We start from the raw sequence: 56,593 nt of genomic DNA on the forward strand, positions 1-56,593 counted from the left end.
TGGCGGTCTCGCGCGCCTCGGCGCTGAAATATTTGACCGTCTCGTAATTGAGCAGCGAGTCGACGGCGCGGGCTGCCGCGCGCGTGTCATATTCGACCATCGCGCGGCGCATCTTGGTGCGCCACTCGGTCACCTTGCGGGTGAAGCGGATATAGCAGGCGATCGCGAACAGCGTCGCGGCGACCAGGCCCCAGCCGAACTTGAAGAAGAAGATCAGGCAGACCGCGCTCAGCTCGAAAATAGTCGGGCCGATATTGAACAGCAGGAAATAGAGCATCGTGTCGATGCTCTTGGTGCCGCGCTCGACGATCTTGGTCAGCGCGCCGGTGCGCCGTTCGAGATGATAGCGCAGCGACAGCCGATGAAGCTGGGAGAATACCTCCACCGAGAGGCGCCGTCCCGCGTCTTGGCCGACCAGCTCGAAGATCGCGTTGCGCATATTGTCGAACAGCACGCCGCCGAAGCGCGCGCCCGCATAGGCGACGACCAGCGCCACCGCGATCATGACCCCCGGTTCGAAGCCCGGTGTCATCCGGTCGATCGCGGCCTTGTAGGCGAAGGGCATCAGCAGCACCGCCGCCTTGGCCGCCAGCACCAGCAGCAGCGCTATCACCACGCGCGCGCGCAGCGCCGGCTCGTGTTTCGGCCAGAGATACGGGATGAAGCGGCGGAGGGTCTCCCAGCCCTGTTCGGGGGCGGCGGTGGTGGCGGAAGCGTGATCGGGCGGCATGTCGGACGTGAAGATAGGGATGCGGGTCCGTTGAGGGAAGGTCGAACGGCTTTGGGCGCGACAAGCAGCGTTTGGGCGCGCACACCGGTCCACGCAACGGTTTCATGCGCGTGACATGGTTGCCCCGACGCGAAAGTTGGCCGCATGGCGCCGGCATGACTTCGCAAACTTCGGAAAACCCGCCGCAGAAGCTACGTCCGCTGCCTCTGCTGATCTTCAGTTCACGCTGGCGGCTATGAGACGTTCGTGTCGCGGCTGGGATTGAACAACCATCCCGATCAGCCGGAATGGCTGAGCCACGTCAACACTGGCGTGCTCAAGGTCAAGCTGGCCATGGCGATCATCGGCATCTCCTCGATCCATCTGCTCCGCTCGTTCATCGAGGCGGACATGATCGGCCAGCCGAACGGCCGCATCACCGAAACCGGGCTGCTCTGGCAGACGGTGATCCACATGGCCTTCATCCTGTCCGCGCTCGGCATCGCCTGGGTCGATCGGATGAGCCAGCAGAAGCATTGACCGGCTGACGGGGAGTGACCGGACGGGGGAGGATGGCGATGCCGCCGGCCCCCGCCAGTCCGTCAGGCGTCGGGCTGGATCAGCTCACCGGTGATGCGGATGCCGGCGCCGTCGACCTGATAGGTCTTGTTGATGAAGATCAGGATCGACGTGAGTGCTTCCGCCGCCGCCGAATTGACCAGCGCGCCGCCATGGATGCCGCGAAGGCCCATCGCGTCGGCCAGCTCGACGACGATCTGCCGGTCGGCCTTGTCGTCGCCGAAGACCAGCACGTCGCACTCGATATCCTTGTCGGTGATCAGCTTGTGGCCCGCCACGCTGTGGAAGGCGGAGACGATCCGCACGCCATCGCCCAGCGCGTTCCGCGTGCGCACCGCCGCGCTGCCTTCCGCCGGCAGCTGCACGCGCATCACCCTGGGCGGCACCAGCGGCACGGTGGTATCTACCACCAGCTTGCCGGCCACATAGGGCTTGATGCCGGCCAGCGTCGTATCCTGGGAGTCGAAGGGGACGGTGACAATGATGACGTCACCGGCCTGGGCGGCGTCGGCGTTGCTCATGCCGGTAAGGCCGAAGCCGAGTTCGGTGGCCTTGGCCTGTGCGCTCTCGGCCGAGCGCGATCCGATCACCACCGCACGCCCGGCCTTGGCCAGCCGCCGCGCGATCGCCGCGCCCAGCTTGCCAGTGCCGCCGATCACCGCGATCCGTTCATTGCCAGCCATGCCGTCTCTCCCATCCTCATATTCGATGGGCGGTTCTTAACGGCAACGGCCCCACATACAAGCGGGGCCGGCCTATGAGAAGCGTCAGGGCCGGAGCGTTTCGGCTGGCCCGTGCCCGGAGGGGCGGCGGGCCTGCCGATATTCAGGCCGGCGTCTTCTTGGCGCGCGGCTTGGCGGAAGCGGCCTTCGCCGGGGCCTTGGCCGGTGCTTTTGCCGCAGCCTTGCCGGGAGCCTTGGTTTCGGCCTTGGGCGTGGACGCGGGCTTCGCCTTTGCGGCGGGCTTTGCCGCTGCGGGGGCTTTCGCTACCGCTGCCGGCTTTGCCGCCACGGGAGCTTTTGCCGCGGCTGCCGGCTTTGCCGCTGCGGGCTTGGGGGCCGCCTTGGGCTTTGCGGCTGCGGCAGGCTTCGGCGCCGCTGCAGTCTTGGCAGCCGCCGGCTTCGCTGTGGCTGCCGCGGGCTTCACTGCCGGCGCGGGCTTTGCCGCCGCCGCCGGCTTCGCGGCTGGGGCCGGCTTCGCCGCTGCCGCTGCCGGTTTCGCCGCGGCAGGCTTCGGGGCGGTTACGGGCTTGGTCGTCGCAGCGGGCTTCGCCGCAGTGGCGGCCTTGGCGGCGGGCTTGCGGCCGAGGCCGATCTTCACCGCGAGCGCCTTGCGCTGCTCGGCGTAATTGGGCGCGACCATCGGATAGTCAGCCGGAAGATTCCACTTCTTGCGATAGTCATCCGGCGACATGCCGTAGTTGGTCTGAAGATAACGCTTGAGCATCTTCATCTTCTTGCCGGACTCAAGGCTCACGATATAGTCGGGCTTCACCGACGAACGGACTGCCACCGCCGGCTTGAGTTCTGGTTCCGGCGCGCTCTGTGGCTTGCCGAGGCCCTCGAGTGCCTGATGAACGCTCTTGATCAGTGCGGGCAAGTCCGAGACCGAGACATTATTATTGGCGACATGCGACGCGACAATATCGGCGGTCAGAGCCAGAACGGTTTCGTCAGCCATGGGTATGGGGTCCTTGCAGTTGAAGGCGCTTCTTCGTCCAATATTCGCAAAGAAACAATTGCTTTGATGAGGAGCGCCAGATTTTTTTGGCGGCGGCCGGCGTGCAGGGCAGCTATTCGTCGGCCGCGAAACGGCGATCGCCACCTTCAAATAGTCCTGATAACCGCCAAAAGCTGGTTCTGTCGAAGGCCTTCCCGATGGCGGCAATATCCAGAAGCCCGAGCTCATCCCAAAAACTTTCCAAGGCGATCGGCGCAGGGTTTTTCTACCTCCGTGACTGGCGATGACGCGGTCTCTCGACGAAATCGGACGGCGACACGGCGAATCATTTTACCGCTGCGAAGTGATCGGGGCTTCCGGATAGATGTCGTCAGGTAATGAAATCTTGTACTCCCTTGTCGAGCGAAGGTTTCGAAGATGTCGTTCGGTTCCATCGCTACGCCGGTGATGCGATGGCACCCGCAAGCAGCCAGCTTGTCCGGGCTTCTCTTTGACGTTTGAAGGACAGGGGCACCGGATGTCCGTTGCCGGCAACATGCGGGCCGGCCGGACAAGGCCGGGCCGATCGGGCGCTTTACCCGTCCTTTGTTTCGTGGCCAGCCATGTGGAGGGCACGGCAGTCCCTGCCGGACGGAGAATTGTGTGGCATGGCGTTTGGGGGGGTGTCGCCGAGGGCCCGCTCAGGAGGCGCGGCTCGGGAGGGGGGCGACCGCCCAGGGTCGTCCCTAGATGTGGAGCCTCAACAGGTTATTCATTGGCTGACGTAGTCGGCTGATGGGCGGTTGTGATTGTAAGCTGCCGTGGGGGCGGTGCCAGTTATAATTATGGAGCCATGGACTGAGGGCGCGTTTGCGGTGCTCGGAGGTTGGATAGGCGCGAGCATATGCCCATTCGCGTAAGCTGGTCTGGATGAAGCGTTCGGCCTTGCCGTTAGTCTTGGGCGTGTAGGGTTTGGTGCGGATGTGCTTGAGGCCGAGTGCTTTGCAGGCGTCGCGGAAGGCGAAGCTTTTGTAGCAGGCGCCGTTGTCGGTCATGACGCGCGAGACAGTGATGCCGAGGCTTTGATAATAGGCGATGGCGGCGAAGAGGAAGGCGGTTGCGCTTTCCTTCTTTTCGTCGGGGAGGATCTGGCTGAAGGCGATGCGCGAGGCATCGTCGATGCAGACGTGGACGAACTCCCAGCCCGCGCCGTAGCGCTCGCCAGCACGGCTGCCGCGAGTGCTGCTCTGCTTTGTCCGATTGCCGGTGATGCGATGGCCGACGCGTTCGAAGCGGCCGAGCTTCTTGATGTCGATGTGGATCAGCTCGCCGGGGTGCGCGCGCTCATAGCGACGGATGGGCTCGGGAGGATCGAGATCGCGCATTCGGCTCAAGCGTGCGTTGCGCAGTATCCGGCTGACAGTGGCTGGCGAGAGCTTCAGCGTGGCGGCGATCTGCTTGCCGCAGAGGCGCTGACGGCGCAGGGCGATGACCTGCTCGATGCGGTCGGCGGGCGTGGCGCGGGGCATGGCGTGTGGGCGCGAGCTGCGGTCGACGAGACCGGCTTCGCCTTCGATCCGATAACGTGCCAGCCACTTGGCTACGGTTCGCTCCGAGACGCCCAGGGCGGTCGCGACCGCCCTGGGCGTCTCGCGCAGAACCATCACGCGCCGGACGATCTCGGCTCGACTGAAGGGCGTGGTTCGGGCATTCTTGTGGATGTTCATCCGGTCGTTCCTCCAGACCTGACGTGTCGCAACATCAGTCTGATCCGGTCACGCCGGATGAACAACCTCCTGAAAGCTCACACCTAGAGCGCGTCGATCGCGCCCGAGATGCCGAGCGGATGGCAGTCGCGATCGACCAGAGTGATGCGAGGGTGGCAAGGCAGGCGCCCGGGCGGCGGCGTGGGAGCCGCCGTCCGGGCGTGGAATGGTTAGGATCCGGCTTTGATCATATCGAGGGCGACGTCGACGATCATGTCCTCCTGGCCGCCGACCATCTTGCGGCGGCCGAGCTCGACGAGGATTGCGCGGGTATCCAGCTTATAGTCGGCCGCCGCCTTCTCGGCGTGGCGCAGGAAGCTCGAATAGACGCCGGCATAGCCGAGCGCGAGCGTCTCGCGGTCGACGCGAACAGGGCGGTCCTGCAAGGGGCGGACGAGATCCTCGGCCGCGTCCATCAGCGCCATCACGTCGCAGCCATGGTTCCAGCCCTTGCGGTCGACGGCGGCGACGAACACCTCCAGCGGGGCGTTGCCGGCGCCGGCACCCATGCCGGCGAGGCTCGCGTCGATCCGCACCGCGCCTTCCTGCGCGGCGACGATCGAGTTGGCGACGCCCAGCGAGAGATTGTGATGGGCATGCATGCCGCGCTGCGTCTCGGGCTTGAGCACCCGATCATAGGCCTGGAAGCGGGTGCGGATCCCGTCCATGTCGAGCGCGCCGCCGCTGTCGGTGACATAGACGCACTGCGCGCCATAGCTCTCCATCAGCAGCGCCTGCTGCGCCAGTGCCTCGGGCTCGATCATGTGGCTCATCATCAGGAAGCCCGACACGTCCATGCCGAGATCGCGGGCGATGCCGATATGCTGCTTCGAGACGTCCGCCTCGGTGCAGTGGGTCGCGACGCGGACCGACCGCACGCCGATGTCATAGGCGCGGCGCAGCTCGTCCACCGTCCCGACGCCGGGCAGGATCAGCGTGGTCAGCACCGACCGGGTCAGCACCTCGGCCACGGCCTCCAGCCATTCCCAGTCGGTGTGCGCGCCGAAGCCATAGTTGAAGCTGGCGCCGTTGAGACCATCGCCATGCGCCACCTCGATTGCGTCCACGCCCGCATCGTCGAGCGCCTTGGCGATCGCGCGGACATGATCGATCCCGTACATGTGCCGGATCGCGTGCATGCCGTCGCGCAGCGTCACGTCCTGGATGTAGAGCTTGTCCTTGGCTACGTCGAAGCTCATGCCGCGACCCTCCCTGTGATGATGCGCTCAGCGAGCAGTTCTCCGGTCGCCTTGGCGGCGGCGGTCATGATGTCGAGATTGCCCGAATAGCTTGGCAGATAGTCACCGGCGCCCTCGACCTCCAGGAAGATCGAAGTCTTGATGCCGGTATACTCGCCGCGTCCGGGTATCTTCAGCTTGTTATTGTCGCCGAAGCGCTCGAACTGCACCTCCTGCTTCAGCCGGTAGCCGGGCACATAGGCCTGGACCTTCTTGACCATCGCCTTGACCGAAGCGCGGATCGTCTCCTCGTCGGCGCCTTCGGACAGGGTGAAGACGGTGTCGCGCATGATCATCGGCGGCTCGGCCGGGTTGAGGATGATGATCGCCTTGCCCTTGGCGGCGCCACCCACCTTCTCGATCGCCGAAGCGGTGGTGCGGGTGAACTCGTCGATATTGGCGCGCGTGCCGGGGCCCGCCGATCGCGACGAGACCGAAGCGACGATCTCGGCATAATGCACCGTCGCGACCTGGCTGACCGCCGCCACCATCGGAATGGTCGCCTGGCCGCCGCACGTCACCATGTTAACGTTGGTCGCATCAAGATGCTCGTCCATGTTGACCGGCGGGATGGTGAAGGGGCCGATCGCGGCGGGCGTCAGGTCCACCACCAGCTTGCCGTCGGCGCGCAGCGCCTCGTCATGTACCTTGTGGGCATAGGCGGATGTCGCGTCGAAGACGATACCGATCTCGGCATAGTCGGGCAGATTCTTCAGCCCCTCGAGCCCCTCATGAGTCGTCGCGATGCCGCGCTCGCGCGCCATCGCCAGACCTTCCGATGCCGGGTCGATGCCCACCACCGCCGCCAGTTCCATATTCTGCGGATATTTGATCATCTTGATCATCAGGTCGGTGCCGATATTGCCCGACCCTATGATCGCCGCCTTGATCTTCTCGGTCATCGCTGGGGATCTCTCCGATATGCCGTCCGCCCGATCGTCGGGCCCTTCTGCCGGCATCGAAAATAGGGCAGGGCGACCGGCCCGAGCAAACTCCGCTTGTCTTGTTTTTCCATATCGTGGGATAAGAATGACATGTCCTCTTCCCCCACCGCATCGCCCCGATCGGTCGACAAGTCGCTCGCGCTGCTGGTGCAGGTGATCGAAGGCGGAGCATTCCCATCGATGTCGGCGCTTGCCCGCGCGGCCGATCTGCCCGTCTCGACCGTCCATCGGCTGCTGGCCGGGCTCGAACAGGCCGGCTTCGTCGCCCGGCTGGAGCGCGGCCATTATGTCGGTGGCCCCACCCTGCGCCGGCTGGCGCGGCGGCAGGACGATTCCGCCAAGATATTGGCCCAGATCGGTGGGCCGATCCTGGCGCGGCTGTCGCGGCGGACCGGCCGGATCTGCCATCTCGGCATCCTCGAGGAGAATATGATGACCTATCTGGTGAAGGAGGGCGACGCCGAGGACAATGCGGTATCGCGGCTCGGCATGCAGCTGGAGGCCTATTGCACGGGCCTGGGCAAGGCGCTGCTTGCCCATCTGCCGGAAAATGAGCGCGAGCTGTTCGTGGCCGGAGGCGGCTTCGTGGCGCTGACGCCGAGTACGCTGACGACGCCTTCGGCGTTCCGGGACGAGTTCGCCCGTATCCGCGAGCGTGGCTATGCGCTGGACCAGGAGGAGATGGTCCCGGGCCTGGTCTGCATCGCCGTGCCGATCCGCGCCATGGACCGGGTGGTCGCCGCCATATCGCTGGTGGTGACCCAGAGCGCCGAGCCGCGTCGGCCGACCTCCTATCTGGGCCGGCTCCACGCCGCCGCGCGCGAGATCGAAACGAGGCTGCACCCCTTCGCCGACATGCTCGTCGCGGCCTGACGAGCCCGGAGGCAGGGCCCGCCAACTTCCTGTCGCGAAAATTCCTGCACTCGGCTACGCGGCGACCGGACGAACCATGGCTGGGAGGAGCGATCCTTGGCGCGCATATTGCTGACCCGGCGCTGGCCCGCCGCGATCGAGGCGGAACTGGCAAGCCGCCATCAGGTCCACATCAATACCGATGACCGGCCGATGTCGCAGGCCGAACTGGCCGAGGCGATGCGGACCTTCGACGTGCTGTGCCCGACGGTGTCCGACCGGATCGACGCGGCGGTGATCGGCGCGGGCGGTGGCGCCCGGATCATCGCCAATTATGGCGCGGGCGTGGATCATATCGACCTTGCCGCCGCGCGCGCCGCCGGTATCGCCGTCACCAATACCCCCGACGTGCTGACCGAGGCGACCGCCGAGTTGGCGGTGCTGCTGATGCTGATGGCCAGCCGCCGCGCGGGGGAGGGCGAGCGCGAATTGCGCGAGGGTCGCTGGTCAGGCTGGAGGCCGACCCATCTGCTCGGGCGCTCCCTGCGGGGGCGCCGGCTGGGGCTGGTCGGCTATGGACGGATCGCGCGCGAGACCGCGCGGCGCGCCCGGGCCGCCTTCGGCGTCGAACTCAGCTATCACAGCCGCCGGCCCGTGGCCGACGACGATCTTGGTGCACAATATATGGCCTCGCTCGACGCGCTGATGGCGGAGGCCGACATCGTTTCGCTGCATTGCCCGGGCGGCGCCGAAACCCATCATCTGATCGATGCGCCGATGCTGGGGCGGATGAGGCCCGGCGCGCTGCTGATCAACACGGCGCGCGGCTCGGTGGTGGACGAGGCGGCGCTGGCGGCGGCGCTGACCGAGGGGAAGATCGGCGGGGCGGGGCTCGACGTCTACGAGCGCGAGCCGGCGGTCCATCCCCTGCTGTTGGACGCACCGAATGTCGTGTTGCTGCCTCACCTCGGCAGTGCCACGCTGGAGACGCGCGAGGCGATGGGGCGGCAGGCTATGCTCAATCTCGAAGCGCTGCTCGACGGCCGCGAGCCGCCCAACCGTGTCGCCTGAGCCCGCCAGTGCGCTGGCCGCCGTCGAGCCGGCGCTGCGCGAGGCGATGGAGCGGGCCAGCGTGCGCCCTTTCGTGCTCGGCATCTGCGGCGCGCAGGGCAGCGGCAAGTCGACGCTGTCGGATGCGCTGGCCGGTCATATGCGGGCGGCCGGAGTCCCCACCTCGGTCCTGTCGATCGACGATCTTTATCGCACTCACGCCGAGCGCGCGGCGCTGGCCCGCGACGTGCATCCGCTGTTTGCGGTGCGCGGCGTGCCCGGCACCCATGATGTCGGGCTGGGCCTGGACATACTCGACACCTTGGCTAGCGGCCTGCCGGCAAGGCTGCCCCGCTTCGACAAGGCGCAGGACGACCGCGCTCCCGAAGCGGACTGGGACGAGGCCCCCGCCGACACCCGGCTGCTGATCCTGGAAGGATGGTGCGTCGGCGCGCGGCCGCAGGCGGACGACGCCCTCGCGGAGCCGGTCAACGATCTCGAACGGCTGGAGGATGGTGCGGGCCGCTGGCGCAGGACGGTCAACCGGGCACTGGCCGGAGACTATCAGGCGCTGTTCGGCCGCATCGACATGCTGGTCCTGCTCGCCGCCCCGGGATTCGAGGCGGTGCGCGACTGGCGGATCGAGCAGGAACATGGCCTGGCACGCGGCGCGGCCCCCGGCGCGAGCGGCGTGATGAGCGATGCCGAGGTCGAGCGTTTCATCCGCTTCTATGAGCGGCTGACGCGCCACATATTGGACGAGATGCCGGGCAGGGCGAATCTGGTGATCCGCCTGCGCAAGGATCGCACCCCATGCTCCATCGTCCCGGCGCGCCGCGGCCGATAGGCCGGTCGAAGACTGGGCGGGTTGGTCTAGCTTTGTGTGGTCGGCAGCCCATATTGCGGCAGCAGGGTCGCCAGTTCGCTCTGGCGCCGGGTATTGGTCTTCTGGAATATGACCTTGAGGTGGGTGCGCGCGGTTTCATGCGCGATGCCGGCCGCCCGCGCGGCCTCCCTCGCTCCCATGCCCTGCGCGATATCGCGCGCTATCCGCGCCTCGGTCGGCGTGAGATCGAAGAGCGCCTGCAGCAGATCGCCCTCAGGCAAGCGATCGTCCACGGAATCGGCCAGGACCACCAACCCGTTTGCCGGGGAGAAGATGTCCCGGGCCGCGCCGTTCACCGGAAGCAGGTGCATGGCGACGCGGCGCTGGTCGTCCAGGCTTATGGCTATCGAGCTGCCCCTTTTCTGAGCCGTCAGTCGTTCGATCGCGTCTCCCAGGCTCAGATCGGATCGGCCGTCCTTCAGCCGGAGCCGCGACCGGCTGTCCAGCAGCGACTTTCCGATGATCCGGTCGAAAAGATCGTTCGCGGTCAGCAGGCGGCCGCGGACGTCGATCATCGCGGCCGGCGTTCCGATCATCTCGAGCGCCTCGATCGCGGCCCGGGCCTGCTCCATGGCCAGCCTGCCGCTCAGCGTCGCCGCCCGGCCGAGATGCGGACGAAGCGCATCGAGAATGGGAAGCGCGCTTCGGGAACGGGCGTGGTCCGCGAAGGCTTCCAGCGTGATCGCAACCGTGTCCTGGGTCGCGCCACGGATCAATGTCGCCGCGCCGGCGGCGGCGCCGCGCGGAATGAGGAAATCGGTATAGATAGGCAGGGTACGAAGTTCCTCCTCGCTGTGGAGGTCGCTGTCGGTTAGGAAGCCGGCATAAGGCGGCCGGGCGAGATATCGGTCGAGACGGCTGTTCCGGCGGTCCCAGCCCTCCGCCGCGAACTGGATCGTGGTCGCCTCGATCCCCGGAGACGAGGCGCGCCGCACCATCCCGCCTGTCCGGGCGTGGATGACGTTGCCACCGCGGGCCCCGACCAGGACCGCCAGCTTTTCGAGAAGGTCCGGCCACAAGTGCGGCATCGCGCCAGCTTCATAGATCGCGTCTATGATTGCTTCGTGGTCCAACTCCGTCCCCTGACCCAGCCTGCACGTCTGTCCGGTGGCTAGACTGGATCGGATTGCCCGTGGAGTCGACCCGGCAGCTTGAGAAACTAATCTCGATCAGTGGGTGTGTTAAGCGTGCGTTCGACAAAAACCTTCGGTGCTCAGGTACGGCGATCAAGGGCGGATGTTGAATCACATGCGAACTGGCGCTGCAATTCCCTGACCAGTTCCAGGATCGACAAGGCCGGCGCGGAGGATCCGTCGACGCGATAGGCGAGGGCGATTTCGAGGCTCTCGCGATAGTCGACGATTTCGCGGAAGATGAGGCCTTCGATGGTGATGTTGCGCAGCGAATGGGGGGCCAGAACGACGCCATGGCCGCCCGCCGCCATGCACGCGGCGGTGACGAAATCATTGACCTGGGTGATCGGGTCGAGCGCGAAACCGCCGAGCTCGGCCAGTTGCCGGAGCTTCGTTCCCAAGCCGTCATTGGCGTGGAACTGCGGATTGATGAAGCTTTCCCCGGCCAGGTCGGCGGCGCGGATCTCGTCGCGCGCGGCCAGCGGGTGCGAGGCTGCGAGGGCGAGCAGGGTGGTCTCGCGATAGAGCGGGATCGCCTTGACGGCCTCAGGATAGTTGGAACGAGGCCGGATCAGGCCGACATCGAGCTTCGCATCGGCGATGGCTGCAATCTGCTGCGGCGTTTCCATCATCGACGGGCGGAGCTGCAGCAACGGCAGTTGATCTCGCAGCACGCGGAGCATGGCCGGCAATATCCCGCAGATCGCCGCCGAGAAGATATAGCCGATCTCGACCGGCCCAGCCTCGCCGCGCGCCGCCAGCTGGCCGATCCGCTCCGCCCGGTCGAGCTGGGCGATCGCGGCCCGCGCCTGGGCGAGGAATATCTCCCCTGTCCGGGTCAGCGAAACCGCGGCGCGCTTGCGGCGATGTAGCAGCGGCGCCCCGACCACATCCTCCAGCCGGCGTATCTGCGAACTCAGCGCCGATTGCGCGATGGCAAGGCGGTCGGCCGTGCGGGTGAAATGCAGGTCCTCCGACAGGGCAATGAAGCTGCGCACGGCCTTCGTATCGAGCATGACTCTTTTTAATCACTAAATCGGAATAGAATCCAATTTTATCGAGATTGAAATGATCATAGTCGCCGCGCACAAGCGTGTGTGCAACGACGGAGAATGTGATGGCGGGGATGGTGCGCTTCAATCACGGGGATCCTTTCCTTCTCGATGACCAGCTGACCGGCGACGAGCGGATGATCCGCGACGCGGCGCGCGCCTATGCGCAGGAAAGGCTCCAGCCGCGCGCGATCGACGCCTTCTCGCGGGAACACACCGATCCGGAGATATTCCGCGAGATGGGCGCGCAGGGGCTGCTCGGCGTCACCCTGCCGGAAAGCTATGGCGGCGCCGCGGCGTCCTATGTCGCCTATGGCCTGGTCGCGCGCGAGGTCGAGCGGGTGGATTCGGGCTATCGCTCGATGATGTCCGTCCAGTCGAGCCTCGTCATGCATCCCATCCATGCCTATGGCTCGGAGGCGCAGAAGCAGCGCTATCTGCCCAAGCTCGCATCGGGCGAATGGATCGGCTGCTTCGGACTGACCGAGCCCGACGCGGGATCCGATCCGGGCGGCATGCGCACCTGCGCCGCGAAGATCGACGGCGGCTATCGCCTCCACGGCAACAAGACGTGGATATCCAACGCGCCGATCGCCGATGTCTTTGTCGTCTGGGCCAAGTCCGACGCGCATGGCGGGGAGATTCGCGGCTTCGTGCTGGATAAGGGCGCCAAGGGCCTCTCCACTGCGAAGATCGAAGGGAAGATGAGCCTGCGCGCCTCGATCACCGGCATGATCAACCTCGACGAGGTCGAGGTGGGCGAGGATGCGCTGCTGCCCGACGTACAAGGGCTGAAGGGGCCGTTCGGCTGCCTCAACCGGGCACGCTATGGCATCAGCTGGGGGGCGCTCGGCGCCGCCGAATTCTGTTTCGAGGCGGCGCGCCAATATGGCCTCGACCGCAAGCAGTTCGGCCGACCACTGGCCGCGACGCAACTCTATCAGAAGAAGCTGGCGGACATGATGAGCGACATCGCGCTGGGCCTGCAGGCTTCCCTGCGGGTCGGGCGGCTGATGGACGAGGGCCGCTTCGCGCCGGAGATGGTCTCGATCGTCAAGCGCAACAATGTGGGCAAGGCGCTCGATATCGCGCGGGCGGCCCGCGACATGCACGGCGGCAACGGCATCTCCGAGGAATATCAGGTCATCCGCCACATGATGAACCTCGAGACGGTCAACACCTATGAGGGCGCCCATGATGTCCACGCCCTCATCCTCGGCCGCGCGATCACCGGCATCGCGGCCTTCTGATGGCCGGGCCGCCGCTCGCGGGGGTGAAGGTGGTCGAACTGGCCCGCATCCTCGCGGGCCCCTGGGCGGGGCAGACGCTCGCGGACCTCGGCGCCGAGGTGATCAAGGTGGAAAGCCCCGGCGGCGATGACACGCGCCGATGGGGGCCACCCTTCGTCACCTATCCCGATGGCGGGCAGGACGCCGCCTATTTCCATGCCACCAATCGTGGCAAGCGGTCGGTCGTCGCCGATTTCACGACCGCCGAGGGGCAGGCGCAGGTGCGCGCTCTGGTGGCCGACGCCGATGTGCTGATCGAGAATTTCAAGGTTGGCGGGCTCGCCAAATATGGGCTGGACTACCCCGCCCTGGCCGCGATCAACCCGGGACTGGTCTATTGCTCGATCACCGGCTTCGGCCAGGACGGCCCCTATGCCCAGCGGGCGGGATACGACTTCATCGTCCAGGGCATGAGCGGGATCATGGACCTGACCGGCGATCCCGAGGGCGAACCGCAGAAGATCGGCGTCGCCTATGCGGATATATTGACCGGCCTCTATTCGGTGATCGCGATCCAGGCGGCGCTCGCTCAGCGGGCCCGCACCGGGCGGGGCCAGCATATCGACATGGCCCTGTTCGACGTCATGGTGGCGACGCTCGCCAACCAGGCGATGAACTATCTGGTGGGCGGCGCGGCGCCAACGCGGCTTGGCAATGCCCATCCGAACATCGCCCCCTATGCGGTCTATCCGGTGTCGGACGGCTGGTTCATCCTGGCCGTCGGCAATGACGGGCAGTTCCGCAAATTCTGCGATCTGGTCGGCATCGCGGCCGATCCCCGCTTCGAAACCAACGCGCTGCGCCTGGCCAACCGGGATGCGCTGGCGGAGGTCATCGGGGCGGCGACGCGGGGCTGGACGAAGGTTGCGCTGCTCGATGCGCTGGCACAGGCCGGCGTGCCGGCCGGGCCGATCAACCGGCTCGACGAGGCCTTTGCCGATCCGCAGATCGCTCATCGCGGGCTGGTCCAGGGGTTCGATGCCGATGGATATCAGGTGCCGGGGCTTCGCACCCCGATCCGCTTTTCCGACGCGGAGCTCGCCCTCGACCATGGCTCGCCGCGGCTCGGCGCGGACAGCCGATGACCGGCCGCGCCTGCGATCCGCGACGGGCCTGCCACCGTCCGCAGCCCCGTGGAGCCTGTCGACGCCGACCATGGCTATGATATCATTGCACGAGGCCGATCGCGGGCGTGGCTCCTTCCGCGACCCCTGCCGATACCGGCCGCACGATCGAGGATTTCGATGCACGACATGACCCGCACCAGCCCCGCCACGGTCGCTTCGCGACTAGCCGAGGCGCTTGTGGCGCAAGGGGTCGATCATGTCTTCTGCGTACCGGGCGAGAGCTATCTGGCGGTGCTGGATGCGCTGTACGACCTCAGGCGGGAGATCCGGCTGATAACCTGCCGCAACGAGATTGCCGCCGCCAACATGGCCGAAGCCTATGGCAAGCTCACCGGCCGGCCCGGCATCTGCATGGTGACGCGCGGTCCTGGCGCGAGCCATGCGGCGGTCGGCGTCCATACGGCGGAGCAGGATTCGACGCCGATGATCCTGTTCGTCGGCCAGATCGAGCGGGGGCATCGCGGGCGTGGCGCCTTTCAGGAGGTCGATTATCGCCAGATGTTCGGCAGCATCGCCAAATGGACGGCGGAACTGGAGGAGGCCGACCGCGTGGACGAGATCGTCCGCCGGGCCTTCTCGACGGCGCTGAACGGCCGTCGCGGACCCGTCGTGCTGTCGCTGCCCGAGGATGTGCTGACCGAGCCGGCCGTCGGCACCGCGCTGCCATGGCGGGCGGGTCCGGTGCGCAGCGGCCTGGAGCCCGGGGTGCTGGCAGCGATCGGCGATCGCCTGCGGGCTGCATCGAAGCCGCTGCTCATCCTGGGCGGTTCCGGCTGGAGCCGGGAAGCGGCCGGGCGGCTCGCCGACTGGGCGGAGGGAATGGACCTGCCCATCGCCCTGTCGTTCCGGCGCAAGGATCTGATCGACAACCGCCGGCCCTGCTATATCGGCGATTTCGGCCTGGGTATTAATCCCCGGCTGGTTGCGCGCCTTGCCGAGGCCGATCTGGTGATCGCGCTGGGCGCGCGGCTGGGCGACAATCCGACCGGCGGCTACAGCTTCCTCGATCCGGCGGTGACCGCCGAGCGGCTGGTGCATATTCATCCCGATCCCGAGGAACTGGGCCGCGTCTGGCCGGCGGCGATTGCCGCCGTCGCCGATCCGGATGCGGCGGCGATCGGGCTGGCGAGCCTCGATGGCGATCGGCGCTGGACCGCCTGGCGCGCGGAGGCGCGCGCCGACTGGGAGGCGTTCACGCAGCCGGTCCCGACGGCCGGCCCGGTCAATCTGTCCGAACTGTTCGGTGAGATGCGCGCCGCTCTGCCCGACGACGCGATCGTTACCAACGGCGCGGGAAACTATGCCGCCTGGCTCCACCGCTTCTTCCCCTGTCATGGCTTCGGGACGCAGCTGGCGCCGACCAGCGGAGCGATGGGCTATGGTTTTCCGGCGGCGATCGCCGCAAAGTCGATCCATCCGTCACGCGAGGTCGTCTCGGTCGCGGGCGACGGCTGCTTCATGATGGTGGCCCAGGAACTCGCGACTGTCGTACAGCACGATATCCCGATGATCGTCGTGCTGATCGACAATGGTTCCTACGGTACGATCCGGATGCACCAGGAAAGGAATTTCCCCGGACGGACGGTGGCGACCGATCTCGTCAATCCCGATTTCGGGGCGCTGGCGCGCAGCTTCGGCATCGCGTCGTGGCGCGTGGAGAAGACCGCCGATTTCGGACCTGCCTTCGCGGAGGCGCGCGCTTCCGGCCGGCCCGCCCTCATCCATGTACTGACCTCGATCAACGACATCGCGCCGGGCAGGCGGATAGAGACGACGGCGGCCTCGACGATTTGATTTCCGAGTCATCGGGTAATTCCGCCTGACCTGAAATCACTCCGGGCGAAAGCGTCCCGCCTTCGCCCCAAAGGCGGGACGGGACGCTCCAGTCGGCCGCAGGCTCCGCCCCCCCGGGTAACCGTGCGCGGGCCGCGTCCGGCAGGAAAACCCCGCATCGACCGGCACCTTCCCGGAAGGGCCGCCGGTCTCTCCCTCGCGAAGGAGGACGAGCCGAGGAACCATCGCACGGCGCAAACGTCTGCTGGTGATCGAAGATAGGGAGAAGAGCCGTGGGTTGGATCATTGCGCTGATCGTCGGAGGGATCGCGGGCTGGCTTGCCAGCATCGTCATGGGCCGCAACGCCACCATGGGAATTTTCTGGAACATCGTCGTGGGCTGCGTTGGCTCGCTGATCGGCAATGCGCTGTCCGGTCCGCTGCTGGGGGTGCGCGGAAGCGTGCAGCAATTCTCGCTTACCGGCCTGCTGATCGCCTTCGTGGGTGCCGTGGTGCTGCTGGGCATCCTCAACCTCATCCAGCGCAAGAGCGTGCGGTAAGAAGAGGCGGGCGGCCGACCATGTCTGGGAAAGTAGGCGCATAGCCGCCTGCATGGGCCGCACCTTGCCTCGGCCGCCGATCGATATGAGAAAAAGATACTGAAAACGCTGACGAAATGGGGGCAACCGCCGGAGCCCCTGTTCGTTTGGGGCGCTCTCCCGATGGAGCGTGTATGCGTTATTTTCTGCACAGTTCGGCCGAGCGCGACGAAGAGGGATTCGAATGCCCCAGCGTCGATGCGGCCCGGATGGAAGCCGGGCGGCATGTCGCCGACCTGATCCGCGATGATCCATCCGCGATCTGGACCGCCGACTGGCGGATCGAATTGACCGATCATAGGGGCATGACCCTTTCGATGCTCCATGTCGTCGGCACCGAGGCGCCGGCGTCCCGAAGATCGTGATCGGCTGTCAGCGGGCACGCAGCGGGTGCCCGAGCCGCTCAGCGGTCAGAACGCGTTTGCGGAAACTGGGATATGGAGAGGCGCGGACCGTCCAAGGAGCTACCTATGAAGTGCACCGGCTAAGCGGCCGGCCCGGTCGACCTATTCCAGCTGTGCGACCGCTTCGTCGCACCAGGTGATCATGGCCTGTTCGTACAGCACGCCGCAGCGCGCTCCGAGCAGCCGGCCGAGGTTGCTCCTGTCGATCTGCTCGTTCTTGGCGATCCTGGCCTCAATCGCGCCGAACAGGGCCCTGCGCTCCAGATGATAGGCCCGCCGGTCCGCGAGCTGTGCGCGGAGCTTGGGCAGGTCGGCATATTCCAGAGCATACATTTTCACAAGGAGCTCCTCCTTGATTGACGCCGGCGGGCTGGGGCTGTCCAGCCAGGCCTGCAGGGCTTCGATGCCGAGCGGGGTGATGGACCAGATGATCTTGTCGGGGAGCTTGTCCTGCTCGCGCCGCATGCCGGCAATCATGTCCTGCGTCTCGAGCCGCCGCAGTTCGGTGTAGATCTGCTGGCGCGTCGCTCGCCAGAAATAGCCGGTGGAGGTCCTGAACTCCTTGGCCAGGTCGTACCCGCTCAGCGGCTCGTGAGAGAGCGCCGTCAGAATGGCATGCGTCAGCGCCATGAGACCTCCCTGGCAGTTGTCTGGAACCGACCTAGCACCGGCCCGGCCGGTTTGTCATTCAGTCGCTCGACCTCGCGGCTGCCCACTCCTCCCGCAGTGCGGCCCGGGATGGCTTGCCGACCGGCGTTCGCGGCAGATCCTGCCGGATCTCGAACTGCTTGGGTATTTCGAACGGCGACAGGCGGGTGACGAGATGGGCCTGGAGTTCGGCGAGCGTCAGGGTCGTGTCTTGCCTGAGTACGGCATAGGCCCGCACCGTCTCGCCACGATAGGCGTCGGGAATGCCGATGACCGCAGCCTCGATGACCGCCGGGTGGGTGACGATCGCATCTTCGACCAGCCGTGGATAGACATTGTAGCCGCTGGCGATGATGACCTCCTTCTGGCGGTCGACGATGTGCAGGAAGCCGGCTTCGTCGATCCGGCCGATATCGCCGGTGCGCAACATGCCGGCCTGCAGCGCGTGCTCGCTCTCTTCCGGGCGCTGCCAATAGCCCTGCATCACCTGTGGACCGGCGACCAGTATCTCGCCACATTCGTCCGCGCCGTCGATCGTCACCCGCGTGCCCGGTATCGGCAGCCCCGCCGCTCCCAGCGGCTCGTCAGCCTGTCCGGGCATGAGGGTGACCAGCGGGGATGTCTCGCTCAGGCCATAGCATTGCCGGATGTACACGCCGGAAAGCGTATGGAAGCGCTGAATGGTCTCGGCCGCAGCCGGTGCGCCGCCGGCGGCCGCATATTTGATGCGCGACCAGTCGACCCCGGCCGATCGCGGATCGCGCAGCAGCGCGGTGAAGATCGTCGGCACGCCGGCCAGCATCGATACGGGCCGATCGCGCAGCAGCTCGAAGATCGCTTCGGGGTTGAAACGGGGCAGGAGGATGGTCTCCGCAGCGAGCCGCACGGCGAGGTTCATCGCCATCGTCATCCCGGTGATATGGCAGAAGGGTACCGGCACGAGCAGACATTCGGCGCCGTTTTCCAGCTTGGGGAAGACGGCGGCGGTCTGCTCCACATTCCACCGAAGGTTGGCGTGGGTGAGCATCGCGAATTTGGGTAGCCCGGTGGTGCCGCCCGTCCCCTGCAGCACCGCCAGGGTCTCGTCGGGCATGATCTCCGCCGCTGGAGCGTCGTCCCGTCCGGTGGCGAGCGCGGCGGCCCGCTTCTCGAGCTCCGGCCCGTCCCAGGGCCAGAGATGGGCGGCGATGCCATTCCCGCTTGCGAGCGCTGCGGTACGCTCTGCCTCGCCGTCGATCCGGACGCCGACGATCAGGCGCGGCAAGGTCTCCCGAAGCTGGCCATCGAGACGGTCCTGCGCGTAGAGCGGATTGAGCGCGACGACGGTCGCACCGAGCCTGAGCGCGGCATAATAGCTCCAGACGAAGCCCGGATGATTGGGCATGAGCAGCGCGACGCGATCGCCCCGGCTCACCCCGAGCGCGCTGAACTCTGTGGCGAGCGTGTCGATCACCGCCGCGCTTTCGGCGAAGGTCCAGTGCAGCGGGCCATAGGTCAGCCAGATGCGATCACCGTAGCGGGCAACCGTGTCCTGAAGCATGTCGACCAGACTGCCGGGACGGAAGTCCGCGAGCTCGTCCGATCCCTCTATGGAACGGGTCGTGGTCATAATCGCCTCCCTCAACCGAAAACCGGATCGTCGAGCGCATCCGCCGCGCCCGCGATCGCCGCTGCGCGGTCCCGTTGCGCAAGGCCTGCGAACATGTCGTGCAAAATCGGCTCCGCCGCGGCGCGGATCGCGGGCGGCAGCCGCAGCCCCGCGTCGAGCGCACGGCGTTCGGCCTCCAGGGCGGCCAGCTCGGCGAGCCGCGCGAGGCCGGGGCGGTCGGGCACATGTCGCGCGCGCAACAGCGCGCTCTCGGCCTCGATGAGCGCGAGCATGATGTCGGCGGCGGGTGTCGCGGCGGCCTCGTCAAGGCCGGTATCGGCCATGGCTCCCAGGACGCTTCGGGCGAGTCTCGACAGCCTATCCGCCTGCGGCGGTGCGTCGCCCGAGCCGGGCAGCATGCCCCGCCAGCGCTTGACGAAGGCGCGTACGGCGAGCGCCCGGTTGATCTCGTTGGTGCCTTCGTAGATGCGTTGGACCCGGGCATCGCGATATGCGCGCGCGGGCCGATATTCTTCGGAAAAGCCATTGCCGCCATGGATCTGGATCGCCTCGTCGGCACAATAGGCGAGGGTCTCCGAGCCGAGGACCTTGACGAGCGCCGCCTCCGCCTGCCGGCCGGCCAGCACCTCGTGGCGGGAAATCCCCGCGCCCTGGTCCGCGTCGATCGTCGCGGCCACACGGTAGACCACGGCTTCAAGCGCGAAGGTGCGGGCTGCCATGACCGCGAGCTTCTCCTTGACCGCGGCGAGCCGGATGATCGGACTGCCGAAGGACTGGCGTTCGCCCGCATAGTCGCGGCTCTGGCGGAGAAGGTCGCGACAGACGCCGACACTGACCGCGCCGATCTTCATCCGTCCGGAATTCAGCGTGCCGAAGGCGATGCGTGCACCCATACCCAGGAGGCCGATCAGATTCTCCTCAGGCACGAATACCTCGTCGAAGCTGACCGTCGTGGTGGATGAACTCGCCATACCGAGCTTGCGCTCCTCGGCACCGATGGAGACGCCGGCCCAGCCGCGTTCCACGACGCAGGCGCTGAGCGCGGGGCCCGCCTCGCCCATGAACTGGGCGAAGACCACGAAGAGATCGGCGATGCCGCCATTCGAGATCCACGCCTTGGTGCCGGACAAACGCCACCCGCCCTCGACGGGAACCGCACGCGCCTTGGCCGCCTGGGCGTCGGAGCCGCTGCCGGGCTCGGTCAGGCAGTATCCGCCTATCCACTCGCCCGACATCAGGCGCGGCAGGTAGCGCCCCGCCAGCGCATCGTCGGCATAGGATGCGAGCGGCGTCGTCGCCAGGCCGGAGTGGGCCGCATAGGCCACCGAAAACCCGCCAAGCGGCCCCAGGGCTTCGGCGATGCGGCAGCATTCCACGGTTGAGAGACCGGCGCCCCCGCGCTTTACCGGAACCTCCGCACCGAGCAGGCCGAGATCGCCCATGTCCGCGATGCACGAGCGCAGGAGCATGCGGTCTCCGGCTTCCAGCCTTTCGTACGCGTCCTCCTTCACGTCGGCCGCGATCCGATCGGCGAGTTCGGCGATCGGGGCGATGCCGGACGCCAATGCCTCGGGAAAGGCCGCCGCCTCCATGGGCCAGTTCAGCCAGCCGTCCGTCATCCATGCCCCTCCAGTTACTATGGTAATAATTGACTAGGCAATTTATTGCATATATAGGGAAGGCTGTCTACCACGAACTGGCGGTGGAGGCGCGTCATCCGGCGCGGCTTCGCCCGCCGGGTCAGATCTCGACAGGACGGATTATGACTCTTCCCGCCATATTGAATAACTGCCTCCGGATCCCGGTGATGGCCGCCCCGCTGTTCATCATCTCGAATCCCGATCTCGTGATCGCGCAGTGCAAGGCCGGGATCGTGGGATCGTTTCCGTCGCTGAATGCGCGGCCGCTTTCGCTGCTGGACGAGTGGTTGCATCAGATCACCGAGGAACTGGGGGCCTGGGACCGCGCGCATCCCGACATGCCTTCGGCGCCGTTCGCGGTGAACCAGATCGTCCACAAGACCAACAATCGGCTGGAGGAGGATCTGGCGCTGTGCGTGCGGCACAAGGTGCCCCTCATCATCACGTCGCTGGGCGCCGATTCCGACCTGAACGCGACTGTGCATGGCTATGGCGGAATCGTGATGCATGACGTGATCAACGATCGGTTCGCGCGCAAGGCGGTGGAGAAGGGTGCCGACGGCCTTATCGCGGTTGCCACCGGCGCGGGCGGGCATGCCGGCATCCTGTCGCCTTTCGCGCTGATCCAGGAGATCAGGCGCTGGTTCGATGGCCCCCTGGCGCTCTCCGGCTCGATCGCGAACGGCGGGGCCGTCCTTGCCGCGCAGGCGTGCGGGGCGGACCTCGCTTATATCGGATCGGCGTTCATCGCGACCGAGGAGGCGAACGCGACGCAGCGGTACAAGGAGGCGATCGTCGAATGCGCCTCCGATCAGATCGTCTATTCCAACCTGTTCACGGGCGTGCACGGCAATTACCTGCGCCCCTCGATCGTCGCCGCTGGAATGGATCCGGACAACCTTCCGGTCTCCGATCCGTCGGCGATGAGTTTCAAGTCGGGCGGCGACCAGGACGCCAAGGTCTGGAAGGACATCTGGGGGTGCGGGCAGGGCATCGGCGTGATTGACGCCATCCTGCCTACCGCCGCCCTGATCGACCGGGTGGAGGCCGAGTATAAGGCGGCGTTGCAGCGTATCACCGGCTGATGGCCATCACCGTCGCGTATATAAACTGAACAATGTTTACTTTGAGTGCGACGGGTGGCATGCAGGAATTGGATCCCAGGGCTGACCGCGTCTCAAGCGGGCACGCCGCTGAGGGTCAGCTAGGAGGGAGCCGGTGGCCTATGTGATCGCAGCGCCGTGCGTCGCCGATTACGCCTGCGTGGATCTGTGCCCGGTTCAGTGCATCGCGCCGCTTCCGCAGGACGCGGCGTTCGACACGGCCGAGCAGCTCTACATCGATCCGGTACGCTGTATCGATTGCGGCGCCTGCCGCGACGTGTGTCCCGTCTCCGCGATCTTCTTCGAGGCGGACCTGCCGGTGCGATGGCGGCATTATGCCGAGGTCAACGCCGCGCATTTCCGGGTTCCCGCAAGATGATCGACCGGCCGTTGCGCATCGCGGTCGTCGGCTCCGGGCCTGCGGCGCTCTACGGGATTGGCCAGCTGCTCGACGCAGCGGACGCAGATGCGGAGATCGATGTGTTCGAGCGCCTGCCCGTACCCTGGGGGCTGGTACGCGGCGCCGTCGCGCCGGACCATCCCGAAAAGAAGGCGGTGATCGACCGGCAATTCGCGCACTTCCTGCGCGACCGGCGGGTGCGGTTCCTTGGCAATGTCGAGATCGGCCGCGATGTCAGCGCCGCCGAGCTGTCCGACTGGTACGATGCGGTGCTCTACGCCACCGGCGCCGATGGCGACGTTGCCATGGACATTCCCGGCGAGACGCTTTCCGGCAGCTGGGCATCGCGCGACTTCGTCGGCTTTTACAGCGGCCATGCCGACTTTTCCCACCTGCGCTTCGATCTCGGTTGTTCGCGGGCGGTGATCGTCGGCAACGGTAATGTTGCGCTGGACCTGGCCCGGATGCTGACCCTGCCGCTTGCCGAACTCGAACGGACCGACATCGCCGACCACGCGCTGGAAGCCCTGCGCGGGAGTGCGATCCGGGAAGTGGTGATCCTCGCCCGTCGGGGGGCCGCCCAGGCCGCGTTCAACAATCCCGAGCTGGAGGAGCTCGAACATCTTCCCGATGTGGGGATCGAGGTGTTGGATCGCGGCACGATCGCCGCGGCCGACCTGGCCGGTGTGGACGGTGTCGTTCAGCGCAAGTTGCAGACGCTGCGCCGGCTGCATGCGCGGGCGGGCAGACCGGGCGACCGGCGGATCACCTTCTCCTTCCTCGTTTCGCCCGTCGAGATCCGTGGGGCGGGGCATGTGGAGCGGTTGATCGCCACACGCAACGCGTTGCGGCCCACCGCCGCGGGCTTCGAGGCGGTTCCGACCAGCGAGACAATCGAGATCGAAACGGGGCTGGTGCTGCGGGCCGTGGGCTATAGGGGCACGCCCTTGCCCGGGCTTCCCTTCGATCCCGTGAAGGGTGTGATCGCCAATCTGGATGGACGTGTCGCCGACGGTGGGCGCGTTCTTCCCGGCATGTACGTCGCGGGCTGGGCGAAGCGCGGGTGTCGCGGGATCATCGGGACGAACCGAAAATGCGCGGCTGACACGCTTCGGCACTTCTTCGAGGACAGAAGGGCAGGCCGGCTTCGGCCGGGAAGCCTGGATCGTCAGGGCGTCGTCGACCTGCTGCGCGCCCGGGGCCTGATGATCATGACACATGCCGGCTGGACCGCGATCGACCGTGCCGAACGGCGCGCCGGCCGTCGGTGCGACCGGCCCCGGGTGAAGCTGACCGATCGCGCGGCAATGCTCGAATGCGCGGGCCTGGTCTCCGCGCGAGCGTGAGAGGAGAAGATAGGTGCATCACGAAAAGCACAGCTTCTGCCGGATTTGCGAGCCCTTCTGCCCCGTGGTCGCCAGTGTCGACGGCGCAGGCAAGGTGGTCTCGCTGCGTCCCGACGAGAGTCATCCCAGCGGTGGCACGGCATGCCACAAGGGCCTTTCCTTTCTCGACGTCCACAACGATCCGGACCGGCTCGACCATCCGCTGCGCCGTACCAACGGGCGTGAACAGCCGCGCGGCCTTTTCGTCGAAACGGACTGGAACCCGGCGCTCGCCGATATCGGCGCCAGGCTCGCCGCGATCCGGGACGCGCACGGCCCCAATGCGATAGCCGGCTATCTGGGCAATCCGATCGCCTTCGATGCCCCGGCCTATGCGGCCTATCTTCCTTTCATGGAAGCGGTGGGCAGCAGGATGCGGTTCGGCGCGAACACGCAGGACATGGTCAACAAGCTCACCGGCGCAGGCCATATCTATGGCTCGACCCGGTCAGCGCTGATCCCCGATCTGCACAATAGCGATTACCTTCTGTGCATGGGCGCCAATCCGAAGGTGTCGCGCTGGACGATGGCCTCAATTCCGAATGATGGCCTCGATATCCTGCGCAAGCTGCGCGCGCGCGGCGGGACGGTGCGGTTCATCAATCCCCGGCGCACCGAATCCTCGACCGAGGAGATTGGCCCGACACATTTCATCCGGCCGGGTACGGACGTCTATTTCCTGGCGGCGCTGCTCAACGCAATCATCGCGCGCGGCGGCGTGGACCGCGAGCGGGTCGCGCGGTTCGGAAAGAATGCCGACGCCCTGTTCGATTTCGCGGCGCGCTACCCGGCCGATCGGGTCGCTGCCGTCACGGGCATTCCCGTGGCCGAGGTCTGGCTGATCGCTCGCGAGATCTGCGAAGCCCCGTCGGCGGCTGTCTATATGTCGACCGGCGTCAGCCAGAGCCGGCAGGGGATGCTGGCCTATTGGCTCAGCGAGATGATCAACTTCGTGACCGGCAATCTGGGGCGGAAGGGCGGCACGATAAAGCCCAACGGCCTGATCGACGCCTTTCCACCCATGGTCGGCAGCCAGCAGGTCAGCACCTCCGTGGGCGACTTCACGCTGCCGGATCCGATCGGTCCCGGCCTCCTTCCGACGACGATGCTACCGGACCTCATCGAAGCCGGCGATGTGCGCGCCCTCATCCTGTGGAGCGGCAATCCGCTGATATCCACGGGCGGCGAGGAGCGGATGCGCAAGGCGTTCGAGAAGCTCGATCTGCTGATCAGCATCGATATCTTCCGCAGCGCCACCGCCGAGCTCGCCGACTATGTCCTGCCGGCGACGAGCTGGCTTGAACGCAAGGACATCAACCTGGTCGGCATGGGTATGCAGGCCATCCCCTATGTCCAATATACCGAAGCGATCGAGGCGCCCGGCGGCAACCGCCGGGACGCGCCGTGGATACTGGCGCGGATCGCCCAGGAGATGGGGATAGCCTCCGTGTTCGATGAGAATCCGGGCATCGAGGACGTATCGGGGGCGATCATCGACCAACTGCTCGCGAACCGCGGACTGACGCGCGCGCAACTCGCGTCGATGCCCTCGCAGACCTTGCTGCTCGACCCTCTCGATCCGGAAAGCTTCTACACGCGCTGCCTTCGCCACCCGGACGGCCGCATCGACTGCTGCCCGCCGGCGTTCGCCGAGGCCGGCCTGTTCGAGCGCTGCGACCGGATATTCGATGAGCTTGCCGGCGAGCCGGACGACATGCTGAAGCTGGTCAACATCCGCACGCCCTATCACCATAATGGCTGGATGCCCAACGTCGCCCGCTTCCGACGCGGCAGGAACGCCGAAAACCCGCTGCGCATCGGGCCGGCGGACGCGGATCGGCTCGACCTTTTCGATGGCGATCAGGTCCGCATCGTCACGCAGGAGGGAGGGGTGGACGCCGAGGTGCTGGTCGATGCCAGCATGGGCCCCGGCACGGCGGCGATGACGCACGGGTTCGGCAACCACCGGACCTACGGCATGCGGGTCGCGCAGCGCAGGCCGGGCGTCAATGTCAACGCGGTGATGCCGATGGGCCCGGAGGCGTTCGAGCCGCTCAGCAACATGTCGTGGATCTCCGCTGTGCCCATCAGGATTGAAAAGATTGACCGCCCGGAATAGGCACACGCCCACGCCCGAGCGCTTCGCCATCGGTGGAGGCGGATCGGCTGCGCACTTTATTGTAGGACAGCGGCTTTGAGCATCAACCATCATCGCCGCGGCGGCCATGTCACCACCGGCTAAGAAGAAAGCTCGCGGTGACGGGCACGAGCGCTATCTGGAGATCATCGGCGCGGCCCGGCAGGTGTTCAACGAGCACGGCTATCGGCACACGACGATGCGGCGGCTCGCGGAGCAGTCCGGCATTTCGGTCGCGGCGATCTACATCTATTTCGACAGCAAGGAAGCCATCCTCGCCGCCATTCGCGACCAGGCGTTCCTGGAGCTTAACCGGGCCACGCAGCGGGCGGTCGCCCTGGCGAAGGATCCCGAAGAGCGGCTCCGTGCGCATCTGCGCGCCTATCTCGATTTCGCGCGTTCCGATCCGGAAGGTTATCGGCTGACCTTCCGTTCGCAGCTCATCTTCGCGCCGCGCCCGGGTCGCCCGGCAGAGGCCGGCAAGGCGCCCGGCCTCGAAGCGTTCAAGATCCTGGTGGACGAGGTCGCCGCGCTGATCTCGCCGGAACCGGACCACCGTTCGCAGGAGAACGATGCCCATGTCTGGGCCGAAGCGGCCTGGGCGGCGATCCATGGCCTCAGCAGCTTGGTTATCGACGTGCCCAATTTTCCCGCCTCCGGCCTCGATGCCAGTTTCGACGCGCTCGTGACGATGGTCATCAGCGGAATCCGCGCCCGCCCGACGAAATAGGGCCGCGTTTCGGCAGGGTGCTCTTGGCGCGCCGGCAAAGAAGGCCTATTGACTCTATGAACATTGTTCACTTAACATTGTTCATAGAATGGGAGCCGATGAACGGCTCCATCTGTGACGGGAGGGACGGATGCAGGTTCGCTTGCCAGTGAAGGGTTCGTTGCGCTTTGGGTGCAGCGCTTTGGCAATTCTCATTTCTGGCCTGGGGATATGTGCCCCGGCGATGGCCCAGAATATCGACTTGCCGGCCGATGCCGCCGCCCAGCGCAGCGCTTCGGTCGATGAGATCATCGTGACCGCGACCAAGCGTGCGGAATCAATCAACAAGGTGCCGATGTCGATCACGGCGGTGGCCGGCGACGACCTCATCCGCTCGGGTGTCACCAGCGCGGCCGATCTGGGCAAGGTCACGCCCGGTTTCGTCGCGATCGACAGCAGTTACAACACGCCGGTCTATTTCATTCGCGGCGTCGGTTTCTACGAATCCTCGATCCTCGCCAAGTCGACGGTCGGCGTCTATGTAGACGAGGTTCCATTGCCATATCCGGTGATGACCTCGGGATCGGTCTTCGATCTGGAACGCGTCGAGGTGCTCAAGGGACCCCAGGGTACCCTGTTCGGTTCGAACGCGACCGCGGGAGCGATCAACTATATCGCCGCCCGTCCCACCCGCGATTTCAAGGCCGGCGTCAATCTGGGCTATGGCAACTTTCAGTCGGCGACGCTCGGCGGTTTCATCAGCGGCCCGCTTGGCCCAACGCTCTCGGCGCGGCTCTCCTTCAATCATGAAAATCGCGGCGACTGGCAGCGCAGCCTGACGCGCCCCGGCGATACGCTCGGTGCGAAGAGCTTCACGCAGGGACGCCTGCAACTACTATGGGAGCCGGACGACCGCTTGCGCGCGCATCTGACGCTCAGCGGTTTCCTAGACCGTTCCGACAGCCAGGCCGGCCAATATTCCGCGCCCTTCGCGCAGACGGCGACGACCGTGCTCGATCCGCGGCTGCTGACCTATCCGGTCGGCAACGACAATCGCGATGCCGACTGGAATGCGATCTTCCCCCTGAAGCGCCGCAACGAGATGGGGCAGGCCGCGCTACGGGTGGACTATGATCTGAGCGACGCCATCAGCCTGACATCGATCACGGCCTATACCGATTATCGCCAGGATCAGGGCGTCGATTCGGACGGTACGTCGCTCAGGGTCAGCAACGCGCTGGTGACCGGTCACGTCAAGAGTTTCAATCAGGAGCTGCGCCTTGCCGGCGATATCGGCGGGCAGGGCCGCTGGCTGCTCGGCGGAAACTATGAGCGCAGCCTTGCCTATGAGAATGTCTATTTCACGGGTTCCGATACGACGTCCGGCCGCGCTTTCCTGCGCCTCGGCCTGCCGGAGGTCGACTTCATCTCATTCTACGGCGACACGAAGTTCGTCAGCAAGGCCGTGTTCGGCAACGTCGATTACGACATTGGCGACCTTATCACGCTCCATGCCGGCGCGCGCTACACGGATACCAGCAACACCTTCAACGGCTGCCTGCGCAGCGAGGGCAACAACGCCTTCGGCCGTGGTCTTTCGCTGTCCTTTTCCCTCAACCCGGCGACGACGGGCGTGGGGCGTTGCGCCACGGTGCTGGGATTGCCGACGGAGCCGCGCTTCGGCACGGCCTTCCGCAGCCTGCCGGAGGACAATGTCTCCTGGCGGGTCGGCATCGATCTGAAGCCCGCCGCCGGCCAGCTGATCTACGCGAACGTCAGCCGTGGCTATAAATCTGGCACCTACACCAACCTCTCCGCCACCACGGATGGCCAGTATACGCCCGCGAAGCAGGAGGAACTCACCGCTTATGAGCTGGGGTTTAAATCGAGCTTGCTCGATCGCAGGATCCAGCTCAACGGCGCGCTTTTCTACTATGACTATGCCGACAAGCAGTTGCGCGGCCGGGTTGCGGTTCCGGTCTTCAACTTCCTTGAAGCGCTGATCAACATCCCCAAATCCCGCGTGAAGGGTGCGGAGCTTCAGGCGGTGATCAATCCGACCGAAGGCCTTCGCCTCTCGCTCGGTGGCGTCTATGTCGATAGCAAGATCACCCGCAGCTATATGAACTTCACCCAGTTCGGACAACTGATCGACTTCAAGGGAAGCCGCTTCCCCTATACGCCGAAATGGCAGCTGAACGGGGATGTCGGATATGAACATAGCCTCACCGCCCGTGTGGACGGGTTTATCGGCGGGACGGTCACCTACCGTTCCTCCAGCTATGGCGATTTTCGGCCCGATCCCCGCGTGCGGCTGAAGGGCTATGCCCTGGTCGACTTGCGCCTGGGAATAGCGAGTCCGGACAAGTCGTGGCAGTTCACCTTGTACGGGCGGAACGTGACGAACGAGAATTACTGGGTGACGGTCACCCGGCGCAACGACGCGATCGTGAAGTTCACCGGCATGCCGGCCACGTACGGCGCCGAATTGAGCCTGCGCTTCTAGCCGATTGAGGAGAACAGAACATGCTTTTTCACGTAACCTTCCACCTGGATCGCCAATCCCCCGCCTTCGTCGAGAGGCAGGCCGAACTGGTCGAGGCGCAGAACAGGCAGGTCGCCGAGGTCCAGAAGGAGGGGCGGCTCGTCGGGTTGTGGAGGCGTGCGGACTGGAATGGATCGATCGGGGTCATCGACGCTGCTTCGAACGAGGATCTGGCCCGCTATATAGCCTCGCTTCCCATGTTTCCCTTCTTCCGTTCGATCGACGTGGTGCCGCTGACACCTTATGCGGGCTTCGAGGAGTTCTGTGAGCCCCGCGTCAAGGTTTGATCACTGCGCATGGAAGAGGGCGGCGGTGCTTATGACATCCGCCCCGGGCGGCGCTTCGGCGCCGCCTTTTTGTGCCTAACTCGAAAGCGGCAGGCCCCTATTGCCGGTGGCGCAAAATACCGCCTCGGAAGGCCCCTGCAGTCGAGCGTGCTCCTCGAGTCTGTCGCCGTCAGCGAGATCCGAGAGGTGCTGATTGAACGGCCGCCACTTCGGGAGCTGGACGGCCGACCGTGGCAATGATGAGCGCGGCTAGCCCGAAGGTGGAGATGAGGCCGATCAGCAGCAGATCATAGCTGCCACGGCTGTCACAGATGAGGCTGCCGATCGAAGGGCCGATGCCGCCAGCCAGAATCTGGAGCGCGACGAGAATGCTGAACAGCGTGCCGAAACGCGCCCGATGGAATAGCGGCTGGTGATATAGGCGATGACATCGACTTCGGAGCCCAACGACAGGCCGAGCAGGAAGGCGACACGATAGATGATCTGCAGATCGCCACCGAAATGAAGGATGGCGATCGGCAAGAGAGCCAAGATCGAAAAGGCGACCCCGCCGACTCGAGAAGCAGGCCGGTGATCGATCCGATACCAATCAGCCAGCCCCAAGCAATAGAGCGGAATGCCGGTCAACGCGATGCGGCGCGGGCCTATCCGATCCATCAGGCCGCCGATCATCGGGACACAGGATCGACGCCGCACTGAGCAGCAGATAGCCGGAGGTAATCTGCGTGCGGCTCCAGCCGAACTGCTGCTCCAGCGGGGCGATGAACAGGCCCAGCGAATAGATGTGCGAGGTGCAGAAGGCCTGTCCGACGGCCGCCGCGACCACGGTGGGCCATGCCGCCTGCCATTCGTCCCTGGCCGATCCGGGAGGACGCATCGCCGCGCCTACAGGAAATCGACGATGCTGTGCGTCGGACGGGTCAGCGAATCTCCGTCCGGCCGCTCCGTCGCGTTGCGCACCCCCTTATATAGCATCGCGATCTCGTCGGTGCGCTCATATAGCTCGACGAAAGGCCCGTATTCAGCGCGCCGGGCCAACCGCTTCGCGGACTACGACGGCCGCTGGTCGTTGAGCTGGATCACGGTCGCCGCGGCGCCGCTTGCGGCCGATCATATAAGGCGCGCCCACATCGCGGGCGACCCGCGCCACCCATTGTTCGCTTTCGCTGTCGGGGCCGACAAGCAGGGGCCGAGCGACATGGGCGGTCAGCCAGGATGTGAGCTGAGGCGTTGCGTCGAGCGTGATCGCCTCGATCGGGTAAAGGTCGTTGAGCGCTCGGTAACGGTGGAGATGCGGGGACACCGTGATGATACGATTGAAGCTGCCGCTCAGCAAGCGCGCGAAACTGCGCGACGAGACCGCTTAGCCAGGCTGGCAGCGCTTGTCCTGCCGCATATAGGCAAGATAAGGCGTAACCAGGGTGATCAGACGGGCGCCGAGGTCGCGCGCGGCGTCCGCCGCGAACAGCAGGCGGAGGATCTGCTCATGGAGATGGGCGAGCGTACACACACACCAGCACAACATGCTTGCGGTCGATCGGCCCTGTGAAGCGCACGTAACTTTCTCCGTCGGGAAAGGGCCGACTCTCGATCTGACCAAGCGGGAACGCGAGCGTGCTGGCGATCTGCCGCGCGACGGACTCACTGCCCGGCAGAGCGCAGATGATCGTCATCCGCGATCTTCCAGTGCGATGATGTCGGGGTTGGCGACGGCATAATCGAGCGCGTAAGCAAGCTCGCCCGGGCTCTCGGCGTGAAGGGTGAAAAGCGGGTCGCCACCGCACAGGCTATCCCCAGTCTGAGCGTGGAGCAGGAGACCGGCGGCCGGAGCGTCGGGTGCTCCTGCCAGTTTGGCGAGCCGGGCGATGCGCCGGTTGTCGATCGCCGTTACCATCCCGCCGACCGGCGTCGTCACACTATGGCGATAGCCGCTTACCGGCAGATCGCGCCGGCCGCCCTGCGCCTCGCAGATCTCGTCGAATTTGCGCGCGGCAGCCCCGCTGGCGAGGAGCTGCTCGGCGAGCAACGCGCCGTCCCCTGGCAATGCCGCGCCGCCTGCCTCGAGCAGGATTGCCGCGAGGGTGCAGGCGCGGGCGCGAAGATCCTGCGGAGCGGTCGGATCGTTGTTGAGCACGGCCAGCACATCGGCGGCTTCGAGCGCCGGGCCAAGCGCGCGCCCAACCGGTTGCGTGCCGTCGGACTGGATGCAGATGGCGCGCATATCGAAGCGGCCGGCGATCGTCGTCAGCCGCCGCGCGAGGTCGGCCGCCGCCGCGGCCGAGCGGACCTTGGCGGTCGGACCTACGGGTATGTCGAGGACGACATGGGTCGCGCCGGCGGCGATTTTCTTCGACAACACCGATGCAACCAGCTGACCCTCGGTGTCGATGTCCAGTGCGCGCTCGACCCCGATGAAGATGTCATCGGCGGGACTGAGATCGATCGCCCCGCCCCAGACGATGCAGCCGCCGACCTGCTCGACGACCCGGCGCATGGCACCGATCGGCAGATCGACGGGCGCGAGCACCGCCATGACGTCGGCGGTGCCGGCGGGAGAGGTGATCGCGCGCGACGATGTCTTCGGCATGGTCAGCCCACCGGCCGCGACGATCGCAACGATGATGGGCGTTGTCCGGTTGCCGGGAAGTCCGCCAACGCAATGCTTGTCGACAACGATCGCAAACGGCCAGTCGAGCCGCTCTCCGCTCGCCACCATCGCCTTGGTCAAGGCCCAGCTTTCCTCTTCGTCCATCGGCTGGGCCGCAGTGGCGGTAAGGAAGGCGGCGAGGTGAAGGTCGGCATAGCGTCCATCGACCACGTCGCGAACGATCGCGGTCATGTCGTCGAGCTTGAGGCGGTGGCCATAGATTCGCCGCCTTATGCTTGCGATCGATGCGATGGGTGGTGCCTGCTTCACCCGGACGGTTGCGCCTTCGACCAGACCAAGCAGCCGCCAGGCGCTTTCCGACAGACCGACTTGATCGCGGTCGAGCACGTCGTCGACCTGGAAGAGGGTCGCGACGACCGAGCGCCCCCCGGCATGAAGCTCGACCCGGCTGTGGGGAGCGAGCCCTTCTGAACGGCAGATGGCGCTGTCGGTGCGCAGGATGACGATCGGCTCGCTGTGGCTGTGGAGGCCAAGGCGTCGCGCGCGCAGGGTGAGGGGCCCCGGAAGCGGACAGGCTGGGTTGGTCCGAGGCCGATCTGTCTGGGCCGGGGTGCTCCCCACAGCTTCCGTCGCGGGCTCGGCGCCGCAGGCGCTGACGTCGCTATGCAATCTGGTCATCGACCCCGCTTATGGGGCCATTTCGCCGGACCCTATTGGGAAAGCTACCTAGCTCTCCGCCCGGCCAGGGGTCGCGAAGGGGTTCGTACATATCCCTATATCGGCTTTGCCCCGAAGCCGAGAAAAGCGCCAGCTCAGGGTCCCGGCACAGGGACTTCGATGTGGGGTTCACCAGATGCTTCAGCTTGCCACCTCGCGGCCCAGTGTCGCACCCGATGCGGGACGCTGTGCCGACTGCGAGGTGCGTGCCTCCGCCATCTGCGGTTCGCTCGATGCCATCGGGCTCGAGGAGCTCGGGCGGATGGGCCGCAAGGTCCATCTGCGCCCTGGGCAGACGTTGCTGTGGGAAGGCGATGAGTCGGTTTTGGTCGGCAATGTGCTCGAAGGCATGCTCAAGCTGTCGACGGTGACGGGAGATGGCCGCGAACAGATCGTCGGCATCGTCTTTCCTTCGGATTTCATCGGCCGGCCGTTCGGCAAGGACAGCCATCACAGCGTCACCGCGCTGACCGAGGCGCGGGTGTGCGTGTTTCGTCGTGGCGCCTTCGACGGCTTTGCGGACAGCCATGCGGGTATCGAGGCGGCGCTGCTCCGGCGCACGCTCGACGAGCTCGACCGCGCGCGTCGCTGGATGCTGCTGCTCGGACGGATGTCGGCGACCGAGCGGGTGGCGAGTCTGCTGCTCGAGATGATCGACCGCCTCGGCGGTGCCCCGGGGAAGCCGCTATCACTGCCGCTCAGCCGCCAGCAGATGGCGGACCTGCTCGGGCTCGCGATCGAAACCGTCAGCCGCACCATGACGCGCTTCGAACGCGAGGGACTGATCACCCTGCCGGGTGGACGTCGGCTTGTGCTCCGGGATCGGGCGGGGCTCGAACGGATCGCGACCGGCTGAGGATTTTGACCTGGCGCAAAGCATCGCGTGGCCGCGCCGCGCATGGCGACCCCGGTTGATCAGGTGGGAATGACGATGGACAATGTGATGATGAAGTCGGGGGCGTGGTTGATCGCGCTGCTGCTCGCGGTGGGCGCGGCGGCCTATGCTGTCGACGGCGGATTTGCGGCGCAGATGTGGATAGTCGCCACCGCCGCGCTGGTCGGGCTGGTCGCCACCCTCAGGCGGACCGACTATGACGCCGTGCTCGGCCTCGCGGTCCGCCCGAAGCCGACGGGCTATTACGACGATGTCATCCGCCTCGGCGTGATCGCGACGGTGGTCTGGGGATTGGCGGGGCTGTTGGTCGGCCTATACATCGCGCTGCAGCTTGCCTTCCCGCAGCTCAACCTCGGCCTCGAATATACCAGCTTCGGGCGGTTGCGCCCGCTCCACACATCAGCGGTAATCTTCGCCTTCGGCGGCAATGCGCTGATCGCATCAAGTTTCTATATCGTCCAGCGAACCTGCCGCGCGCGGCTGGCATTCCCCAAGATCGCCGACTTCGTGTTTTGGGGCTACCAGCTGTTCATCGTCCTGGCGGCGACGGGCTATCTGCTCGGGATCACCGAAGGCCGCGAATATGCCGAGCCCGAATGGTATGTAGACATCTGGCTGACGATTGTCTGGGTGGCCTATCTGGCGGTGTTCGTCGGAACGATAGTCAAGCGTAACGAACCGCATATCTACGTCGCCAACTGGTTCTACCTGTCCTTCATCGTGACGATCGCGATGCTGCACCTCGTCAACAATCTGACGATCCCGGTCAGCCTTGTCGGCTCGAAAAGCTATTCGGCCTTCGCCGGCGTCCAGGACGCGCTGACGCAATGGTGGTACGGCCATAATGCGGTCGGCTTCTTCCTGACCGCAGGCTTCCTCGGCATGATGTATTATTTCGTGCCCAAGCAGGCCGAGCGCCCGATCTACAGCTATCGCCTGTCGATCGTCCATTTCTGGTCGCTGATCTTCCTCTATATCTGGGCCGGCCCCCACCACCTCCATTATACCGCGCTGCCCGACTGGGCGCAGACACTGGGCATGGTGTTCTCGGTGATGCTGTGGATGCCGAGCTGGGGCGGCATGATCAACGGGCTGATGACGCTCAACGGTGCGTGGGACAAGGTCCGCACCGATCCGATCATCCGCATGATGGTGCTGGCGCTCGCTTTCTACGGGATGAGCACCTTCGAAGGACCGATGATGTCGGTCAAGGCGGTCAATTCGCTGTCGCACTATACCGACTGGACGATCGGCCATGTCCATTCGGGGGCCCTCGGCTGGAACGGTATGATCACCTTCGCGACGATCTACTTCCTGGCGCCGCGCCTGTGGGGCCGCCAGCGGCTCTACTCGCTGCGCATGGTCAACTGGCACTTCTGGACCGCGACGCTCGGCATCGTCCTCTATGTCTCGTCGATGTGGGTCGCGGGCATCATGCAGGGGCTGATGTGGCGCGAATATGGCCAGAATGGCTATCTGGTCTACGCCTTCGTCGACGTCGTCGCGGCGATGAAGCCCTATTATCTGATCCGGGCGGCGGGCGGTCTCCTCTACCTCAGCGGCTCGGTGATCATGGCGTGGAATGTCTATCAGACGATCCGTGGACGCCTGCGCGACGAGGCGCCGCTGACCGACACCCCCCACAATCCGGCGCTGGACCATCCGCTCCAGCCCCGCGCCGCTTGAAGGACACGCCCGATGGCCACCAAAATTCTTGATCATGGCAAAATCGAGCGGAACGTCACTTTGCTGCTCGTGCTCTCGCTCATCACCGTCGCGATCGGCGGCATCGTCGAAATCGCGCCGCTCTTCTGGATCGATTCGACCGTCGAGAAGGTGCAGGGCATGCGGCCCTACACGCCGCTCGAGCTTGCCGGCCGCAACATCTATATACGCGAAGGCTGCTATAACTGTCACAGCCAGATGATCCGGCCGTTCCGCGACGAGGTGGAACGCTACGGCCATTACAGCCTCGCGGCCGAGAGCATGTACGATCACCCCTTCCAATGGGGATCGAAACGGACCGGGCCGGACCTCGCCCGGGTCGGTGGCCGCTATTCGGACGAGTGGCATGTCCAGCACATGGTCGATCCGCGCGCGGTCGTGCCAGGCTCGATCATGCCGTCCTACGCTTTCCTCAAGGAGCGCGACCTCGACGTCCGTCACCTCGACAAGCATCTCCAGGCGCTCAAATGGGCCGGGGTGCCATATACCGACGCGGAGATCAGCGCCGCGATCGCGGACGCACTCGCCCAGGCTGACCCCGACGCCGACGCTGCGGATATGAAGAAGCGCTATCCCAAGGCGCAAGCGCGCGATTTTGATGGCGATCCCAAGCGCGTGACCGAGATGGATGCGCTCGTCGCCTATCTGCAGATGCTCGGGACGCTCGTCGACACGAAGGCCGCCGAACCGGTGGAGACGGCGCGATGAGCTACGACCTCCTGCGCCATGCCGCCGACACCTGGGGAATGTTGTTTCTCGGTCTGGTCTTTCTTCTGGCGCTCTGGTTCGCGCTGCGTCCCTCGGCCCGCGCGCGTCATGGCGACGCCGCCCAAATCCCGTTCCGTGACGAGGATCCCCGCGATGACTGACCGCAAGATCGACGAAGCCACCGGCGTGCCCACGATGGGGCATGAATGGGACGGTATCGAGGAACTCGACAATCCGATGCCGCGCTGGTGGCTGTGGACCTTCTACGCGACGATCGTCTTCGCCGTCGGCTATTGTATCGCCTATCCCGCGATCCCGTTGCTCGAACGGGCGACGGCCGGCACGCTCGGCTGGAGCAGCCACCGCCAGCTTGCTGAGGAGATGGCGAAGGGCCAGGCGGCCCACGCCTCGACCCTCGCGGCACTTGCCAAGGTCGATATCGCGACGCTCGACCCCAAATCGCCGCTGATGCAGGCGGCGGTGGAGGGCGGGCGCGCGGCCTTCAAAATCAACTGCGCGGCGTGTCATGGTGCCGGCGCCGCCGGCACTCGTGGCTACCCCAACCTCAACGATGATGACTGGCTGTGGGGTGGAAGCCGTGCCGAGATCCATGAGACGCTGATGCACGGCATCCGGCAGCCCGGCAACGATGCGACCCGCATGTCGCAGATGCCAGCCTTCGGCCGCGACGGCATCCTCAAGCCCGAAGAGATTCAGGCTGTGGTGTCCTTCGTTCGCGCCGCGTCGCACCAGGAGACGGTCGGCGGGTCGGCCCGGCGCGGTGCTGCGCTGTACGCGGCGAATTGCGCGATGTGCCACGGCACTGACGCCAAGGGCGGACGTGCGTTCGGCGCCCCCAACCTCACCGATGCGATCTGGCTCTATGGCGGCGATCGCGAGGCGCTGACTGCGACCGTGACAAACGCGCGCTATGGGGTGATGCCTGCCTGGAACAAGACGCTCGACGCGGCGACGCTCAACATGCTGACCGCCTATGTCCACTCACTGGGTGGCGGCGAATGAACATGCCCCCCTCCGGTCTGCCGGCGCTGCCGCGCAAGCTCTATGCCCGCAGGCCGGACATCTTCCCGCGCGCGATCGACGGCTTCTTCCGGCGGCTCAAATGGGTTGTCATGGCCGTTACGCTGGCAATTTATTATGTGACGCCCTGGTTGCGGTGGAATCGCGGCGCTTATGCTCCCGACCAAGCGGTGCTGGTCGATCTCGCGCATCGCCGCTTCTATTTCTTCTCGATCGAGATCTGGCCACACGAATTCTATTATGTGGCGGGACTGCTGGTGATGGCGGGCATCGGGTTGTTCCTGGTGACAAGCACGGTCGGACGGGCCTGGTGCGGCTATGCCTGCCCACAGACGGTGTGGACCGATCTTTTCCTCCATGTCGAGCGCGCGATCGATGGCGATCGCAATGCCCAGCTGCGCTTGAAGAAAGCGCCATGGACGGCGAGCAAGATCGGCCGGCGGGTGCTGAAACATGGGAGTTGGCTTTTCATCGGCCTCGTGACGGGCGGCGCATGGGTGTTCTACTTCGCTGACGCGCCGACACTCGCGCACGACCTCGTGACTGGCGAGGCGGCCCATGTGGCCTACGCGACGATCGCGATCCTCACCGCGACCACTTATATTTTCGGCGGTTTCATGCGCGAACAGGTCTGCCTCTACATGTGCCCCTGGCCGCGCATCCAAGGGGCGATGCTCGACGAGCGTTCGCTGATCGTGACATACAAGGATTGGCGAGGCGAGCCGCGCAGCCATGGCGTGAAGCGCAGCGACGAGAGCGGAGACTGCATCGATTGCCAGGCTTGTGTTCAGGTCTGTCCGGTCGGCATCGACATCCGTAATGGCGCCCAGTTCGCCTGTATCACCTGCGCGCTGTGCATCGACGCCTGCGATCAGATGATGGACAAGGTGGGGAGACCCCGCGGGCTCATCGATTATGCAACGTTGGAGGATTGCAAGGCCGAGGCTGCCGGCGCGGCACCGGTACCGGTGACGCGGACGCTGTTCCGGCCGCGCACCCTGGCCTACTTCGCAGTCTGGAGCGCCGTCGGGCTGGCGATGGTGTTCGCCCTGGGCGCGCGCGCCCGTCTCGATCTCACTACGGCGCATGATCGCAATCCGCTCTGGGTGCAGTTGTCGGGCGGCGATGTGCGCAACGCCTATACGGTCAAGATCCGCAACATGGAATCGCGGCCCCGCACGTTACGCCTCGCGATCGAGGGGCTCGAGCAGGGCGTGATGTGGGACTCGCTCAGCGACGCCACTGCCGCGGGCCGCATGATGACGGTCTCGGTGGCTCCCGATCAGGTCGAAGCCCACCGCATCTATGTCAGGGCGCCGGGGCGCGGCCCCGCCACCGAGGACTTTCATTTCATCATTGCCGCGGCCGACGGCTCTTCCGACAGCGCTAGGGACGAGGCGCGGTTCGATCGTCCGGAGATGCAGCCATGACCCGACCATTCACCGGCTTCCACATGCTGGGCCTGACTGTGGCGTTCTTTGCCGTGGTGGTGGGTGTCAACATGGTTATGGCCACGCTGGCGACACGGACATTCGGCGGCACCGTCGTCGAGAACAGCTATGTCGCGAGCCAGAGGTTCAACCAATGGCTCGACAAGGCCCGCGCCCAGTCGGCACTCGGCTGGGTTGTCAATGCCAACCGGCGCGGCGATCGTGTCCATCTGACCCTTTCCGGGCTCGATCGCGCTGCGGTCGATGCCCTCGCGATCCATCCCCTCGGTCGATTGCCGGCAATGCGCCTGCACTTCGAGCGCATTTCGCTGCGGGAATATCGCTCGCGTGAGCCTCTGCCAGCCGGTCGCTGGCGCCTGGAAATCCACTTGCGCCGCGGTTCCGAAGCGAAGGATTTCGTCGCGGAGCTTTCGGCATGACGGCGATTGTCGAGCATAGCGAGTTCAGCTTGCCTGGGGTGCGGTGCGCTGCCTGCATCGCGAAGATCGAACAAGGACTGGCACATGTGCCAGGTGTCCGCTCGGCGCGGGTCAATCTCACCGCCAAACGGATCGCAATCGATCACGACGCGGGGCTCGACGTGCCCGCGCTGCGGTCCGCGCTCGATGCGCTCGGCTTTGCAGCCGAGCCCGTCATCGCACAGAGTGGCGATCTCGCGCATCGGCGCGAGAGTCGGCAGCTGCTGAAGGGGCTCGGCGTCGCGGGCTTTGCCTCGATGAACATCATGCTGCTTTCAGTCTCGGTTTGGTCGGGAGCGGACGGCGCAACCCGGCAGCTCTTCCACTGGCTGTCGGCGATGATCGCGATGCCGACCGTCGCTTATGCGGGCCAGCCCTTCTTCCGCTCGGCCTGGAGTGCGCTTCGCCACGGCCGGACCAACATGGATGTGCCTATCTCGATCGGAGTGCTGCTGGCGACCGCGCTCAGCCTGTTCGAAACAATCACGGGCGGTGCCCATGCCTATTTCGACGGTGCGGTCTCGCTGATCTTCTTCCTGCTGGCCGGCCGCTATCTCGACAGCGCGATGCGCGACCGGGCGCGCGACGGAGCGGGGGCGCTGATGCGCGCGATGGCGCCCGGGGGAATGGTGCTGCTGCCCGATGGCAGGGCCGAGTGGCGTTCCGCTGAAGATATAGCGCCGGGCATGGCCCTGCTGGTGAGCGCTGGCGAGCGCTTCGCCGCCGACGGACGGGTCGAGGAGGGCTCAAGCGCGATCGACCGGTCGCTTATCAGCGGCGAGAGCCGGCCGGAGCCGGTCGACGCGGGATCGGCGGTGATTGCAGGGTCTCTCAACCTCACCGGTCCGGTGACGGTCCGCGTCACCGCGACGGGACGCGATACCACCATCGCCGGCATGGCCCGGCTGATGGAAGCGGCGGGGCAGGGCCGATCCCGCTATGTGCGTATCGCCGACCGGGCGGCGCGCTATTATGCGCCGGCGGTCCACACCCTGGCCGCCGCTTCCTTTGTCGGCTGGATGATTGCCGGCGCCGGCTGGCACGCCTCGCTGCTCATCGCGGTGGCCGTGTTGATCGTTACGTGCCCTTGCGCGCTGGGCTTGGCCGTGCCGGTCGCGCAGGTCGTCGCTTCAGGCGCGCTCATGCGCCGCGGCCTGCTGGTCAAGGACGGCTCGGCGCTCGAGCGGCTGGCCGAGGCCGATCGGGTGTGCTTCGACAAAACCGGGACCTTGACTCTGGGACGACCGGAAGTCGTCAGCATAGAGGCGCTCAATCCGGCCGAATGCAGCGCGGCCCTTGCCCTCGCGCGCGCCAGCAACCACCCGCTTTCGCGCAGCCTCGCGCGAACGCTCGCTGAAAATGGCAGCAGGGCCGCGGATGCCAAGGACATCCGGGAGATTGCCGGGAAAGGCGTGGAAGGCCATGTCGGCGGGCGACTGGCTCGGCTCGGTCGCCCGGAATGGGTCGGAACCGCGGCCGCCGCCGACGACATGCTGTGTTGCGCTTTCCTGATCGACGGCGGCGCGCCGCGTCTGCTGCGGTTCGCGGACCGGCTTCGGCCCGATGCCGAGGAGGCGGTTGCGCGTATCGCCCGGTTGGGGATGGAGCCGGTCATATTATCCGGGGACCGCCGGGAAGCGGTCGCCGCGATTGCCGGCCAGGTCCACGCGCCGGCGATGGTCGGCATGACTCCAGACCAGAAAGTCGAGACGATCAACCGCCTGACGCGGGCTGGCCATCATGTGCTGATGGTCGGCGATGGTCTCAACGATGGACCGGCGCTTGCCGCAGGCCATGTCTCGATCGCGCCTTCATCCGCGAGCGATGTCGGGCAGAATGCCGCGGATATTGTGTTCCTGGGCGACAGCCTGCTGCCGGTGCCGATCGCGGTGGTGGCCGCGCGTCGTACCATGCGGATCGTCCGACAGAACTTTGCGCTGGCAATCGGTTATAACATCCTCGCGGTGCCGCTGGCCCTGCTGGGAATGGTGACGCCCCTGATTGCCGCGATCGCGATGTCGACCTCATCGATCATCGTGGTCGCCAATGCCCTCCGCCTCGCGCGGTGTACCCGGTGAGCGGCATCGGGCTTCTGATCCCGATAGCGCTGCTGCTTGGCCTCAGTGGCTTGGCTGCTTTCATGTGGTCATTGTCCACCGGACAGTTTGATGATCTCGAAGGTGCTGGTGAACGGATACTCATCAACGATGATCCGGAAGTTCAGGAACGACGCTGACTGTATCAATCGAGTTGGCGACCGCTTGTCGATCTGGACCGTTTGTAGGTGACGGCTTTGCACGACATATCGGCCGTTCGACGCACCGGCATCCGCATCTCAAAGCTGCCGTTCCTACGTGTCAGCCATGGTGGCAGATTTTGGGCCGGTTGCGGACTGGCAGGTTTGCAGAATAACCTCAAAAAGTTACCGTTCGTCCGCCGGCCGATTACAAGGGAGTCGCTTCCGCATCGACGGCCGTCCTTGTTGCTTATCCCACCCGATGGTGGAGAAACGATGCGTTCATCTTGGCTATGTCGGGACACCCGATCATCGCTAGGTCGCGCTGCACCTCGCTCCGCAATATTTCAATGGCGCGCAAGGCGCCTTCGGTTCCTCCAGCCATGACACCATAGAGCGTCGCCCGGCCGACCATGCAAAAATGCGCGCCGAGCCCATGCGCCACCAGAAGATTTGACCCCCGGCGAATTCCGCCATCGAACAACAGGCGCGCGCGATCACCCACATGGCGCGCGATTGCGGGAAGAACATCGATTGAGGCGGGCATGCAATCGAGCTTGTTGCCGCCATGATTGGAGACGATAACCGCGTCTGCCCCAAGGTCGAGCGCGCGCGATGCATCTTCGGCGCGCATGATGCCTTTGATCACCAGCTTGCCGGGCCAAAGCTTCCGCAGCCGCTCCACCTCGGGCCATTCGTGAAATGTAGGGGTTTGCGACCATGACCGCCGGGCAATCTCGTTGGCCGACGCGCCTGGCGGCGAATAGGGCGCCCAGCTGTCCGCCCGCGGGAGGCCGCCGCGCGAGCCGTGTTCCCAGCTCCAGCCCGGGTGGCGCAATGCCTGCCAGATGACATAGGGCCATTTGGCCGGGGGCACATAGGCAGGCAGCTTGAGGCCCGCCCGAACCAGCCAATGATTATACATCGGGGCGGGGGCATCGACCGTGAAGACCAGGACATCGACGCCTGCATCGGCGCCGCGTCGAAGCATGTCGTCGGTTATCTTGGAATCGCGGGCGGCATAGAGCTGCTGCCAGACATTGCCGGGTGCGATACGCGCGATCTCTTCGATCGATGCGCAACTCGAACTCGACAGCATGAAAGGTATGTTTGCTTCGGCGGCGGCTTCAGCCAGCATCTGCTCCGCGTTGCGCCGCATAATGCCTGCAAAGCCGACTGCGGAGATGCCGAACGAGCTCGAATAGGTCTTGCCGAACAGCGTGACCTGCTGGTTGACCGCCGAGCAGTCGACCAGCGCATGCGCGCTCAGCAGGTGTTTACGAAACGCGTCCGCATTGCGGACCGGCCCGCTGCCGTCGTCTCCGCCGGTTTCCACCGGAACAAAAGCGAATTCCGGCGTCCTCCGGCGCGCAATCTCCTTGAGATCGCCAATTGTGATCGCCCGGCTGACCTTCGTTGTCACCGATTTCCTCCCAATATTGCCGCGGCTTCGGCGCCGCGACCTTTCCCAAGCCTAACCACACCCCTTGCCGCGATCAAGTAATGTATTCATAATGCAGTTACGAATCTGGCGCCGGTCGGCGTGCGGTACGAAAGGGAGGGGTTCGGATGAAACTGGCGCGCTTCGCCGCAGATGGGGAATGTCGGATCGGTGTGATCACCGAGAAGGGCGTTGCACCCATCGACGATTTTTCGACGATGCTCGAACTGATCAGCGCGGGTGAAGCGGGATTGGCGCGTGTCGCCGACGCTGTTCAACGCGCGACGGTCAGGCCGCTTGCCGACATACGGCTACTCGCGCCGATCGAGCGACCGGGCAAATATCTAGCCATCGGCATGAATTACGGTAAGCATGCGGCCGAGGCTGCGCGACTGGGCATCGCGCAGATAGCCCACCAGACATGGTTCAACAAACAGACCAGCTGCCTTTCGGGCCCGTTCGACGACATCGATCCGGGCGTGACCGAAAAGCTGGATTATGAGGTCGAACTGGCTGCCGTGATCGGCCGAGCGGCGAAGCATGTCAGCGAGCGGGACGCGCCGCACCATGTCTTCGGCTATGTCGTCGCAAACGACGTTTCCGCGCGCGATTGGCAGTTCCATTCCCCGACATTCACCATGGGCAAGTCATTCGATACCCATGGACCGATCGGCCCATGGATCGTCACGGCCGACGAACTCGGCAACCCGCATGACCTCGGTCTCCGATGCTTCGTCAACGGCGAACTGCGGCAATCGGGCCGCACCAGCGACATGATCGCAAATCTGTGGGATCAGATCGCCTATCTCTCCCAGGCCTTCACGCTCGACCCCGGCGACTTGATCGCGACCGGAACGCCCGAAGGTGTCGGCATCGCCCTCGATCCGCCACGATTCCTGAAACCGGGCGACGTGGTCCGCTGCGAGATCGATCGGATCGGCGTGATCGAAAACAGGGTTTCGTCCCCCCGCACACCCGCCGCCGCCTGACGCGTCGTCGCTCTTCTTTTCCAAATGCGAGCATCGAAATGAACCAACCGCAGACTATCGCTATCGTTGGCGCCGGGCCCACCGGCCTTTCAGCCGCCATATTGCTTCGCCAGCGCGGCTATTCTCCGATCGTGATCGAACGCAGGCCCGATATTACGGGCTATCCTGCGGCGCATGTGGCCAATACGCGGACGATGGAGGTCTTCGCCGAAATGGGCGTCGCCGATCGCATCTGGGACGCCGGCGACACCAACGCGATGAGCAGCCTCGTCGTCTGGCTGGAAAGCATGGCCGGCCGTGAATATGGCATCCTCCCGATCCAGGGCGCGGCAACCGACGAACGAGGGCCGCTCAGCGCCTATAATTCGGTGAACATCCCGCAGACCCGGCTGGAGAAGATCCTGTTCGACCGGTTCGTCGAACTGGGCGGCGAGGTACGGTTCGGGCAGGAAGTCATCGATGTGCGTGCGTCGGAAACCGTCGAACTTTCGCTCAGGAACATGGCCGACGATGCGTGCAGCGGCCTGCGCTGCGACTGGCTTCTCGGATGCGACGGCGCAGGCAGCATCGTGCGCCGGGCGACAGGCATAGAGATGGACGGTCCGCGGACCATCGCACGCTTCATGACGATTTACTTCGAAGCCGATCTGGATCGCTTTCGACAGGACCGACGCGGGCTGCTCTACTGGATCGGCGGCCCCGAAGCCCGCGGCGTCTTCATCAGCTTCGACGAGATCGGCCGCACCTGGGCGATGCTCGTGCCGATCGGGGACCTGCCGATCGAGGTATTCGACGACACGGCGGCGATCCGGATCGTCCAGAAAGCCATCGGCGACCTTTCGGCCCCGGTGTCGCTCCAGGCGGTATCGAGCTGGAACATGAGCGCGCAGGTGGCGCAGCGTTATCGGCACGGGCGCGTCCTGCTGGCCGGCGACGCCTGCCATCGCTTCCCGCCGACCGGGGGCCTGGGAATGAACACCGGCATCCAGGATTCGCATAACCTCGTCTGGAAACTTTGCGCGGTGATTGAAGGACAGGCCGGCGACGCCCTGATCGACAGCTATGAGCGGGAACGCCGGCCCATCGCGCAGCGCAACACCGACCAGAGCGTGCACAACCTCATGAAAATGGGGATGATCGACGCGGCGCTCGGCATCGAGGCGCTTGCCCCCGTCAAGGCCGACGCTGGCGATGGCCCCGTCGCCACATGGCCGGCGGAGGTCCTGGGCATCGACGGGGATACGCCGGAGGCCCGGTCGCGCAGGGCGGCGGTCCAGTCCGCCATCGACGAGCAGGCGGAGCATTTCGCGCAAGGGGCCGGTATCGACCTCGGCTTCACCTATGCCGAGGGTGCTTTCATTCCCGATGGATCGCCGGAGCCTTCCAGCGCGCCATGCGAGTATCGCCCGGACGCCCATCCCGGCGCCAGGCTGCCCTTCAACTCGCCGGACGGAAGCTTCGCCCAATCCACGCTCGGTGCCGTGCAACCCGCCGGAATTACGGTTTTCACAGCGGATTCGCGGTGGGCAGCGATTGTTGACGGCGTTGCCGTAGAGTCCGGTATCGACCTGCACCTTGTCCGGTTCGGCGAGGGTGCCCGGAACCTGGGTCCGCAGGCGCGGGACTTGCTCGGTATCGGTACGAGCGGTGCGGTCGCCGTCCGTCCCGACGGCCATGTGCTGTGGCGGTGCGCCGAATGGACCCACCAATCCGCCTCCGAACTGCGTGACGCCGCGCGCCTCATTACGGGCGAGACGTCGCGACAGGCGTCGCGCGAAGCCGAAAGATCTTTGGCCAACTAGATCGTCCGGCGAGCCGGGCGGACCCTCCCCTCAATCCTGACTGGTTTCCATGGAGAAAGACGATGAATCGTGATGAACTGCTCGATACGCTGATTGCGGAGCGCGAAATACGGCAACTGGCGCACACCCTGTCACGCTATGTCGATCGCGGAAATATCGAGGGCATGCGTAGCATGTTCCACCCGGATGCAGTGGCCGAATATGGGTTCAACAAGACCAAGACCGTCGATGAGTTTCTAGACCACTTCAAGGTCCAGATCACCACGCTCACGGGCGTCCAGCACCATATCACTACCAGCAATATCCGCGTCGAGGGCGACTATGCCGAGGCAGAGAATTATGCCATCGCGCATTGCGACATCAAGGCTAGCGGAATGACGGTCGTCATCGGCGGGCGCTATCTCGACAAGCTGGAGCGGCGTGACGGGGTGTGGAAGATCGCGCACCGCATCGGCCTCGAGGACTGGTCGGTGAAGACGCCCGCTCCGCCGCCGGGTGCCAATGATCTGGTGGGTGTCATCCCGAGGGGCGCGCTTGGCGAGGCCGACCCTGCATATGGCTTTTTCAGGCTGATCAAATAGCCGCATCCGGCCGCGTAGCTATCCAAATAAAATGGCGGGCAAATATCCCCGCCATTTTTGCTTTCCGAATCCATGGGGGTCGAAAGCGCTATCGCCGCATCCGTTCGATGAAGGCATGAAAGCGCAGCGCATAGGCGCGCAGGAAATCTTCGACCGTCGGATCCGCCACATTGCCATCCGTGTCGATCATGTCGGGCGACTTGAAGCCGATATAGACTTCGCCCGGCAATACGAACGCCCCCAGGATCGACAGGACCTGGCGCAGATGCTGCTGCCCGATCGCAGTGCCGATGGCGCCCGGACTGGCGCCCGTCATCCCGACCACCTTGTCCCGCCAGATATTCTCCGCAAAGGGCTTTGAACCCCAGTCGATCGCATTTTTCAGGACGCCGGGGATCGAGCGATTGAACTCGGGCGTAACGATCGATACCGCATCCGAGTCCGCAATCGCGCGCGTGAAATCGACGACCGATTTCGGGCGATCCTTTTCGAGATCCCCATGATAGTGCGGCATATCGTACATCGGTACGTCGACGAAGCGGAGATCCGCCGGCGACAGTCGTTCGATCGCCTTGGCAAGGCGCCGGTTTATCGAACCCGTGCGGGTGCTCGCCACCAGCGTCGCGACAGTGAATTTGGCCATGATTCCGATCCCGTTATCTTAGGGGCTACAAAAGCAGCAAAGCGGCTCAGCGGCCTCGCATGTTGAGCGTAAGGCCGCCGTCGATCGGGATTTTGGCCCCGTTGATATAGCTCGCGCGATCGGACGCCAGAAAGGTCACGAGGTCGGCAATCTCGCTCATTTCCGCCCAGCGCCCCGTCACTATGCCAAGCTCCTTGCTGAGGCCGGTCAAAACATCCTCGGCGGGCTTCGCGACGGTCTGCGCTATTCCCTGCAGCCATTTTCTGCGGTTTTCCGTACCCACTAGCCCCGGTATGATCGCGTTCACATTGATCGATTGCGCCGCCAACTCGGCCGCCAGATATCCGGTCGCCTGGATCAGCGCGGCGTTCGCCGCCCCATGCAGCAGGCCCGGCTTCAGGACCGCGGCCCCTGTCGCACCAGTGACGTTGATCACGCGCCCACTACCGTCCGTCGGGATCATCGTCAGCACGGCCCGTACGAGGCGCAGTCCTCCCAGAGCCTTGACCTCGATCACCTCGCGCCACGCCGGATCGTCCCAATGAAGCTGGCTTTCCGGGGATGTCGCGGGTACGCCCGCATTATGGACGATGATATTCAGGGATTTGAAGGTCGCGGTTGCGCGTAGTGTCTCCACCGCGCTTTGAACGCTTTCTGCACAGCTGATGTCTGCAGAAACGCATTCGACCGCGATACCATGCTCATCGGTCAGTTTCGCAGCGGCTGCTTCCAGCTTCTCCCTGTTGCGGGCAAGCAGCGCTACATTAACGCCCTCTTTGGCTAGGCCGGATGCAATAGCGTAGCCTATCCCCTGGCTGGCGCCCGTGATCAGCGCCGTGCGCCCTTTCAAGCCAAGTTCCATTTTGCCCCGCTCCTGACAATATAACGCTTATCGTGTCTGAAATAATGTATTCATAATTCAATATATGTGGCCGATCAACTCGGTTTTTGCTCGTGCGATCCGCGATAAAGCGAGCTCGATACCGTCCGGGCGCCGACAAGCGCGGCAAAGCGCCCCGCAGAGCGGGCAGCACTTGTTGCGGCGGCAGAGTGGCTGTTGTTTAGCTCGTTGAGCTGCTGGCGGCTTGACCGACCAGGTCAAGATGGCGGAGCACCGCGCGATCGGCGGCGTCGGCGTCACGAGCGAGCAGCGCGACGGCGATATCACCATGTTGCTGGATGAATTCGTCGCGCAGGCTGTCCGGGATCTTGTCGATCGTCTGATAGCGATGACGCATCAGATGCGCGTTGGCGCGCGTATGCATCTCGATCAACAGGGGATTGTGGGAGGCATTCGCAATCGCGACATGGAAGTCCTGATTGGCCCGGAAATACCGTTTGATGTTGCCGCTTTCGACTGCATCCACCATCTGGCTGTGGTAGGATGCGATCTCCTTCAATTCGCGGTCTTCGGCCTTGCGGCATGCAATGCGCGCTGCCGAGGCTTCCAGATATGCCACCGCCTCAACGGTTGCATCAAGCTGATCGACGTTGAGGTCCGTGACCATCGCCCCGCGCTGCGGCGTCAATATCAGCAGGCCTTCTGAGGCCAACACCTTCAGCGCTTCGCGCAATGGCGTCCGCGAGATGCCGAGAAGCGTGCACAGCTCGATTTCCGGCATGCGCGATCCGGGGAGGATTTCTCCCTCTATGATCATATTCCGCATCGTGTCGGCCGCGCGTTCATGCAGCAACTGCTTCTGCTGCTTCACCACCCGGCCCGCGGATTTTAGCTGCAGCTTCACCTTGGGCCCGCGTCTGACCTGATCACGGCTTGTGGGTTTGCCCGCTACGCGTGGTCCTGCCATGTTCCACTCTGTCCCTCTGCCGCAGTCAGCTGCGGCCCTGCCGCTCAATCGTGTATAAAGCATGTGAGAGCAAGACGATTCTGCCCGATCCCGGCAGGCCCGAAGACGAGCGCGATCCCGGAAGAACCAGCCTTGCCGCGCGGATCATCTACGCGCGCAGCAACTCGGCATATACGATTTCGACGAAGGTCGGGAAGAAGAGCGGCGGGGAGGGCGGAGGGTCTTTCAGGATCGCCCTGATCTCCGAAAGCTGCTTGCCCGCTTTGAAAAGCTTCTCGACCTCGTCCCGGCGCCGCTCGGTCGCCAGGATCATCGCCTTCAGCTGGTCGCGATCGACCTGCGCGCTGCCATGGCCACCGACATAGACCCGGGCATTGAGCGCCAGGGCGGCTTTCATGACCTTCAGCCAGCCTGCCGACGAACCGAATTTCTCCAGGTTGATGACCGGATAGGGACCGCGATCCGGCAGATTCGGATCGCCTCCGGTCAACAGGTCGCCGACGAACGCTACGCGTTGCGCCGGAAACCATGCGACGAGATCCCCGTCGGTATGGCCGGCGGCAAGGTGGGTCAACACAACGCTGATTCCCCCCACCGTCAGCGTCCGGGAGTGCCGGACCAGTTCGGTCGGCAGATAGGATTTGAGATCGGCGGGGACGGGCGGCTGGGGGCGGGCGTAAAATTGCTTGCCAGCGACGGTGTCGGTCATTTCCGATAGCGTATTTTCCTGTGCGATCACCATGATGCCGCGCGGCCAGGCCGGCAGGCCGTTGATATGATCCGGATCGCTATGCGTCAGGATGATGGCGCGCAGCGGAAGGTCGGTCCGTGCCCGGATTTCGCGCTGCATAGCCACGGCATCGGCGTCGAGCATCTGGGCGTCGATCACCACCACCCCATCCTTGCCGACGACGAATCCGGTGTTCGTTATCCCGCCGGTCACGACATGGGCGCCGTCGCCCAGGGGGACCACCTTGAGCATGCTGCGGTGCAGGCCAGCTCCGCCTTCGCCGTATGCCTGTGCGCCGGGAAAGGCCAGAGTCAGGCCAGCCGCGGCAACGAGCACGCGCATCGGTCGCCGCAGTGGCCAGCGTCGCGACGCCTCGGCGGGCTGGCCTGACAAAGCCATCAGAAATGAACCCCCAGCTTGATGCCATAGGTCCTCGGCGCGCCGGGCACATGCAGGTCGGCGCTCGTTTCGGAGCCCGCGACCAGATAATATTTGCCGGTCAGATTGCGCACGAACAGCTGAACATCGAACTTCTCGTTCGAGGAGGTCCAGGTGGTCGATGCGTTTACGAGGTGGAACGCCTTCTGCGATAAGCGGTTAGCGGGATCCCAGAACATCTTGCTCTTATAGGCATCGCTGACGCCGAAATTGAACGATCCGACTTGTGTCTCGAAGGTATAGTTGAAACCCAGCGTGTAGGAGAATCTCGGAGCATAAGGCATGCGGTGGCCACTATTGTTGCATGGCACGATCGTCCTGTTGCCGCCTCCATTAGGGCCTGCGCCGGGGGGGACCGAGCATTGCGACAGCAAGGTTCCATAACGCGTGTCCAGATATTCCATGCTGCCAGTGATCGACAGGCCACGGGCCGGCACGAGTTCGAAATCGAGATCCACGCCTTTGATCTTCGCTGAGCTTGCGCTGTAGATGATCACCGACCCTACGGGAGCCGGGGGCGCCGAGGTGCGCAGCTGGATCTTCTTGTAATCCATGTAGAAAACTGCGGCGTTGAGGCGAAGAACGCGCCCGAACAAATCCGACTTGATGCCGAGTTCGAACGCGTCGAGCGTCTCGGGTGGGATGGGCGGATTGCTGAACGATGTGACATTGTAGGTCCCGGCCCGGAAGCCCGTATTGTACGATGCATAGGCATGGACATCCTCTTCCAGATCCTGTGCCAGCACCACCTTGAAGGTCGGTTTCGAATAGGTCTTCGAGGTCGGGATCGCGGGCAGCGTCGCCGTCGGCAACCCGGGCGAGACCGGCTGTGGCAGTCCGGGTGGACCGACGGTGATGCTGTTGGGACGACCCTGAAGATAGGAGATGAGCCCGCTCAGGCCCTTGTCGTCGCGCGTGTAGCGCGCTCCCAGGGTCACACGGGTCGATGGCGTGAGCTTATAGGTACCCTCCCCATAGGCCGCGTAGGAGCGCGTGGTGGCGCGTGCTGCGGTCCGGCTCGGTGCGGCATTGCCGGGCAGGCGGATGCAGCTCGCCGCGGTGTTACCGGCACATGGCGTAAGCGTGTCGAATCGCGTCGTCGTATTGTCATGGAAATAATAGAGCCCGGCGATCCAGCTGAAGGGCGAGTCGTCATCGGGATTGGAGGTCAGCTGGAGTTCCTGGCTGAAGGTTTTGCTACGCCCATAGATATCCGACCAGACGGTGCCCTGCCCCACAAAGGCGCCCGGAATGCCGAACCGGTTTAGCAGCGAGAGCGCCTGCGCATCGATATAGCCGGTCAGGCTCATCAGAGAGACCGGGCCGAGATCATGCTCTATCTTCAGCGAAGCGGCCCGGAATTTCGAGTCGACGAACGGGGTGCGGCGGTCGCCTGCGACATATTCGCCGAGGAACCCATTGCCATCGAGACCGATCGAGCCCGGATAGACAGAGTTCACATTGCCCTGATCGGTCTTCACATCGACATAGGCGCCTTGCAGCTGGATCGTTGTTTTATCCCCTGGCGTCCACCGCAGCTTGCCCTGGAGACCCGTTTCCTTGTTCGTGAACAGGTCGCTCCCATCAACTGTATTCCGGCCCCAACCGTCGGCCTGGTTGGTGTGGGTGACGGCGATGTTCGCTGCCAGATCGTCGCCGAGCGGCGCGGATGCGTAGAGATTGGCGTTGAACGTATCGTAATTGGCATAGCCGACCGAAGCGTCGAGTTTGAACTCACGGCCCGGATTGCGGGTTATGACGTTGACAAGGCCGCCAGTAGAGTTGCGTCCGTACAGCGTCCCCTGCGGCCCCTTGAGAACCTCGATCCGTTCGATGTTGTTGAACGAGAATGGACTGGAGCCGGCATTGGGAAGGTAGAGGCCATCGAGATAGACCGCGACGGGTGACTCCGCATTGAACCCGGCCGTATTGGTGCCCACGCCCCGCAGATACAGGTTGTTCGCGGCGCCGGCGCGCTGGACCTGCAGGCCCGGCACGATCCGCGAGAGTTCGCTGACTGTGGTCACGCCCTGCGCCACAAGGCTTTCGGCCGAAAAGGCGGTGACCACCGAAGGTACTAGCTGCTGGCTTTCCAAACGACGCGTTGCCGTCACGACGATGTCCTGCACGCCGGTCGCATCGGTATCGCCGGGGTCAACGGGCGCCCGGTCGCCCTGCTGCGTCTGAGCCGATGGCGACTGGCCAAAGGCGTACCCAGGCATGGCGAGCAGCGACGCGGTGAGGCACCATATCGTCCGCGAGTTCAATTTCTTCATCTTATCACTCCCCATCTTATTCTATGGCTTGCCCGCTTTCGCGATAGGCTGTTGCCGGTCAGTATTTCAGCGCGATGCGCACGCCGTACCGCGCCGGATCACCGGTGAAGCCGCGGTAGAGGGTGGCGCCGGTGGCCGGATCATTGACGCCGAAGAGCGCGCCGAGAATCTGGGCCGTCGTGCTGACGAAATAGCGTTTGTCGAATATGTTCGTGCCGAACAGGTCCAGCCGCCACCGATCCTGGTCCGCCGCGACGCTCAGCAGGACGTCGGTTGTCGAATAACCCGCCAGTTTCGATGAGGGATTGTTGGTGTTCGAGCTCAGGAAGCTCGACGTGAAGTTCTGGGTCGCTCTTACCGTTACCTTGTGGCCGTCGCCAAAGGCGGGGCTGGTCCAGCCGACCCCGACATAGCCCTGCCAATCGGAGGCATAGGGCACGGGAGCGCCCGAAAGGTCCTGCACCAGCGGGCAGGTCGGGGTGCCGGTGCAACCCTCGCGCCCCGGAGCATTGCTGTTGTCGACATATTTGGCATCGAGATAGGTCGCACCGAAGCTCAGATGCAGGCCGGCGGGGCCGACGACCTCGCCGTCCAGATCGACGCCCTGCGAGCGGACGTCGCCGGAATTGCGGATGATGAACGCCGTTCCGTTGAACGACCTGTCCTGGAAATTGTCGAGCGTGGTCCGGAACAGCGTGGCATTGAATCGCGCCCGCCCATCGAGGAATTTCGATTTGACGCCGAGCTGCCAGTCCTTAACGGTTTCCGACGCGAAGGTGCGCAGGGCGGGCGTCAATGGGGCATTGGTGATGCCGGAATTGAAGCCGCCGGACTTGTAGCCCGTGGAAAAGGTGCCGAAAACCATTACCTGATCGGTGACATCCCAGGACAGCGATGCTCGGAAGGACGGACGGTCATCCTTGAACCGCAGATTGGGATGGCTTTCCGGCCGGGCGAGTGGCGCGACCCCGATCGCATTGGGCACCGTGGTAAGCAGTGACGCCGACTTCCTGTCCCAGGTATAGCGTGCGCCCAGCGCCAGTTCGAGCGCCGGAAGAATGCGATAGTTGGCCTGGGTGTAGAATGCGAGGCTACGCGAGGTCTGATCGAAATCGAGAAAGCCCGCCCGCTCCTGCGGTCCGGCGGAACATGCCGCGGCTACCGCCGAAAACAGGATCGGGCACCAGTCGGCGCCGAGGTTGAACGCCACACCATAATGATATTTTTCGCGCCCATAATAGGCGCCGGCCGTCAGGCTCAGCTTGCCGTCGAGGAAGGCGCCCTTGTCGGATACCAGTTGCAGTTCGTGGCTCTGCGACTGGCTGCGGTTCTCGAGATAGACGTTGAGCAGACGCAGTGTGGTGCCGATAGAGTCCATCACCCGCTGCTTGTTGTCCCAATCGCGGTAGCTACTGATGAGCCGCGCGTTGACAATCGGCGATACCTGCCAATCGATATTCGCTGCAGCCCCCCAATTGCGATCACGCAGGAACGGGTTGCCCATCACCTGATTTACATTTCGGGACGGCGACGTTGTAAGGACCGGCGGAGTTCGCCCGAACGCGGCGAGTAACGATGTGAAGGCGGCGACCTGTCCGGGCGTGGCATTGGGCGCCCCCGTGAAAGTGTACACGCCATCACCGTCCGACTTCGCGGCGTCCCCGGTCAGCGTGACGCTGAGGTTGGGCGCAGCCTCCCATTTCAGCGAAAGGCGGCCGATATAGGCGTTATTCTTGCCATAGGTTTTGCCATCCTGCCGGTTGTGGAAAATGCCGTCGGTATGCGTCGCATTACCCGCAAAGCGCAGGGCCACATTCTCGCCGGCGGGGATATTCGCGATGACCGTTCCGGAGAAGGTGCCATAACTTCCCGCTTCCGCTTTGACCTCTGCTGTGGTGGCGCCCGTCGACGGCGCATTGGTCGTCACCGAAATCGCGCCCATCGAGGCGTTGCGGCCGAAAAGCGTGCCCTGCGGACCGCTCAGTACCTCGACGCTGGCAATATCGAGAAAAGACGTGAAAAGGATGCCAGGCCGGGCGAGATAGGAGCCGTTCATATAGGCTGCCACGGCGGGATCCGTTGCGGTGGCGCCGGGTGAGCCAAAGCCCCTGATTCTGATACGAAGATCGGATGCCCCGGCGGATTGATCGATTTTGAGCGACGGCGCGAGCTTCGCCAACTGGCCTGCACTTCGCACACCCGACATCTCGAGCGCCTTGCCGGACGCGGCAACGATCGAAAGCGGCACGTCCTGGATGCTTTCTGCGCGCTTCTGCGCGGTAACGACGATTTCTTCGAGCTGTGCGTCCGCTTCGATTGCTTGCGCATTGGTCGCTGCGGGCCAGCCGAGCGCCATCATGATCGCAACCACCGAGCCGCTGCCATTCCACGCGAGTTTCATCATCCCCTCCCATTTTGAGCCGCAGGCATTTTTGGCGCTCGCTGCGGCCGTTGCCGCGACATTATTGCCATCGACATGGAGCGAATTAGCAGTAAAAATTAATATGTTCAATACCTACATTATACATTATGAAGTGTTTCAAGAGACGAATTTCCGGCAATTTTCACGCTCAGCAGGTTAATTTTGTTCGGGACTAGGTGGCGGTGGCATCGGACAGGCACCTGCAGGCGAATCGCAATAGAGGGACAAGAACAATTGGGTGGGAGAGGCGATGGTGAGCGTGAACTCCGGGACGGCGTATAGGCCCGATATGATCGCATCGGACGCCACGGCTCCTGAAAACCCGACGGGGCCCTTGAGGCGTTGGTTCGTCGTAGGATTGCTGTCGCTAATCTTCGCGATCGGGATCGTTGATCGCGTCATCCTGTCGATGATGATCGGACCGATAAAGTCGGATCTCCAATTGAGCGACAGTGCGTTTGGGCTGGCCCAAGGTGCCGCAGTGGCGCTTTTCTACCTGATCTTCGCGGTTCCGTTCGGATGGGCTTCCGACCGGTTCGACCACCGCTGGATCCTGTTCGGCGGGGTGACGATCTGGAGTCTCGCGACCGCGGCCTGTGCTCTCGTCCGTAATTTCGTGGATCTCTTCGTCGCGCGTTGCCTCGTCGGCGCCGGTGAGGCGGTGATCGGTCCGGCCGGATATCCCATGATCGCAGGTCTGGTTTCTCGCCAACAGCTCGCACTGGCGATGATGCTCTTCTATCTGGGCGGAAATGCCGGCAATGCCCTCGGTCAGTTCATCGGCGGCGCGCTCCTCGCGGTGCTGTCCCGAAATCCATCGATCGACGTCTGGATGCTGGGCGATCTGGCCCCTTGGCGGTTGGTGTTTCTGCTGATCGGATTGCCGGGCATAGCATTGGCGGCGCTCATCTTCATCGCTCCGCGAAGCCGCGCGCCACGGGCGGGAAACGACGGCCCCAGCCAGGCCTCGAAAGGCGAGTTCGCGGCATTTTTCCGCGCGCATCGCCGCTTCTATATCACGCATAATGTCGGCGTCGGGCTGCAGCAGGCGGCGCTAGTCGCGACGATGTTGTGGAATGCGGCCTTCATGTCGCGGACCTATGGCTGGTCGCCGAGCGAGATCGGCATGACCTTCGGCGCCATATTGCTTGCCTCGACCTCCGTTGCCATCGTCGGTCATAGCTGGATCTGCGCGCGGCTTTTTGCCGCAGGGCAGAGAGATGCCTATCTGCGCTGGCAGATGTGCATGAGTTGTCTGTCGGTGCCGGCGCTTGCCTTCGCCTATCTATGGCCCACCGCCGCTGCGGCGTGCATTGGCTTCGCCCTGGCCAGCCTGTTGAACGGCGGCACCGTCGTCGCCGGACCCACGATATTGCAGATCGCCACCCCCCCGCGCTTCCGCGGGCGCGTGAGCGGCATCTATGTAGTCGTCGCGACGTTGCTGGGCACGGCGATTGGACCGGCGGCCGTAGGGCTCGTCACCGATCACGTGCTGGGCGATGAAGGCAGGATCGGCATCGCCATAGCGATCTGCTCGATCACCTTCTGCCTCGGCGCGACTGCGTGCTTCGCGACAGGACTTTCCGCGACCCGCCGAATAGTCGCCGAGGCTGGCCACTGAACCGCCGCGCATCGATACACCCTACAGGATGACGAAATGGAGGATGACATGAAGGCCTATATTCCTGCACCCGGAAAGGTGCTCCGCCTGATCGCGCTGGGCGCCGTGGCAGCGAACCTGGCGGCGATCTCGCATGCCCAGCCCCAATTGCCGGGCTCCGGCGAGCCAGCCGTAAACACCGCCTTTCTCCGCGATCAGGACGATGTTTCCGCCGTGACCCAGATCGTTCTGCGCGAACGTCAGGCAAGGGATAATGGCTGGTGGGACCGAATGATGGCGACCTATTGGCCTGATTCGGTTGTCGATGTCAGCTGGTACCATGGCAATGGACCCGGCTTCGTGAATGAATCACGAAAACTCTCGTCAGGCGGCGTCACCGGCAAGCACCGGCTATTCGCCCCCATCGCCGATATCCGCGGTAACAGGGCCCATGTGGAAGTCGGATCGCGGAACTGGTCGCAGTTCCAATATCGGGGCCAG

Annotated in this window: 55 protein-coding genes (2 of these 55 cut by a window edge); 31 read left to right on the plus strand and 24 right to left on the minus strand. The window is 64.7% G+C overall.

Features of this window, described 5'->3' with window-relative positions; genetic code table 11:
* A protein-coding gene (locus CMV14_RS04925; RefSeq protein ID WP_066968550.1) for an ABCB family ABC transporter ATP-binding protein/permease crosses the window boundary here: on the minus strand, positions 1-730 show its 5' end (the start). The gene continues 1,091 nt to the left of window position 1, outside the view; only the first 730 of its 1,821 coding nucleotides appear in the window; it begins with the start codon at positions 728-730; its stop codon lies beyond the left edge, outside the window.
* A gap of 246 nt (positions 731-976) precedes the next feature.
* Between CMV14_RS04925 and CMV14_RS04930 the strand changes: the two genes are divergently transcribed.
* Positions 977-1,249, plus strand: coding sequence for a YqhA family protein (locus tag CMV14_RS04930; protein ID WP_096367675.1), 273 nt, complete (start codon positions 977-979; stop codon positions 1,247-1,249).
* Between the two features lie 62 nt (positions 1,250-1,311).
* On the opposite strand, the gene npdG is transcribed toward CMV14_RS04930, so the two are convergent.
* From npdG to CMV14_RS04955, 5 genes are all read right to left on the minus strand, one after another.
* Positions 1,312-1,971, minus strand: coding sequence for an NADPH-dependent F420 reductase (gene npdG, locus CMV14_RS04935; protein ID WP_066968548.1), 660 nt, complete (start codon positions 1,969-1,971; stop codon positions 1,312-1,314).
* A gap of 142 nt (positions 1,972-2,113) precedes the next feature.
* The gene (locus CMV14_RS27470; RefSeq protein WP_331251137.1) at positions 2,114-3,196 is read right to left on the minus strand and encodes a Ros/MucR family transcriptional regulator; all 1,083 of its coding nucleotides are present in this window, start codon (positions 3,194-3,196) and stop codon (positions 2,114-2,116) included.
* Between the two features lie 497 nt (positions 3,197-3,693).
* Positions 3,694-4,674 carry an IS481 family transposase gene (locus tag CMV14_RS04945; protein WP_066970399.1) on the minus strand — a complete coding sequence of 327 codons (981 nt, stop codon included), beginning with the start codon at positions 4,672-4,674 and terminating at the stop codon, positions 3,694-3,696.
* Between the two features lie 209 nt (positions 4,675-4,883).
* Entirely contained in the window at positions 4,884-5,912 is a 1,029-nt protein-coding gene (dmpG, locus tag CMV14_RS04950) for a 4-hydroxy-2-oxovalerate aldolase (RefSeq protein ID WP_066964175.1), read from the minus strand.
* Complete coding sequence (locus CMV14_RS04955; RefSeq protein WP_066964172.1) at positions 5,909-6,853, minus strand: acetaldehyde dehydrogenase (acetylating); 945 nt, start codon at positions 6,851-6,853, stop codon at positions 5,909-5,911. Before CMV14_RS04955 ends, dmpG begins: the two co-directional genes overlap by 4 nt.
* Before the next feature lie 132 nt (positions 6,854-6,985).
* Between CMV14_RS04955 and CMV14_RS04960 the strand changes: the two genes are divergently transcribed.
* The 3 genes from CMV14_RS04960 (at position 6,986) to CMV14_RS04970 (ending at position 9,644) form a co-directional block, all read left to right on the plus strand.
* A complete protein-coding gene (locus tag CMV14_RS04960) occupies positions 6,986-7,768 on the plus strand; it encodes an IclR family transcriptional regulator (RefSeq protein ID WP_066964169.1) in 783 nt (260 codons plus the stop codon).
* A gap of 96 nt (positions 7,769-7,864) precedes the next feature.
* Positions 7,865-8,818, plus strand: a complete 954-nt coding sequence (locus CMV14_RS04965; protein WP_066964166.1) for a 2-hydroxyacid dehydrogenase — start codon at positions 7,865-7,867, stop codon at positions 8,816-8,818.
* 46 nt (positions 8,819-8,864) lie between these two features.
* Complete coding sequence (locus tag CMV14_RS04970) at positions 8,865-9,644, plus strand: kinase (RefSeq protein ID WP_066964220.1); 780 nt, start codon at positions 8,865-8,867, stop codon at positions 9,642-9,644.
* 26 nt (positions 9,645-9,670) lie between these two features.
* Here CMV14_RS04970 and CMV14_RS04975 read toward each other — a convergent pair whose 3' ends face one another.
* Together CMV14_RS04975 and CMV14_RS04980 are read right to left on the minus strand one after the other, a co-directional pair.
* Positions 9,671-10,756, minus strand: coding sequence for a helix-turn-helix transcriptional regulator (locus CMV14_RS04975; protein ID WP_096616587.1), 1,086 nt, complete (start codon positions 10,754-10,756; stop codon positions 9,671-9,673).
* A 140-nt stretch (positions 10,757-10,896) separates the two neighbouring features.
* Positions 10,897-11,832, minus strand: a complete 936-nt coding sequence (locus tag CMV14_RS04980; RefSeq protein WP_066964160.1) for a LysR substrate-binding domain-containing protein — start codon at positions 11,830-11,832, stop codon at positions 10,897-10,899.
* 101 nt (positions 11,833-11,933) lie between these two features.
* On the opposite strand from CMV14_RS04980, the gene CMV14_RS04985 reads away from it, so the two are divergent.
* From CMV14_RS04985 to CMV14_RS05005, 5 genes are all read left to right on the plus strand, one after another.
* Positions 11,934-13,118 (plus strand): acyl-CoA dehydrogenase, encoded by a 1,185-nt coding sequence (locus tag CMV14_RS04985; RefSeq protein WP_066964217.1) that lies wholly within the window; start codon positions 11,934-11,936, stop codon positions 13,116-13,118.
* Positions 13,118-14,242, plus strand: coding sequence for a CaiB/BaiF CoA transferase family protein (locus CMV14_RS04990; protein WP_066964157.1), 1,125 nt, complete (start codon positions 13,118-13,120; stop codon positions 14,240-14,242). The genes CMV14_RS04985 and CMV14_RS04990 overlap by 1 nt, the downstream gene beginning before the upstream one ends.
* A gap of 159 nt (positions 14,243-14,401) precedes the next feature.
* Positions 14,402-16,078, plus strand: a complete 1,677-nt coding sequence (locus CMV14_RS04995; RefSeq protein WP_096367676.1) for a thiamine pyrophosphate-binding protein — start codon at positions 14,402-14,404, stop codon at positions 16,076-16,078.
* A gap of 272 nt (positions 16,079-16,350) precedes the next feature.
* Positions 16,351-16,617, plus strand: a complete 267-nt coding sequence (locus CMV14_RS05000) for a GlsB/YeaQ/YmgE family stress response membrane protein (RefSeq protein ID WP_066964155.1) — start codon at positions 16,351-16,353, stop codon at positions 16,615-16,617.
* Positions 16,618-16,790: 173 nt separating this feature from the next.
* Positions 16,791-17,021 carry a DUF6894 family protein gene (locus CMV14_RS05005; protein ID WP_066964151.1) on the plus strand — a complete coding sequence of 77 codons (231 nt, stop codon included), beginning with the start codon at positions 16,791-16,793 and terminating at the stop codon, positions 17,019-17,021.
* A gap of 141 nt (positions 17,022-17,162) precedes the next feature.
* Here CMV14_RS05005 and CMV14_RS05010 read toward each other — a convergent pair whose 3' ends face one another.
* The 3 genes from CMV14_RS05010 to CMV14_RS05020 are packed head-to-tail and all read right to left on the minus strand — an operon-like array spanning position 17,163 to position 20,936.
* Positions 17,163-17,690, minus strand: a complete 528-nt coding sequence (locus tag CMV14_RS05010; RefSeq protein ID WP_066964148.1) for a PadR family transcriptional regulator — start codon at positions 17,688-17,690, stop codon at positions 17,163-17,165.
* 58 nt (positions 17,691-17,748) lie between these two features.
* Positions 17,749-19,317 (minus strand): AMP-binding protein, encoded by a 1,569-nt coding sequence (locus CMV14_RS05015; RefSeq protein WP_066964145.1) that lies wholly within the window; start codon positions 19,315-19,317, stop codon positions 17,749-17,751.
* Between the two features lie 11 nt (positions 19,318-19,328).
* Positions 19,329-20,936 (minus strand): acyl-CoA dehydrogenase family protein, encoded by a 1,608-nt coding sequence (locus tag CMV14_RS05020; RefSeq protein ID WP_066964143.1) that lies wholly within the window; start codon positions 20,934-20,936, stop codon positions 19,329-19,331.
* 143 nt (positions 20,937-21,079) lie between these two features.
* Between CMV14_RS05020 and CMV14_RS05025 the strand changes: the two genes are divergently transcribed.
* From CMV14_RS05025 to CMV14_RS05055, 7 genes are all read left to right on the plus strand, one after another.
* On the plus strand, positions 21,080-22,042 hold the full coding sequence (locus tag CMV14_RS05025; protein ID WP_066964140.1) for an NAD(P)H-dependent flavin oxidoreductase: 963 nt from the start codon (positions 21,080-21,082) through the stop codon (positions 22,040-22,042).
* Positions 22,043-22,175: 133 nt separating this feature from the next.
* On the plus strand, positions 22,176-22,439 hold the full coding sequence (locus CMV14_RS05030; RefSeq protein WP_066964137.1) for a 4Fe-4S dicluster domain-containing protein: 264 nt from the start codon (positions 22,176-22,178) through the stop codon (positions 22,437-22,439).
* The gene (locus CMV14_RS05035; protein ID WP_066964134.1) at positions 22,436-23,806 is read left to right on the plus strand and encodes an FAD-dependent oxidoreductase; all 1,371 of its coding nucleotides are present in this window, start codon (positions 22,436-22,438) and stop codon (positions 23,804-23,806) included. Before CMV14_RS05030 ends, CMV14_RS05035 begins: the two co-directional genes overlap by 4 nt.
* Before the next feature lie 13 nt (positions 23,807-23,819).
* On the plus strand, positions 23,820-25,964 hold the full coding sequence (locus CMV14_RS05040; RefSeq protein WP_066964131.1) for a molybdopterin-containing oxidoreductase family protein: 2,145 nt from the start codon (positions 23,820-23,822) through the stop codon (positions 25,962-25,964).
* 106 nt (positions 25,965-26,070) lie between these two features.
* Positions 26,071-26,712, plus strand: coding sequence for a TetR/AcrR family transcriptional regulator (locus tag CMV14_RS05045; RefSeq protein ID WP_066964128.1), 642 nt, complete (start codon positions 26,071-26,073; stop codon positions 26,710-26,712).
* A gap of 223 nt (positions 26,713-26,935) precedes the next feature.
* A complete protein-coding gene (locus tag CMV14_RS05050) occupies positions 26,936-29,197 on the plus strand; it encodes a TonB-dependent receptor (RefSeq protein ID WP_176489096.1) in 2,262 nt (753 codons plus the stop codon).
* A gap of 20 nt (positions 29,198-29,217) precedes the next feature.
* Positions 29,218-29,523 (plus strand): muconolactone Delta-isomerase, encoded by a 306-nt coding sequence (locus CMV14_RS05055; RefSeq protein WP_066964121.1) that lies wholly within the window; start codon positions 29,218-29,220, stop codon positions 29,521-29,523.
* A 276-nt stretch (positions 29,524-29,799) separates the two neighbouring features.
* Here CMV14_RS05055 and CMV14_RS26385 read toward each other — a convergent pair whose 3' ends face one another.
* From CMV14_RS26385 to CMV14_RS05085, 6 genes are all read right to left on the minus strand, one after another.
* Entirely contained in the window at positions 29,800-30,195 is a 396-nt protein-coding gene (locus CMV14_RS26385; RefSeq protein ID WP_139114717.1) for a hypothetical protein, read from the minus strand.
* Complete coding sequence (locus tag CMV14_RS26670) at positions 30,113-30,400, minus strand: hypothetical protein (RefSeq protein WP_066964113.1); 288 nt, start codon at positions 30,398-30,400, stop codon at positions 30,113-30,115. Before CMV14_RS26670 ends, CMV14_RS26385 begins: the two co-directional genes overlap by 83 nt.
* A gap of 144 nt (positions 30,401-30,544) precedes the next feature.
* Complete coding sequence (locus CMV14_RS05075) at positions 30,545-30,859, minus strand: phosphoribosyltransferase family protein (RefSeq protein WP_066964111.1); 315 nt, start codon at positions 30,857-30,859, stop codon at positions 30,545-30,547.
* A gap of 27 nt (positions 30,860-30,886) precedes the next feature.
* Positions 30,887-31,048 carry a ribose-phosphate pyrophosphokinase-like domain-containing protein gene (locus CMV14_RS05080; RefSeq protein ID WP_083215879.1) on the minus strand — a complete coding sequence of 54 codons (162 nt, stop codon included), beginning with the start codon at positions 31,046-31,048 and terminating at the stop codon, positions 30,887-30,889.
* Positions 31,008-31,196 (minus strand): ribose-phosphate pyrophosphokinase-like domain-containing protein, encoded by a 189-nt coding sequence (locus tag CMV14_RS27555; protein ID WP_139114716.1) that lies wholly within the window; start codon positions 31,194-31,196, stop codon positions 31,008-31,010. The genes CMV14_RS05080 and CMV14_RS27555 overlap by 41 nt, the downstream gene beginning before the upstream one ends.
* Positions 31,193-32,809 carry a thymidine phosphorylase family protein gene (locus tag CMV14_RS05085; RefSeq protein ID WP_083215878.1) on the minus strand — a complete coding sequence of 539 codons (1,617 nt, stop codon included), beginning with the start codon at positions 32,807-32,809 and terminating at the stop codon, positions 31,193-31,195. The genes CMV14_RS27555 and CMV14_RS05085 overlap by 4 nt, the downstream gene beginning before the upstream one ends.
* A 175-nt stretch (positions 32,810-32,984) precedes the next feature.
* Between CMV14_RS05085 and CMV14_RS05090 the strand changes: the two genes are divergently transcribed.
* The 9 genes from CMV14_RS05090 (at position 32,985) to ccoS (ending at position 41,362) form a co-directional block, all read left to right on the plus strand.
* On the plus strand, positions 32,985-33,704 hold the full coding sequence (locus tag CMV14_RS05090) for a Crp/Fnr family transcriptional regulator (RefSeq protein WP_066964109.1): 720 nt from the start codon (positions 32,985-32,987) through the stop codon (positions 33,702-33,704).
* Between the two features lie 75 nt (positions 33,705-33,779).
* Positions 33,780-35,429, plus strand: coding sequence for a cytochrome-c oxidase, cbb3-type subunit I (ccoN, locus tag CMV14_RS05095; protein ID WP_066964209.1), 1,650 nt, complete (start codon positions 33,780-33,782; stop codon positions 35,427-35,429).
* A gap of 12 nt (positions 35,430-35,441) precedes the next feature.
* Positions 35,442-36,176, plus strand: coding sequence for a cytochrome-c oxidase, cbb3-type subunit II (gene ccoO / locus CMV14_RS05100; RefSeq protein WP_066964106.1), 735 nt, complete (start codon positions 35,442-35,444; stop codon positions 36,174-36,176).
* Positions 36,173-36,337, plus strand: coding sequence for a cbb3-type cytochrome oxidase subunit 3 (locus CMV14_RS05105; RefSeq protein ID WP_083215877.1), 165 nt, complete (start codon positions 36,173-36,175; stop codon positions 36,335-36,337). Before ccoO ends, CMV14_RS05105 begins: the two co-directional genes overlap by 4 nt.
* Positions 36,330-37,199 (plus strand): cytochrome-c oxidase, cbb3-type subunit III, encoded by an 870-nt coding sequence (gene ccoP / locus CMV14_RS05110; RefSeq protein WP_066964103.1) that lies wholly within the window; start codon positions 36,330-36,332, stop codon positions 37,197-37,199. The genes CMV14_RS05105 and ccoP overlap by 8 nt, the downstream gene beginning before the upstream one ends.
* Positions 37,196-38,647: a cytochrome c oxidase accessory protein CcoG gene (gene ccoG / locus CMV14_RS05115; protein WP_408014375.1), complete on the plus strand. Its 1,452-nt coding sequence runs from the start codon at positions 37,196-37,198 to the stop codon at positions 38,645-38,647. Before ccoP ends, ccoG begins: the two co-directional genes overlap by 4 nt.
* 23 nt (positions 38,648-38,670) lie before the next feature.
* Positions 38,671-39,087 (plus strand): FixH family protein, encoded by a 417-nt coding sequence (locus CMV14_RS05120; protein ID WP_238147191.1) that lies wholly within the window; start codon positions 38,671-38,673, stop codon positions 39,085-39,087.
* A complete protein-coding gene (locus CMV14_RS05125) occupies positions 39,084-41,204 on the plus strand; it encodes a heavy metal translocating P-type ATPase (protein ID WP_066964096.1) in 2,121 nt (706 codons plus the stop codon). Before CMV14_RS05120 ends, CMV14_RS05125 begins: the two co-directional genes overlap by 4 nt.
* Entirely contained in the window at positions 41,201-41,362 is a 162-nt protein-coding gene (gene ccoS, locus CMV14_RS05130; protein ID WP_066964203.1) for a cbb3-type cytochrome oxidase assembly protein CcoS, read from the plus strand. Before CMV14_RS05125 ends, ccoS begins: the two co-directional genes overlap by 4 nt.
* Positions 41,363-41,612: 250 nt before the next feature.
* On the opposite strand, the gene CMV14_RS05135 is transcribed toward ccoS, so the two are convergent.
* Positions 41,613-42,785 carry an alpha-hydroxy acid oxidase gene (locus CMV14_RS05135; RefSeq protein ID WP_238147192.1) on the minus strand — a complete coding sequence of 391 codons (1,173 nt, stop codon included), beginning with the start codon at positions 42,783-42,785 and terminating at the stop codon, positions 41,613-41,615.
* A gap of 146 nt (positions 42,786-42,931) precedes the next feature.
* Here CMV14_RS05135 and CMV14_RS05140 point away from each other — a divergent pair, with 146 nt between their 5' ends.
* The 3 genes from CMV14_RS05140 to CMV14_RS05150 all read left to right on the plus strand — a co-directional run bounded on the left by CMV14_RS05140 (position 42,932) and on the right by CMV14_RS05150 (position 46,175).
* Positions 42,932-43,792 (plus strand): fumarylacetoacetate hydrolase family protein, encoded by an 861-nt coding sequence (locus tag CMV14_RS05140; RefSeq protein WP_066964090.1) that lies wholly within the window; start codon positions 42,932-42,934, stop codon positions 43,790-43,792.
* 38 nt (positions 43,793-43,830) lie between these two features.
* Positions 43,831-45,594, plus strand: coding sequence for an FAD-dependent monooxygenase (locus tag CMV14_RS05145; RefSeq protein WP_066964087.1), 1,764 nt, complete (start codon positions 43,831-43,833; stop codon positions 45,592-45,594).
* Positions 45,595-45,656: 62 nt separating this feature from the next.
* Positions 45,657-46,175, plus strand: coding sequence for a nuclear transport factor 2 family protein (locus tag CMV14_RS05150; protein ID WP_066964084.1), 519 nt, complete (start codon positions 45,657-45,659; stop codon positions 46,173-46,175).
* An 88-nt stretch (positions 46,176-46,263) separates the two neighbouring features.
* Here the strand turns inward: CMV14_RS05150 and CMV14_RS05155 are convergent, their stop codons facing one another.
* The 6 genes from CMV14_RS05155 to CMV14_RS05180 form a co-directional block, all read right to left on the minus strand.
* The gene (locus CMV14_RS05155; protein ID WP_066964081.1) at positions 46,264-46,818 is read right to left on the minus strand and encodes an NADPH-dependent FMN reductase; all 555 of its coding nucleotides are present in this window, start codon (positions 46,816-46,818) and stop codon (positions 46,264-46,266) included.
* Positions 46,819-46,864: 46 nt separating this feature from the next.
* On the minus strand, positions 46,865-47,680 hold the full coding sequence (locus tag CMV14_RS05160) for an SDR family NAD(P)-dependent oxidoreductase (protein WP_066964078.1): 816 nt from the start codon (positions 47,678-47,680) through the stop codon (positions 46,865-46,867).
* A gap of 199 nt (positions 47,681-47,879) precedes the next feature.
* Positions 47,880-48,563, minus strand: coding sequence for a GntR family transcriptional regulator (locus tag CMV14_RS05165; protein ID WP_066964074.1), 684 nt, complete (start codon positions 48,561-48,563; stop codon positions 47,880-47,882).
* 211 nt (positions 48,564-48,774) lie between these two features.
* Complete coding sequence (locus CMV14_RS05170) at positions 48,775-49,698, minus strand: MBL fold metallo-hydrolase (protein ID WP_176489098.1); 924 nt, start codon at positions 49,696-49,698, stop codon at positions 48,775-48,777.
* 56 nt (positions 49,699-49,754) lie between these two features.
* The gene (locus CMV14_RS05175) at positions 49,755-52,070 is read right to left on the minus strand and encodes a TonB-dependent receptor (protein WP_066964069.1); all 2,316 of its coding nucleotides are present in this window, start codon (positions 52,068-52,070) and stop codon (positions 49,755-49,757) included.
* 58 nt (positions 52,071-52,128) lie between these two features.
* Complete coding sequence (locus CMV14_RS05180; RefSeq protein ID WP_238147279.1) at positions 52,129-54,276, minus strand: TonB-dependent receptor; 2,148 nt, start codon at positions 54,274-54,276, stop codon at positions 52,129-52,131.
* Between CMV14_RS05180 and CMV14_RS27095 the strand changes: the two genes are divergently transcribed.
* From CMV14_RS27095 to CMV14_RS05190, 3 genes are all read left to right on the plus strand, one after another.
* Positions 54,224-54,652: a hypothetical protein gene (locus CMV14_RS27095; RefSeq protein ID WP_238147324.1), complete on the plus strand. Its 429-nt coding sequence runs from the start codon at positions 54,224-54,226 to the stop codon at positions 54,650-54,652. The genes CMV14_RS05180 and CMV14_RS27095 overlap by 53 nt on opposite strands.
* A gap of 174 nt (positions 54,653-54,826) precedes the next feature.
* Complete coding sequence (locus tag CMV14_RS05185; RefSeq protein ID WP_176489100.1) at positions 54,827-56,113, plus strand: MFS transporter; 1,287 nt, start codon at positions 54,827-54,829, stop codon at positions 56,111-56,113.
* A 48-nt stretch (positions 56,114-56,161) separates the two neighbouring features.
* Positions 56,162-56,593, plus strand: the 5' portion of a protein-coding gene (locus CMV14_RS05190; RefSeq protein ID WP_176489101.1) for a nuclear transport factor 2 family protein. The gene runs 297 nt beyond the window's last position; the window shows 432 of its 729 coding nt (coding positions 1-432); it begins with the start codon at positions 56,162-56,164; its stop codon lies beyond the right edge, outside the window.

Source organism: Rhizorhabdus dicambivorans (genome assembly GCF_002355275.1).
Lineage (GTDB): Bacteria > Pseudomonadota > Alphaproteobacteria > Sphingomonadales > Sphingomonadaceae > Rhizorhabdus > Rhizorhabdus dicambivorans.

What these genes read in the sequence shown, in the direction of transcription:
- CMV14_RS04960 (WP_066964169.1), top strand. Translation starts at nt 6,986, where the DNA reads ATGTCCTCTTCCCCCACCGCATCGCCCCGATCGGTCGACAAGTCGCTC.
- CMV14_RS04985 (WP_066964217.1), top strand. Translation starts at nt 11,934, where the DNA reads ATGGCGGGGATGGTGCGCTTCAATCACGGGGATCCTTTCCTTCTCGAT.
- CMV14_RS05005 (WP_066964151.1), top strand. Translation starts at nt 16,791, where the DNA reads ATGCGTTATTTTCTGCACAGTTCGGCCGAGCGCGACGAAGAGGGATTC.
- CMV14_RS05085 (WP_083215878.1), bottom strand. Translation starts at nt 32,809, where the DNA reads ATGACCAGATTGCATAGCGACGTCAGCGCCTGCGGCGCCGAGCCCGCG.
- CMV14_RS05015 (WP_066964145.1), bottom strand. Translation starts at nt 19,317, where the DNA reads ATGACCACGACCCGTTCCATAGAGGGATCGGACGAGCTCGCGGACTTC.
- CMV14_RS26670 (WP_066964113.1), bottom strand. Translation starts at nt 30,400, where the DNA reads ATGCGTCCTCCCGGATCGGCCAGGGACGAATGGCAGGCGGCATGGCCC.
- CMV14_RS05080 (WP_083215879.1), bottom strand. Translation starts at nt 31,048, where the DNA reads ATGTTGTGCTGGTGTGTGTGTACGCTCGCCCATCTCCATGAGCAGATC.
- CMV14_RS05090 (WP_066964109.1), top strand. Translation starts at nt 32,985, where the DNA reads ATGCTTCAGCTTGCCACCTCGCGGCCCAGTGTCGCACCCGATGCGGGA.
- ccoG (WP_408014375.1), top strand. Translation starts at nt 37,196, where the DNA reads ATGAACATGCCCCCCTCCGGTCTGCCGGCGCTGCCGCGCAAGCTCTAT.
- CMV14_RS04980 (WP_066964160.1), bottom strand. Translation starts at nt 11,832, where the DNA reads ATGCTCGATACGAAGGCCGTGCGCAGCTTCATTGCCCTGTCGGAGGAC.
- CMV14_RS05010 (WP_066964148.1), bottom strand. Translation starts at nt 17,690, where the DNA reads ATGGCGCTGACGCATGCCATTCTGACGGCGCTCTCTCACGAGCCGCTG.
- CMV14_RS04990 (WP_066964157.1), top strand. Translation starts at nt 13,118, where the DNA reads ATGGCCGGGCCGCCGCTCGCGGGGGTGAAGGTGGTCGAACTGGCCCGC.
- ccoO (WP_066964106.1), top strand. Translation starts at nt 35,442, where the DNA reads ATGGCCACCAAAATTCTTGATCATGGCAAAATCGAGCGGAACGTCACT.
- CMV14_RS05145 (WP_066964087.1), top strand. Translation starts at nt 43,831, where the DNA reads ATGAACCAACCGCAGACTATCGCTATCGTTGGCGCCGGGCCCACCGGC.
- CMV14_RS05155 (WP_066964081.1), bottom strand. Translation starts at nt 46,818, where the DNA reads ATGGCCAAATTCACTGTCGCGACGCTGGTGGCGAGCACCCGCACGGGT.
- CMV14_RS05175 (WP_066964069.1), bottom strand. Translation starts at nt 52,070, where the DNA reads ATGAAGAAATTGAACTCGCGGACGATATGGTGCCTCACCGCGTCGCTG.
- CMV14_RS27470 (WP_331251137.1), bottom strand. Translation starts at nt 3,196, where the DNA reads ATGAGCTCGGGCTTCTGGATATTGCCGCCATCGGGAAGGCCTTCGACA.
- CMV14_RS05150 (WP_066964084.1), top strand. Translation starts at nt 45,657, where the DNA reads ATGAATCGTGATGAACTGCTCGATACGCTGATTGCGGAGCGCGAAATA.
- CMV14_RS04995 (WP_096367676.1), top strand. Translation starts at nt 14,402, where the DNA reads ATGCACGACATGACCCGCACCAGCCCCGCCACGGTCGCTTCGCGACTA.
- CMV14_RS05140 (WP_066964090.1), top strand. Translation starts at nt 42,932, where the DNA reads ATGAAACTGGCGCGCTTCGCCGCAGATGGGGAATGTCGGATCGGTGTG.
- CMV14_RS05160 (WP_066964078.1), bottom strand. Translation starts at nt 47,680, where the DNA reads ATGGAACTTGGCTTGAAAGGGCGCACGGCGCTGATCACGGGCGCCAGC.
- CMV14_RS05045 (WP_066964128.1), top strand. Translation starts at nt 26,071, where the DNA reads ATGTCACCACCGGCTAAGAAGAAAGCTCGCGGTGACGGGCACGAGCGC.
- ccoN (WP_066964209.1), top strand. Translation starts at nt 33,780, where the DNA reads ATGGACAATGTGATGATGAAGTCGGGGGCGTGGTTGATCGCGCTGCTG.
- CMV14_RS04945 (WP_066970399.1), bottom strand. Translation starts at nt 4,674, where the DNA reads ATGAACATCCACAAGAATGCCCGAACCACGCCCTTCAGTCGAGCCGAG.
- npdG (WP_066968548.1), bottom strand. Translation starts at nt 1,971, where the DNA reads ATGGCTGGCAATGAACGGATCGCGGTGATCGGCGGCACTGGCAAGCTG.
- CMV14_RS05035 (WP_066964134.1), top strand. Translation starts at nt 22,436, where the DNA reads ATGATCGACCGGCCGTTGCGCATCGCGGTCGTCGGCTCCGGGCCTGCG.
- CMV14_RS04970 (WP_066964220.1), top strand. Translation starts at nt 8,865, where the DNA reads ATGGAGCGGGCCAGCGTGCGCCCTTTCGTGCTCGGCATCTGCGGCGCG.
- CMV14_RS05055 (WP_066964121.1), top strand. Translation starts at nt 29,218, where the DNA reads ATGCTTTTTCACGTAACCTTCCACCTGGATCGCCAATCCCCCGCCTTC.
- CMV14_RS05105 (WP_083215877.1), top strand. Translation starts at nt 36,173, where the DNA reads ATGAGCTACGACCTCCTGCGCCATGCCGCCGACACCTGGGGAATGTTG.
- CMV14_RS05025 (WP_066964140.1), top strand. Translation starts at nt 21,080, where the DNA reads ATGACTCTTCCCGCCATATTGAATAACTGCCTCCGGATCCCGGTGATG.
- CMV14_RS26385 (WP_139114717.1), bottom strand. Translation starts at nt 30,195, where the DNA reads ATGATCGGCGGCCTGATGGATCGGATAGGCCCGCGCCGCATCGCGTTG.
- ccoP (WP_066964103.1), top strand. Translation starts at nt 36,330, where the DNA reads ATGACTGACCGCAAGATCGACGAAGCCACCGGCGTGCCCACGATGGGG.
- CMV14_RS05050 (WP_176489096.1), top strand. Translation starts at nt 26,936, where the DNA reads ATGGCCCAGAATATCGACTTGCCGGCCGATGCCGCCGCCCAGCGCAGC.
- CMV14_RS05125 (WP_066964096.1), top strand. Translation starts at nt 39,084, where the DNA reads ATGACGGCGATTGTCGAGCATAGCGAGTTCAGCTTGCCTGGGGTGCGG.
- CMV14_RS27555 (WP_139114716.1), bottom strand. Translation starts at nt 31,196, where the DNA reads ATGACGATCATCTGCGCTCTGCCGGGCAGTGAGTCCGTCGCGCGGCAG.
- CMV14_RS05170 (WP_176489098.1), bottom strand. Translation starts at nt 49,698, where the DNA reads ATGCGCGTGCTCGTTGCCGCGGCTGGCCTGACTCTGGCCTTTCCCGGC.
- CMV14_RS05180 (WP_238147279.1), bottom strand. Translation starts at nt 54,276, where the DNA reads ATGTCGGGTGTGCGAAGTGCAGGCCAGTTGGCGAAGCTCGCGCCGTCG.
- CMV14_RS04955 (WP_066964172.1), bottom strand. Translation starts at nt 6,853, where the DNA reads ATGACCGAGAAGATCAAGGCGGCGATCATAGGGTCGGGCAATATCGGC.
- CMV14_RS05020 (WP_066964143.1), bottom strand. Translation starts at nt 20,936, where the DNA reads ATGACGGACGGCTGGCTGAACTGGCCCATGGAGGCGGCGGCCTTTCCC.
- dmpG (WP_066964175.1), bottom strand. Translation starts at nt 5,912, where the DNA reads ATGAGCTTCGACGTAGCCAAGGACAAGCTCTACATCCAGGACGTGACG.
- CMV14_RS05120 (WP_238147191.1), top strand. Translation starts at nt 38,671, where the DNA reads ATGCTGGGCCTGACTGTGGCGTTCTTTGCCGTGGTGGTGGGTGTCAAC.